Origin of the sequence: Cytobacillus sp. S13-E01, from assembly GCF_029193815.1 — a bacterium.
GTDB lineage: Bacteria > Bacillota > Bacilli > Bacillales > Bacillaceae_L > Bacillus_BV.
Genome location: NZ_JARFVC010000009.1, coordinates 1 through 57,671, shown reverse-complemented (window position 1 = coordinate 57,671; position 57,671 = coordinate 1). Strand labels below are relative to the sequence as shown.

General features: G+C 36.8%; 46 protein-coding genes, 1 tRNA gene, 1 riboswitch and 2 other annotated features (1 of these 50 running past the window's edge). Of the genes, 3 read left to right on the top strand and 44 right to left on the bottom strand.

The genetic code is table 11. The features are described 5' to 3' along the window. Both PY093_RS08470 and PY093_RS08465 read right to left on the bottom strand, forming a co-directional pair. Nucleotides 1-909, bottom strand: the 5' portion of a protein-coding gene (locus tag PY093_RS08470) for a bifunctional folylpolyglutamate synthase/dihydrofolate synthase (RefSeq protein WP_275645457.1). 414 nt of this gene lie to the left of the window's left edge; 909 of the gene's 1,323 nt are visible here — the first part of the coding sequence; it begins with the start codon at nucleotides 907-909; its stop codon lies beyond the left edge, outside the window. Nucleotides 910-997: 88 nt separating this feature from the next. Next, a complete protein-coding gene (locus PY093_RS08465; RefSeq protein ID WP_275645456.1) occupies nucleotides 998-3,640 on the bottom strand; it encodes a valine--tRNA ligase in 2,643 nt (880 codons plus the stop codon). Nucleotides 3,641-3,713: 73 nt separating this feature from the next. After that, nucleotides 3,714-3,972 (bottom strand) — a binding site (T-box leader). 234 nt (nucleotides 3,973-4,206) lie between these two features. On the opposite strand from PY093_RS08465, the gene PY093_RS08460 reads away from it, so the two are divergent. Further along, on the top strand, nucleotides 4,207-4,395 hold the full coding sequence (locus tag PY093_RS08460; RefSeq protein ID WP_275645455.1) for a hypothetical protein: 189 nt from the start codon (nucleotides 4,207-4,209) through the stop codon (nucleotides 4,393-4,395). Between the two features lie 268 nt (nucleotides 4,396-4,663). Here the strand turns inward: PY093_RS08460 and ysxE are convergent, their stop codons facing one another. From ysxE to hemA, 8 genes are all read right to left on the bottom strand, one after another. Then, a complete protein-coding gene (ysxE, locus tag PY093_RS08455) occupies nucleotides 4,664-5,722 on the bottom strand; it encodes a spore coat protein YsxE (protein ID WP_275645454.1) in 1,059 nt (352 codons plus the stop codon). An 85-nt stretch (nucleotides 5,723-5,807) separates the two neighbouring features. Continuing rightward, nucleotides 5,808-7,055, bottom strand: coding sequence for a stage VI sporulation protein D (gene spoVID / locus PY093_RS08450; RefSeq protein ID WP_275645453.1), 1,248 nt, complete (start codon nucleotides 7,053-7,055; stop codon nucleotides 5,808-5,810). 303 nt (nucleotides 7,056-7,358) lie between these two features. Then, the gene (gene hemL / locus PY093_RS08445) at nucleotides 7,359-8,648 is read right to left on the bottom strand and encodes a glutamate-1-semialdehyde 2,1-aminomutase (protein WP_275645452.1); all 1,290 of its coding nucleotides are present in this window, start codon (nucleotides 8,646-8,648) and stop codon (nucleotides 7,359-7,361) included. A gap of 269 nt (nucleotides 8,649-8,917) precedes the next feature. Further along, nucleotides 8,918-9,901, bottom strand: a complete 984-nt coding sequence (hemB, locus tag PY093_RS08440; protein WP_275645451.1) for a porphobilinogen synthase — start codon at nucleotides 9,899-9,901, stop codon at nucleotides 8,918-8,920. Between the two features lie 23 nt (nucleotides 9,902-9,924). Next, a complete protein-coding gene (locus tag PY093_RS08435; RefSeq protein WP_275645450.1) occupies nucleotides 9,925-10,704 on the bottom strand; it encodes a uroporphyrinogen-III synthase in 780 nt (259 codons plus the stop codon). Beyond that, the gene (gene hemC, locus PY093_RS08430) at nucleotides 10,704-11,636 is read right to left on the bottom strand and encodes a hydroxymethylbilane synthase (protein ID WP_275645449.1); all 933 of its coding nucleotides are present in this window, start codon (nucleotides 11,634-11,636) and stop codon (nucleotides 10,704-10,706) included. The genes PY093_RS08435 and hemC overlap by 1 nt, the downstream gene beginning before the upstream one ends. A 15-nt stretch (nucleotides 11,637-11,651) precedes the next feature. Then, nucleotides 11,652-12,485 (bottom strand): cytochrome C assembly family protein, encoded by an 834-nt coding sequence (locus PY093_RS08425; RefSeq protein ID WP_275645448.1) that lies wholly within the window; start codon nucleotides 12,483-12,485, stop codon nucleotides 11,652-11,654. A 252-nt stretch (nucleotides 12,486-12,737) separates the two neighbouring features. Next, a complete protein-coding gene (gene hemA, locus PY093_RS08420) occupies nucleotides 12,738-14,096 on the bottom strand; it encodes a glutamyl-tRNA reductase (protein WP_275645447.1) in 1,359 nt (452 codons plus the stop codon). 243 nt (nucleotides 14,097-14,339) lie between these two features. Between hemA and PY093_RS08415 the strand changes: the two genes are divergently transcribed. Beyond that, nucleotides 14,340-14,825 carry a LiaI-LiaF-like domain-containing protein gene (locus PY093_RS08415; RefSeq protein WP_275645446.1) on the top strand — a complete coding sequence of 162 codons (486 nt, stop codon included), beginning with the start codon at nucleotides 14,340-14,342 and terminating at the stop codon, nucleotides 14,823-14,825. A 553-nt stretch (nucleotides 14,826-15,378) separates the two neighbouring features. Here PY093_RS08415 and PY093_RS08410 read toward each other — a convergent pair. From PY093_RS08410 to PY093_RS08290, 25 genes are all read right to left on the bottom strand, one after another. Further along, nucleotides 15,379-15,600, bottom strand: a complete 222-nt coding sequence (locus PY093_RS08410) for a hypothetical protein (RefSeq protein WP_275645445.1) — start codon at nucleotides 15,598-15,600, stop codon at nucleotides 15,379-15,381. 468 nt (nucleotides 15,601-16,068) lie between these two features. Continuing rightward, nucleotides 16,069-16,653 carry a ribosome biogenesis GTP-binding protein YihA/YsxC gene (gene yihA, locus PY093_RS08405; RefSeq protein ID WP_275645444.1) on the bottom strand — a complete coding sequence of 195 codons (585 nt, stop codon included), beginning with the start codon at nucleotides 16,651-16,653 and terminating at the stop codon, nucleotides 16,069-16,071. Nucleotides 16,654-16,656: 3 nt separating this feature from the next. Next, the gene (lon, locus tag PY093_RS08400; protein ID WP_275645443.1) at nucleotides 16,657-18,975 is read right to left on the bottom strand and encodes an endopeptidase La; all 2,319 of its coding nucleotides are present in this window, start codon (nucleotides 18,973-18,975) and stop codon (nucleotides 16,657-16,659) included. A gap of 336 nt (nucleotides 18,976-19,311) precedes the next feature. After that, on the bottom strand, nucleotides 19,312-20,985 hold the full coding sequence (gene lonB, locus PY093_RS08395) for an ATP-dependent protease LonB (RefSeq protein ID WP_275645442.1): 1,674 nt from the start codon (nucleotides 20,983-20,985) through the stop codon (nucleotides 19,312-19,314). A gap of 233 nt (nucleotides 20,986-21,218) precedes the next feature. Beyond that, the gene (gene clpX, locus PY093_RS08390; RefSeq protein WP_275645441.1) at nucleotides 21,219-22,481 is read right to left on the bottom strand and encodes an ATP-dependent protease ATP-binding subunit ClpX; all 1,263 of its coding nucleotides are present in this window, start codon (nucleotides 22,479-22,481) and stop codon (nucleotides 21,219-21,221) included. A gap of 479 nt (nucleotides 22,482-22,960) precedes the next feature. Then, the gene (tig, locus tag PY093_RS08385) at nucleotides 22,961-24,247 is read right to left on the bottom strand and encodes a trigger factor (RefSeq protein WP_275645440.1); all 1,287 of its coding nucleotides are present in this window, start codon (nucleotides 24,245-24,247) and stop codon (nucleotides 22,961-22,963) included. Nucleotides 24,248-24,516: 269 nt separating this feature from the next. Beyond that, a complete protein-coding gene (locus PY093_RS08380) occupies nucleotides 24,517-25,542 on the bottom strand; it encodes a tetratricopeptide repeat protein (protein ID WP_275645439.1) in 1,026 nt (341 codons plus the stop codon). Between the two features lie 207 nt (nucleotides 25,543-25,749). Next, the gene (leuD, locus tag PY093_RS08375; RefSeq protein WP_275645438.1) at nucleotides 25,750-26,340 is read right to left on the bottom strand and encodes a 3-isopropylmalate dehydratase small subunit; all 591 of its coding nucleotides are present in this window, start codon (nucleotides 26,338-26,340) and stop codon (nucleotides 25,750-25,752) included. Beyond that, nucleotides 26,341-27,768: a 3-isopropylmalate dehydratase large subunit gene (leuC, locus tag PY093_RS08370; RefSeq protein WP_275645437.1), complete on the bottom strand. Its 1,428-nt coding sequence runs from the start codon at nucleotides 27,766-27,768 to the stop codon at nucleotides 26,341-26,343. Nucleotides 27,769-28,057: 289 nt separating this feature from the next. Beyond that, nucleotides 28,058-29,173 carry a 3-isopropylmalate dehydrogenase gene (leuB, locus tag PY093_RS08365; protein ID WP_275645436.1) on the bottom strand — a complete coding sequence of 372 codons (1,116 nt, stop codon included), beginning with the start codon at nucleotides 29,171-29,173 and terminating at the stop codon, nucleotides 28,058-28,060. A 196-nt stretch (nucleotides 29,174-29,369) separates the two neighbouring features. Continuing rightward, a complete protein-coding gene (locus PY093_RS08360; RefSeq protein WP_275645435.1) occupies nucleotides 29,370-30,917 on the bottom strand; it encodes a 2-isopropylmalate synthase in 1,548 nt (515 codons plus the stop codon). Next, nucleotides 30,904-31,929, bottom strand: a complete 1,026-nt coding sequence (gene ilvC, locus PY093_RS08355; protein WP_275645434.1) for a ketol-acid reductoisomerase — start codon at nucleotides 31,927-31,929, stop codon at nucleotides 30,904-30,906. Before ilvC ends, PY093_RS08360 begins: the two co-directional genes overlap by 14 nt. Before the next feature lie 30 nt (nucleotides 31,930-31,959). Next, on the bottom strand, nucleotides 31,960-32,478 hold the full coding sequence (gene ilvN / locus PY093_RS08350) for an acetolactate synthase small subunit (RefSeq protein ID WP_275645433.1): 519 nt from the start codon (nucleotides 32,476-32,478) through the stop codon (nucleotides 31,960-31,962). After that, nucleotides 32,475-34,193: an acetolactate synthase large subunit gene (gene ilvB, locus PY093_RS08345; protein WP_275645432.1), complete on the bottom strand. Its 1,719-nt coding sequence runs from the start codon at nucleotides 34,191-34,193 to the stop codon at nucleotides 32,475-32,477. Before ilvB ends, ilvN begins: the two co-directional genes overlap by 4 nt. Before the next feature lie 96 nt (nucleotides 34,194-34,289). Further along, nucleotides 34,290-34,553: a binding site (T-box leader), on the bottom strand. A 10-nt stretch (nucleotides 34,554-34,563) separates the two neighbouring features. Beyond that, nucleotides 34,564-35,469: a branched-chain-amino-acid transaminase gene (gene ilvE / locus PY093_RS08340; RefSeq protein WP_275645431.1), complete on the bottom strand. Its 906-nt coding sequence runs from the start codon at nucleotides 35,467-35,469 to the stop codon at nucleotides 34,564-34,566. Between the two features lie 589 nt (nucleotides 35,470-36,058). Beyond that, a tRNA-Arg gene (locus tag PY093_RS08335) sits at nucleotides 36,059-36,135 on the bottom strand. A gap of 588 nt (nucleotides 36,136-36,723) precedes the next feature. Continuing rightward, a complete protein-coding gene (locus PY093_RS08330) occupies nucleotides 36,724-37,236 on the bottom strand; it encodes a metallophosphoesterase (RefSeq protein WP_275645430.1) in 513 nt (170 codons plus the stop codon). Beyond that, nucleotides 37,233-37,847 carry an XTP/dITP diphosphatase gene (locus tag PY093_RS08325; RefSeq protein ID WP_275645429.1) on the bottom strand — a complete coding sequence of 205 codons (615 nt, stop codon included), beginning with the start codon at nucleotides 37,845-37,847 and terminating at the stop codon, nucleotides 37,233-37,235. The genes PY093_RS08330 and PY093_RS08325 overlap by 4 nt, the downstream gene beginning before the upstream one ends. 132 nt (nucleotides 37,848-37,979) lie before the next feature. After that, nucleotides 37,980-39,047: a GerMN domain-containing protein gene (locus PY093_RS08320; RefSeq protein ID WP_275645428.1), complete on the bottom strand. Its 1,068-nt coding sequence runs from the start codon at nucleotides 39,045-39,047 to the stop codon at nucleotides 37,980-37,982. 212 nt (nucleotides 39,048-39,259) lie between these two features. Next, nucleotides 39,260-40,066 (bottom strand): glutamate racemase, encoded by an 807-nt coding sequence (gene racE, locus PY093_RS08315; protein ID WP_275645427.1) that lies wholly within the window; start codon nucleotides 40,064-40,066, stop codon nucleotides 39,260-39,262. A gap of 10 nt (nucleotides 40,067-40,076) precedes the next feature. After that, nucleotides 40,077-40,535: a MarR family winged helix-turn-helix transcriptional regulator gene (locus tag PY093_RS08310; RefSeq protein ID WP_275645426.1), complete on the bottom strand. Its 459-nt coding sequence runs from the start codon at nucleotides 40,533-40,535 to the stop codon at nucleotides 40,077-40,079. Between the two features lie 268 nt (nucleotides 40,536-40,803). Then, nucleotides 40,804-41,028 (bottom strand): helix-turn-helix domain-containing protein, encoded by a 225-nt coding sequence (locus PY093_RS08305; protein WP_275645425.1) that lies wholly within the window; start codon nucleotides 41,026-41,028, stop codon nucleotides 40,804-40,806. A 237-nt stretch (nucleotides 41,029-41,265) separates the two neighbouring features. Continuing rightward, the gene (gene sdhB / locus PY093_RS08300) at nucleotides 41,266-42,027 is read right to left on the bottom strand and encodes a succinate dehydrogenase iron-sulfur subunit (protein WP_275645424.1); all 762 of its coding nucleotides are present in this window, start codon (nucleotides 42,025-42,027) and stop codon (nucleotides 41,266-41,268) included. Then, complete coding sequence (gene sdhA / locus PY093_RS08295) at nucleotides 42,024-43,790, bottom strand: succinate dehydrogenase flavoprotein subunit (protein WP_275645423.1); 1,767 nt, start codon at nucleotides 43,788-43,790, stop codon at nucleotides 42,024-42,026. Before sdhA ends, sdhB begins: the two co-directional genes overlap by 4 nt. Nucleotides 43,791-43,922: 132 nt before the next feature. Continuing rightward, nucleotides 43,923-44,531, bottom strand: coding sequence for a succinate dehydrogenase cytochrome b558 subunit (locus PY093_RS08290; RefSeq protein WP_275645422.1), 609 nt, complete (start codon nucleotides 44,529-44,531; stop codon nucleotides 43,923-43,925). Nucleotides 44,532-44,972: 441 nt separating this feature from the next. On the opposite strand from PY093_RS08290, the gene PY093_RS08285 reads away from it, so the two are divergent. Beyond that, nucleotides 44,973-45,434, top strand: coding sequence for a YslB family protein (locus tag PY093_RS08285; RefSeq protein ID WP_275645421.1), 462 nt, complete (start codon nucleotides 44,973-44,975; stop codon nucleotides 45,432-45,434). A 231-nt stretch (nucleotides 45,435-45,665) separates the two neighbouring features. Here the strand turns inward: PY093_RS08285 and PY093_RS08280 are convergent, their stop codons facing one another. The 9 genes from PY093_RS08280 to PY093_RS08240 all read right to left on the bottom strand — a co-directional run bounded on the left by PY093_RS08280 (nucleotide 45,666) and on the right by PY093_RS08240 (nucleotide 57,544). Beyond that, the gene (locus PY093_RS08280) at nucleotides 45,666-46,913 is read right to left on the bottom strand and encodes an aspartate kinase (RefSeq protein ID WP_275645420.1); all 1,248 of its coding nucleotides are present in this window, start codon (nucleotides 46,911-46,913) and stop codon (nucleotides 45,666-45,668) included. Nucleotides 46,914-47,279: 366 nt separating this feature from the next. Further along, nucleotides 47,280-47,461: riboswitch (Lysine riboswitch) on the bottom strand. A gap of 65 nt (nucleotides 47,462-47,526) precedes the next feature. Next, a complete protein-coding gene (gene uvrC / locus PY093_RS08275; RefSeq protein WP_275645419.1) occupies nucleotides 47,527-49,299 on the bottom strand; it encodes an excinuclease ABC subunit UvrC in 1,773 nt (590 codons plus the stop codon). A 225-nt stretch (nucleotides 49,300-49,524) separates the two neighbouring features. Further along, a complete protein-coding gene (gene trxA / locus PY093_RS08270) occupies nucleotides 49,525-49,839 on the bottom strand; it encodes a thioredoxin (protein ID WP_275645418.1) in 315 nt (104 codons plus the stop codon). A gap of 309 nt (nucleotides 49,840-50,148) precedes the next feature. After that, nucleotides 50,149-51,126, bottom strand: a complete 978-nt coding sequence (locus tag PY093_RS08265; protein ID WP_275645417.1) for an electron transfer flavoprotein subunit alpha/FixB family protein — start codon at nucleotides 51,124-51,126, stop codon at nucleotides 50,149-50,151. 44 nt (nucleotides 51,127-51,170) lie between these two features. After that, nucleotides 51,171-51,944, bottom strand: coding sequence for an electron transfer flavoprotein subunit beta/FixA family protein (locus PY093_RS08260; RefSeq protein ID WP_275645416.1), 774 nt, complete (start codon nucleotides 51,942-51,944; stop codon nucleotides 51,171-51,173). 113 nt (nucleotides 51,945-52,057) lie between these two features. Further along, nucleotides 52,058-52,831 (bottom strand): enoyl-CoA hydratase, encoded by a 774-nt coding sequence (locus tag PY093_RS08255; RefSeq protein ID WP_275645415.1) that lies wholly within the window; start codon nucleotides 52,829-52,831, stop codon nucleotides 52,058-52,060. 39 nt (nucleotides 52,832-52,870) lie between these two features. Continuing rightward, nucleotides 52,871-53,467 carry a TetR/AcrR family transcriptional regulator gene (locus PY093_RS08250; RefSeq protein WP_275645414.1) on the bottom strand — a complete coding sequence of 199 codons (597 nt, stop codon included), beginning with the start codon at nucleotides 53,465-53,467 and terminating at the stop codon, nucleotides 52,871-52,873. A gap of 201 nt (nucleotides 53,468-53,668) precedes the next feature. Next, nucleotides 53,669-55,354, bottom strand: coding sequence for an AMP-binding protein (locus tag PY093_RS08245; protein ID WP_275645413.1), 1,686 nt, complete (start codon nucleotides 55,352-55,354; stop codon nucleotides 53,669-53,671). 906 nt (nucleotides 55,355-56,260) lie between these two features. Next, a complete protein-coding gene (locus PY093_RS08240; RefSeq protein WP_275645258.1) occupies nucleotides 56,261-57,544 on the bottom strand; it encodes an IS110 family RNA-guided transposase in 1,284 nt (427 codons plus the stop codon). Nucleotides 57,545-57,671: the final 127 nt, after the last annotated feature.

The following is a 57,671-nucleotide window of genomic DNA, read 5'->3' as shown; positions in this document are numbered from 1 at the left end:
AAATCTACCGATCCATCGTGTCTGTAATAAGCCTTCTTGAATATGATCATTTGTTAGCTCAAATAATGATTGACTTTGTAAATAGTTTACCGCCATTACAGCTAAGGCAGCATTTTTAACCTGGTGTTCACCCATCATGGTTATTTTCAAATCATCAAAGGTCTGGAAGGGTGTTCTAAGTGAAAAAACTTCACCATCTAATACTGGTTGTTGATTTATAATTTGGTACTCTTTGTCTTTTCGATACATTTGCGCATGTAAAGTTGTTGCTTTTTCTATAATTACTTCTAATGCTTCACTCTGTTCAACGCTTGTTATTAACGGAATATTCCCTTTAATGATTCCCGCCTTTTCGGAAGCAATTTCAGGAAGTGTTTCCCCTAGTAAGTTCATATGATCGAAACCTATGTTCGTAATAATAGAAAGAATAGGATCAATGACATTTGTAGAGTCCAATCTTCCTCCTAAACCTGTTTCAAAAAGTACCACGTCTATCTCTTCATGAGTTCCAAAATAATAAATAGCCATTGCTGTTATAATTTCAAATTCAGAAGGTGGGCCTAATTCTGTGTTCTCTAATTCTAAAGCTAGAGGTTGAATGACTTGTGCTAGAGAAAGGATGTCTCCATTATCAATCGGCCTTCCGTTTACACTGATCCGTTCGTTAAATACTTCAAAATAGGGTGAGGTAAACGTCCCCACTCGATAACCCGCTACTTGTAACATATTTCGTAAATAACTAACAGTTGACCCTTTTCCATTTGTTCCAGCAATATGTATAGCTGTTAATTTTCTTTCTGGATTGTTAAGCCTGTCCAACATCCATTCCATTCTCATTAATCCCGGCTTGATTCCAAGTCTTAGCCTTGAATGTATCCAAAATAGTGCTTCCTCATATGTCTGTAACACATCTTTCCCTCCAAGAAAATCCTTAATCTACTTACTAAGTATATAACAAATTTAAGACGAATCCAGCAGTAGGATTCGTCTAACTAAATTATACTTTTAATTCTTCAATTCGCACACGAACTGCATTTCGTTTTTCGATATAATCTTGTTCTTTTAAGCGTTCTTCTTCGATAACATTAACAGGTGCTTTTTTAACAAATCCTTCATTACTTAGTTTCTTTTGAACTCTGGCAACTTCTTTATCCAGTTTTTCTAGCTCTTTGTTTAATCTGTTTATTTCTTCATCAATATTGATTAAGCCCTCAAGTGGAAGAGAAAGCTCCGCCCCTGTTATTACGGCACTCATTGATTTTTCAGATGTTTGAATTGAAGTAGCGATTGTTAGTTCGCTTGTGTTACAGAATCTTTCAAGGTATGAACGATTCGATTCTAGTTGCTCTAGGACTTGTTCATCTTTAGCTTTAATTTGTAGTTTTATTTGTTTACTCATTGGAGTATTTACTTCCGCTCGAATGTTTCTGACAGATCGGATTACATCTACAAGTAGACGCATGTCACTTGCTGCTTGCATATCGGAAAGTTCCTCACGAACGTTTGGCCATTTAGCAATAGTAATTGATTCGCCTTCGTGTGGAAGGTTTTTCCAAATCTCTTCCGTAATAAATGGCATAAACGGATGTAACAACCTCATTGTATTGTCTAAAACATAGGCAAGAATAGACCGAGTTGTCTTCTTGGCAGATTCATTATCCCCATATAAAGGCAGTTTCGCCATTTCAATATACCAATCACAGAAATCGTCCCAAATGAAGTTGTATAGTAGACGGCCAACTTCACCAAATTCATACTTATCAACTAGCTTCGAAACATTTTCAATTGTCTCGTTTAATCGAGTAAGAATCCATTTGTCAGCAACTGACTTTTCTCCAGTTAAATCGATTTCTTCAAATGATAAGCCATCCATATTCATTAACGCAAAGCGAGAGGCATTCCAAATTTTATTTGCAAAGTTCCAGGTCGCTTCAACCTTTTCGATGCTAAAACGTAAGTCTTGGCCTGGTGAGCTTCCAGTTGATAAGAAGTATCGAAGCGAGTCAGCACCATACTTGGCAATTACATCCATTGGATCTACACCATTACCAAGTGATTTACTCATTTTTTGTCCTTGTGCATCACGTACTAATCCATGAATTAATACATCGTTAAATGGTCTTTTTCCAGTAAATTCAAGTCCCTGGAAAATCATTCTTGAAACCCAGAAGAAAATAATATCATATCCTGTAACAAGTACGTCAGCTGGGTAGTGGCGCTTATAATCAGCTGCTTCTTCATTCGGCCATCCCATAGTAGAAAATGGCCATAATGCTGAGCTAAACCATGTGTCTAATACATCATTATCTTGAGTCCAGTTTTCAATATCTGCTGGTGGCTCATGATCCACAAAAACTTCCCCAGTTTCTTTGTGGTACCATGCTGGAATACGGTGTCCCCACCACAGCTGACGAGAAATACACCAATCACGAATATTTTCCATCCAACGTAGATATGTTTTTTCAAAACGATCCGGAACAAATTGAACCTTCTCAACATTTGCTTGTAATTCGATTGCTTTATCAGCAAGAGGCTGCATTTTAACAAACCACTGAGTTGAAAGATAAGGCTCAACTACAGCACCACTTCGCTCACTGTGTCCAACTGAGTGCATATGCTCTTCAATTTTGAAAAGGACTCCAGAAGCTTGTAGGTCCTTCACAATTTTGATACGGCAATCGAAACGATCCATGCCTTGGTATTCGCAAGCATTAGCATTCATTGTTCCATCTTCATTCATAACGAGAACACGCTCTAGGTTGTGTCGGTTTCCAATTTCAAAGTCGTTAGGGTCATGTGCAGGGGTAATTTTAACAGCACCTGATCCAAATTCCATATCAACATAATCATCACCAACGATTTCAATTTCACGTCCTACAATCGGTAAAATCGCTTTTTTACCTATTAGATGCTTATAGCGCTCGTCTTCTGGATGAACCGCAATTGCTGTATCACCAAGCATAGTCTCTGGACGGGTTGTAGCAATTTCGATATGACCTGAACCATCAGCTAATGGGTAACGCATATGATAAAATGCACCTTGAACATCTTGATGAATAACTTCAATGTCTGAAAGGGCAGTCTTCGTTGCAGGGTCCCAGTTAATGATATATTCGCCACGATAGATTAGTCCTTTTTTGTATAAAGAAACGAATACCTCACGAACAGCCTTAGATAAACCTTCATCTAGTGTAAAACGCTCACGTGAATAGTCCAAGCCTAACCCAAGCTTTGACCATTGCTCTCTAATGTGAGATGCATATTCTTCTTTCCACTTCCATGTTTCTTCAACAAACTTTTCTCGACCAAGATCATAGCGTGATTTACCTTCTTCACGTAATTTCCCTTCAACCTTAGCTTGTGTCGCTATCCCGGCATGGTCCATTCCTGGCAACCATAGAACATCGTAGCCTTGCATACGCTTAATTCTCGTTAATATATCTTGCAATGTAGTATCCCAAGCATGGCCTAAGTGTAATTTACCAGTTACGTTTGGTGGTGGTATTACGATTGTATAGGGCTTCTTTTCTGGCGCTCCTGTCGCTTCAAAAAACTTACCCTTCAGCCAATAGTCATAACGATTTGCTTCAATCGCCTTAGGATCATACTTTGTTGGTAAACTCTGTTGAATCTTATCCATAGTGTTTCCTCCTAATTGCCTCTTAAAGTTAATTTTCTTCCCCTTAAACACAATAAAAAACTCCATTCATCCAATAAAGGACGAAAGGAGTTACATTCCGCGGTGCCACCTTTGTTCTTAAACAATGCAAACCAAAGTTAATAAGCAATTGTCTAAGCTCTCAAACGATAACGGCATTAGCCGGCTTTTACTACTTTGAGTATAACTACTCAGTTCATAATAGCTACTCAAGGGCGACCTTCCAACGTTACTAACCTGAGAAACCTTTCAGCAGTTGATTTCTCTCTCTGAAGGAGTAAAACCGTTGTACTCTTCCCTCTCATTGTATGTGATGTATGTAAGTATATTGATAATACATTGTGCGAATTTGAAAATCAACATTTAATTCTTCTCTTACCATATAGTACCTAAAAAATACTCTTAACGTCAATATTCTTCTCCACATTTTATTAAATTATACAACATTATATTAAAAGTTTATTCGTTTGGAACTGTTTTTATAAAAAAGGCATACCTTAGTAATATCCAATTAGAAAATAATGTAATCTTAAGAGGAGGAATTCAAGGTGTCAAAATTTAAACATTACTCTTACCCACCTTGGTTACGACAAACTCGTGCTATTTGCGTTCAATTCATTATTCCACTGACAGTATTCCAAGGTATCCGCACTATTTTTCTCCCAACTACTTTTGATGTCATTTTACTTGCCATTTTTATATTGTTAGCTTGTTCATTGTTTTTAGAATGGCTATAAGAAAAGCGCAAGGCGCCCGCTTATCGGCGCATCGATTAAAAACCGCCACGTCCTGTGGCGAACATCGACATCAGCACATCCTGTGCAAGTCAAGCATAAGACGGTTTATTCAAGAAGGTTGTTTTTCCTTCTTAAAGGAAATGGCTTATGACCTCAGGTCCGATGGCGCCTGGAGCTAGACGTAGATAGACAAAAGACACGACACGAAGTTATACACAACCTTACAATTTTATAAATTCCTTAGCAACAAAAAATCCCATACATCATATTACGTATGGGATTGCTCTTCTTTTTGGAGCAGTTCTTGTTGTTCTTGCTCTTGTTTTCTTTTTTCCTCTTCCACTAAAGCAGTCACTATAAATTCTATATTCTTCATTTGCCAATAGGATTTTTGTAATTCTCTAACATACTGACGTTCACTATTGTTTCGATTCTTAGATGAATAATTCAGAGCACATCTATATAGGGGTTCTGGAAATGTCATGTAGCTTAATAATAGTGTTAGTTCCTCTTCTTTTAATTGAAAGGATTTTCGATAGGTTGATAGCCAGTCAAGGCATTCATAGCTTTGGACTGGATAGGTGTGAAGAGTTCGATAATAAAAAGAAATAAGGTCGTTAATTGGGGAAGCGACTTTTGCCCTTTCAAAATTGCAAAAATATCCGTTGCCTTTTTCATCAAAAAGGAAATGTTTGACTGATACTTTTCCATGATTTAATACTGTTCTAACTTTCTTCTTTTCCTTCATCATTTCGTACCACTCATCAAACTTGACACGAGCAAAATTTCCCGCTTGAACCATTTCATGATAAAAAGTGCAAAATTGTAATTCAAACGGTGACATATACCATTTTTCTTCACAATTTGTGACAAATTTCTCTAAGAACGTCAACCGCTTATCCCACTGATCCGTCAGAAACTGATAATGCTCAGTTACATCACTTTCATTAATAGCTGATTCCTTAGCCGAATATGTGTGTAGCCTTGCTAATTCACGGAAGAGCATTTGATGTCGTTCATCTCTTTCTTTTCTTAATTCATTACTGAACCAAGGCATTAAATAGTGATATTTATTGTCATATTGCGTAATATAGTGATTTTCCCTTGTAGAATACAACGGAACTATTCTCGTAAACCCTTGATGATAAAGCTTATTTATTATAGTTGGAAATTGTTTAGCTTCCTTAGACGAAATAGATTTCAACGCATATATGCCATTTTTGGTAGACACTTTTTTCACTTTGCCATTTTCCTCAATAAAATCAGGTTTTGGTATATTATAACGTTCCAGAATCGGCCCGTAATAGTTAATTAAATTCTCAGTCATAAGGGCCACTCCCTCTCTTTCTTATAAAAATTAAAACAGGTGAGGGAAGACACACCTCACTCACACTGTTTTAATGAAACTCATTTTATTTATTATTTACAGGGACTGGAATATACAAAAGCTGTCCCTCACTAACATCTTGATTTAAGTCTAATTGATTAACCCTTAATAACTGTTGAACATTAACTTCATAACGTTCAGCAATCGAATCTAAAGAATCATCTTGCTGAACAATACATATCTTCATCTTTGTAAAATCTTCTTCATCATCACGAGCGAAAATCTTAGTTAAGTACAGTCTATTTTCACTTTTTTGAGTGACGGCTTGTTGTTGCTGATTTTCATCTGTTTCATGTACTTCTCTGGCATTCGCTGTAACTTTTTCTTTGCCTTTTTCTTCTTCTTGTTTTGCATGAGGAGTCCAACTGTTATTATTTTCAACCCTTCCCTTCATCTCAATTTGAGGGGAAGGCTGTTTTAAAACCTCAGCTAACACATCTCCTTTATCAACATCTTCATGATATGCTTCTTTTCTACCCTCTACCTCAAAAGGTGAGAACAGGTCATCGTCATCACTATCTTCAGTCTGCTCTATTTCATAATTGTGATTATAATCATACCCGGCACTTATTGGTTGTTCCTGAACATCTCCTTCATCTTCGACAACTACACCTTCTGGTTGTTCTGCTCTAGCGTTAGCTACATAGTTAGCCTCTTCTAAAGCATAACCCACAACTTCTTGCTGCTCTTCTTGTGTAGGTGTTTCCCTTGCTTCAACAACCGGGGTATTAGCTTCTTCTTCCACATCTGTTTGATTTTCATTATTTGCACTACTTTTTTTAACTACTTCATATTCTTCGCGCGCCTCTTGCTCACTTTCAACAGAAGGAACACTTTGCTGACTACCGTAGATGCCACTAATTGACAGATCCGCTACTAATTGTAAGCAACCCCGTTTCGGCAATTCATAATCGAATGATTCGATTGCCACATATACTTCATCAAGATTTTGAATTCTATTCTTAGGGATTGTAACATCCACCGGAAAACGGTGCTTTAACTCACTAATTCCATCGTCACGAGTTGTTACCTCATTTACAACACGTACTGATGTATAGTCATTTGTATCTTCTTCTGTTCGGCGGGTATCATCTATACGATATTCTCCTGATAGTTGTAACGCCCCTCTAATTGACACATATTGATCAAGCTCTTGAATCACAATATCTGGGTCTAATGTAATTGAAACAAGTTCTAAGACTTCCTGTCCTTTTTGAAACCAGACTGACTCTTCTACAGAAAATCGTAAACACGATTGGTTATCTGATGCCAAAGCCTATTCCTCCTTTCAGTTCCAATACGAAACTTTTTACTATGACAATACAGATTTATGTTAGGAATAATACTTTTATGAATAAAACTTCAAAACATTGGATTAAAATATTGCTTGCTATCTAATTTAAGAAACAGAGCAAAAGCGCAGGGCGCCCGCTAATCGGCTTATGACCTCAGGTCCGATGGCGCCTGGAGCTAGACGTAGATAGACAAAAGACACGAAGTTATACACAACCTTACAATTTTATAAATTTATTAACAAAAAAAAGACACTCGGAAGTCATTCCAAGTGTCAATCTAATTAAACATTAAGCTTTGCAAAGGCATTCTCTGCTGCGATAATTGTTTTTTCAATATCATCATCGGTATGCGCAGTTGATAAGAACATACCCTCAAACTGAGAAGGTGGAAGGAAGATACCTTGGTTGGCCATCTCTCGGAAATAGGTCGCAAAATAGTCTAAATTTGATGTCTTAGCTTGTTCATAGTTTGTTACCTCTTCATTTGTAAAAAAGAAGCCCACCATTGAACCAGCACGGTTAAAGTGATGAGGGATATGATATTTTTTTGCTGCAGCACCTAAACCTTCTATTAAACGATCAGCTTTTCTTGAAAATTCTTGGTAGGATTCTGGAGTGAGTTGGATGAGTGTCTCATACCCACCAGTCATCGCCAAAGGATTTCCAGATAAAGTACCTGCTTGATAGATTGGCCCACTTGGTGCGATTTGCTCCATGATTTCAGCTCGTCCACCATAAGCCCCAACTGGTAGTCCCCCACCTATTACTTTTCCTAAACAAGTCAGATCAGGAGTCACACCATAATATCCTTGGGCACAATTGTAATCCACTCTAAACCCAGTCATAACTTCATCAAAAATAAGTAGCGAATCGTTTTGTTTCGTTATATCTCGTAGTCCTTCTAAAAAGCCAGGCTGCGGGGGCACAACACCCATATTTCCTGCAACTGGTTCTACAATGATACATGCAATATCATCACCAAACTGTTTAAACGCATATTTTACGCTCTCAAGGTCATTATATGGGACTGTGATGGTGTTTTTAGCAACACTTTCTGGTACACCTGGGCTATCAGGTAAACCAAGTGTAGCAACGCCTGAACCTGCTTTTATGAGCAATGAGTCACCATGCCCATGATAGCACCCTTCAAACTTCATAATTTTATTTCGGTTTGTATAGCCTCTAGCTAAGCGAAGTGCACTCATTGTTGCTTCCGTTCCAGAGCTTACCATTCTAACGACTTCAATTGAAGGGACACGTTCAATTACAAGCCTAGCTAATTCATTTTCTATTAAAGTCGGTGCACCAAAGCTTGTCCCCATTTCGGTTACTTTCTTTAATGCCTCAACAACTCTACTATTTGCATGCCCATGAATAAGTGGTCCCCATGAAAGTACATAATCTATGTATTCGTTTCCATCAATATCGTATACTTTAGATCCTTCACCACGTTCAATAAAAATTGGGTCCATTTTTACTTGTTTGAATGCACGAACAGGGCTATTAACCCCTCCAGGCATTAGTTTCCCTGCTTCTTTAAATGCTGCTTTGGACTTATCATAACTACGCATATATTCAAACTCCCTTCAAATTAAAATATGTTTATGGTTAAGAAAAGCGAAAGGCGCGCCCGCCTATCGGCGACAAGCATAAGACAAGCCGGCTGGAAGGTTGTTCTTTAACCTTCCGGACGGATTGGCTTATACCATAGAGCCGGGTGGCGCCCGGAGCTAGACACTAAAACTAGGTACAAACTTTTATACTTTCTTATCTTTGGAAAAAGGCAGCAAGTTACGCTGCCTATTATTTTTAAAAGATGACTGATCCTATTACCGCGTTCTTATTTTTCTTCAGATATCCAACATGCTACATCTTTTGCAAAGTATGTAATAATTAAATCTGCCCCAGCGCGCTTCATACTAATTAGCATTTCTTGGACAATTTCTTTTTCATTAATCCATCCGTTTGCTGCTGCAGCTTTAACCATAGAATACTCTCCACTTACATTATAAGCAACAACGGGTACATTTAAATTGCTTTTAACATCACGAATAATATCTAGGTATGATAATGCAGGTTTCACAATTAAAAAGTCTGCTCCTTCAAGCATATCAGATTCTGCTTCACGTAATGCTTCTGCACGATTGGCAGGATCCATTTGATAGGTTTTACGGTCGCCAAACTGTGGTGAACTATGAGCAGCGTCACGGAAAGGTCCATAAAAAGCTGAACCATATTTGACTCCATACGACATGATTGGAATATGGTCAAAGCCTGCTTCATCTAACCCCAAACGAATCGCTGCTACAAATCCATCCATCATATTTGACGGTGCTATCACATCGGCCCCAGCTTTGGCTTGGCTAACAGCTGTTCTCGCAAGTAAATCTAATGTTGGATCATTTAAAATTTTTCCTTCTTCAACAATGCCACAATGCCCGTGTGATGTATAATGGCACAAGCAAGTATCAGCGATAACAACTAAATCAGGAAAATGCTCTTTAATTTTAGTAATCGCTCTTTGGACAATACCATTATCATGATAGGCTTGTGTACCTAATTCGTCCTTATTAGCAGGTATGCCAAATACAATAACTGATTTAATGCCTAGATTAACAACCTCTTGCATTTCTCCAATTAATATATCTAAAGATACTTGTTCTACACCAGGCATGGAAGCAACAGGATTTCTCTTATTCTCTCCTTCAACAACAAAAATCGGATAAATTAAGTCTTCTTTCTGTAGATGTGTTTCTCTTACTAGACCACGTAAATTTTCACTATGACGTAAACGACGATGGCGGGTAAATTGAAGTTCTTTCATTTCGTATACCTCCCTTATTTTTATCAATTTTTATAAAACGATATTATCTCTTCAAGTAAATCATCTAACGTGTAATTATTTGGACAGATATCAACCCGTAAACCTGCTGCTACAGCTGATTTTTTCGTAATTGGGCCAATACACGCAACAGCACATTTTTGATTGTATTCGGTCCAATTAGAACCCTCAACCATTCTTATAAAATTTCTTACAGTAGATGAACTAGTAAACGTAATAACGTCAACATTCTCGTTTCGTAGTATCGTAAGTAATTCTTCTTGAATTTCAGTGTTTTCTACATTTTCATATATGATTAGATCCTTAACATATGCAGCTGTTTTTTCTAATTCCATCACAAGATGCTCCCTTGAGAGGTTTCCTCTTGCCAACAATATACGGTCATTCTGTTGAATTTGAGGTAGCAAAGCCTCTAACAACCCTTCCGCAACGTAATCTACTGGTACCACATCTGCTTTAAATCCATACTCGTTAAGGACTTCCTCAGTTTTAGGGCCAACAACTGCAATTTTTGGTAAGTCACGTTTAAATGGTGAATATTTCTTGAGTAAGTCGAAAAAGTATTCGACTCCATTTTTACTAGTAAAAACAAGCCAATCATATGTAGAGATGTTTTCAATTTCCTCTTTTATACTTGTAATATTTTGTGGATATTGAAAAGAAAGTAATGGGACCTTAATGGGGATCCCTCCGACTTCTTCAATTTTTTCGGAAAACTCATTTGCTTGACTTTCACCTCTAGTAACAATGATTTTTTTACCGTTCAGAGGTTTATCAAGCTCCATTATTTGTCAAGCTCCTCTTTTACCTTGTCAATTAAGTCTTTCGCACCCATCGCTGTTAACTTACTAGCGGCTATATTCCCAACATCAACCGGATCCATTCCTCTTACTATTTCTTTATAAATTGTTTTCCCGTCAGGAGATCCAACTAGTACAGCTAAAACAACTTCATCATTCTCAGCTATTTGCGCAAAGCCAGCAATTGGAATTTGGCATCCCCCCTCCATTTTATGAAGGAATGCTCGTTCGGCAGCTACTGCTCTAGCTGTAATTTCGTCATTTAATAATGACAGCACTTCTCGTAATTCCTGATCTGATTCACGACATTCAATTGCTAATGCACCTTGCCCAACTGCTGGGACGCAATCTTGGGCATCTAAATATTCTGTAACTACATCCTGCGACCAACCCATTCTTACTAATCCAGCTGCCGCTAAAATAATTGCATCGTACTCTTCACTTTGAAGCTTCGCAAGTCTTGTATCAATATTACCGCGGATCCATTTAATTTCAATATCGTCTCTTTGTGCTAACAATTGGGCTGCGCGACGTAGTGAGCTTGTTCCAACAACAGCACCACTTGGAAGGTCATTAAACTTAATATGATCCTTTGATATTAGGACATCGCGGTAATCCTCACGCTTTGGAACACAACCAATCATCAAATGTTCAGGTAAAACTGCTGGCATATCCTTCATACTATGAACTGCCATATCTATCTCATTACCTAGCATAGCTTGTTCAATTTCTTTAACAAACAAACCTTTACCGCCTACTTTAGATAAAGTCACATCTAGGATTTGATCACCTTTTGTTACAATCTCTTTTACTTCAAATTCAAAGTGTGCACCTAATTCTTTTAGCTTGCTTATAACCCAATTTGTTTGAGTTAGTGCAAGCTTACTTTTACGAGAACCAACAATAATTTTTCGCATAGTAGCCTCCTAATTTTATGAATACCAAATATGGAATCGTGATAGACTTCCAAATAAGAAATAATTAATAAGTAACACCAAAAAAGAACCAGCATTCCATATAGCAATTGCCTTTCCTTGAAGTTGTTGAACAACCCTTTTATACAAGTAAAAGCTATAAACAAGTAATACTGTAAATGAGCCCAATACTTTTGCGTCAATCAAATAAAAATCCGGAATTGTTATATACGCCCATAATACTCCTAAGATTAACGCTAGTAAAAGCATCGGTACTCCGATGACATTTAATACATATGACATATGATCAAGTTTAGTTAGATCTTGTATTCGTGTAAGTCTTTTACTCCATTTCTTTTTCTTTAACAAATTATATTGAATTAAATAGAGGATCGAAAAAACGAAAGAAAGTGAAAATGCCCCATAAGACAAAATCGCCATAATTATATGGATGATTAGTAGTTCTGATATAAGTTGACCTGCCATTGCACTGGACTCATATTGTACAGGTGCGAATGTATGTAAGGCCATAATAAAGAATCCTAACACATTTGTAAAAAAAACGATAAAATCTACTCTTAGTAACCGATTAATTGCCAATGATAGTGTTATAAGTACCCAAGCGTAAAAATACAAACCCTCAAAGATAGTTAGTATTGGAAATCTTCCAGTTTCTATCACTCGGTAAACTAAAAAAAACGTTTGGGATAGCCATACAAATGCAAGTAACCAGAAGGCTGTACGATTAGCCTTCCGGTTATTATGAAGAAAGTCTATAAAATATAGTAAGACACATACAGCATAAATAATGATTATAAACTCGTGCAACCTTGTTATATTCATCTCTACCATTAAAAAGTTCCTCTCCAAAAGATTTTGAACAATGGATTCCTTATCTATTTCAATTATGGAATCTTCGTTACTGAATCTTTTATACCACTTAACAGGCTAAATCCCCCACCTTAAATATCACTAAGTGGGGGATAACTAGTCTATAGCCTAACAATCATGTCTCCGCTAAATAGGGTGAGCATGTGGGTTGTTTAGCGTATAATTAACTATTATCATTTGTAGAAATATAACCCTACCGGAGACTTTACTATTTTATAATTGTAGAGAAGCCTGCTTTGAAGGAACTAACACATGATCCGTTTTCATTGGTTTCTGAACGTTTTGTGTGTTACACTCACCCTGGATTGCTTCTTCAATGTCAAAAATTTTCATAAATAGTTTTAGTGATTCTTCAGCATTTGGTTCTGCTGCAAGCTCTTTAGCACGTAAGATTGGATCTCTTAAAAGCTGGTTGATAATACTCTTTGTATGCTTATTTAGAACCTTCTTCTCACGGTCTGTTAAATTTGGAAGTTTGCGTTCAATACTTACCATTGTTTCAGCTTGAACCGCAAGAGCCTTGTCACGAAGGGCAGAAATAACAGGTACAACACCAAGAGTATTTAGCCACTGCTTAAACTCAACGATCTCAGCTTCTATCATCAAGTCAATAACTTCTGCCGCTTTTTTACGCTCCTGCAAATTGGCTTCAACAATACCTTCTAGGTCATCGATATCATATAAAAAGACACTATCCAACTCGGCCAAACTAGGGTCAAGGTCCCTGGGAACGGCAATGTCAACCATAAATAATGGACGTCCTTTTCTTAAACGCTCCACATGTACCATCATGTCTTTTGTAATGACAAACTCTTTTGCCCCTGTAGAACTGATGATAATATCTGCATCTATTAATGCACATTGAAGCTCGGTAAAAGACTTTGCCTTACCAGAAAATCGTTCTGCTAAGCTTTCTGCTTTGGCTAATGTTCGATTGATAACCGTAACCTTTTTGGCACCACTTCCGTAAAGGTTTTGAACCGCTAACTCGCCCATTTTTCCAGCACCTAAAATAAGTACATTTTTATCTGCTAAATTACCAAATATTTTTTTAGCAAGCTCAACCGCCGCATAGCTTACAGAAACAGCATTGGCACCAATTTCAGTTTCTGAATGTGCACGCTTTGCAAGTGTGATCGCTTGTTTGAATAAATGATTAAACACAGTGCCAACTGTATTTTCATCCTGTGCTAACAAAAAACTAGAACGAACTTGTCCCAATATCTGTGTTTCTCCAACAACCATCGAGTTTAGCCCACAGGACACGTTAAGCAAGTGTTCAACTGCACCATCATTCTCAAAAACACTTAAATACGAAGTAAACTCTTCTTTGTTAATTCCAAACCACTCAGATAAAAATGATTTTATATAATAACGCCCTGTATGCAATTGATCAACAACCGCGTAAATTTCAGTACGGTTACATGTTGATACGATTATATTTTCAAGAATACTTTTTTGATTCTTTAAGGTTTTCATGGCTTCAGCTAATTCATTTTCATTGAACGTTAGCTTTTCTCGAATTTCAACAGGGGCAGTTTTATAATTTAATCCAACTACTATTATATGCATGTGTAATTACACCCCCAAAAAGTCTTTAATAATTAACAAAATTGACCTTATTATAGTATAACATGTCTATAATAAGGGCGATTAAAAAAATGTGAACAGATTATGAAATCGTATGATAATATTAAGAGGATTCTTTTTTTGTTCAATTTTAAAATCGTCGAATCGTGTCGTATATTACATCAAGTACAATACCAAAAAATAAGAAGATAATCAAGTAACCTGCACATACATAAGGAGGTTTATATGAAGAAACAGAGTATATTCCCTGGGATTATATTAATTGGAATGGGTAGCTATTTCCTCTTACAACAACTTAACATAACAATAATCAATGGTTTTTTCACATGGCAAACACTAGTAATTATTATCGGAATCGCATTGCTTGTCCAAGCTTACTCGGGTAATGACCATAGCATTATTTTGCCTGGTGTAATCTTAGTAGGATTCGGTATTCATTTTCACAGCGCAAATCTTCTTTCATTTTGGCCAAAACATTATGGAATGCTTATACTAATTATCGCTATAGGCTTTTTACTACGTTATGTAAAAACAAAATCCGGCTTATTTCAAGGACTGTTATTATTAGCTATGTCGTTTCTAATTCTATATTATGATAAGTTTATTCAATCGCTCGGTTTTCTTGAGAGTGACTTCTCTTTTGTGATAAAATTTTGGCCAGTAATTCTTATTGCTTCTGGTTTTTATTTATTATTCATCAAAAAGAAATAATCTATACCCATATACAGAAGATATTGGTTAGAAAGCGCAGGACACCCCCATACCTGCGACAAGCATAAGACGGTTCCTTTAAGAAGGTGGTTTTTCCTTCCTGATGGCAATGCCGATGACGACTGCTTCCTCAGGAACGTCGGATTATAAAACCAGCCAGGTCCCTGAGGCGAACACCGATACCAGTACATCCTACGCAAGTCAATCATAAGACGGCCCCCGGCTTGGAGGTTGTTCTTTCTATTTTTTGCGCGGTTTCGGGCATCAGATTGTCCTTTTGATTACCGTTTTTTATTTTTTACGGAGTTTCGGGCATCAGAATGCTGTTTTGGTTACCGTTTTCTACTTTTTACGAAGTTTCGGGAATCAGAATGCTGTTTTGGTTACCGTTTTTTATTTTTTTCGCGATTTCGGGCATCAGATTGTCCTTTTGGTTACCGTTTTCTATTTTTTACGAAGTTTCGGGCATCAGAATGCTGTTTTGGTTACCGTTTTCTATTTTTTGCGGAGTTTCGGGCATCAGAATGCTGTTTTGGTTACCGTTTTCTACTTTTTACGAAGTTTCGGGAATCAGAATGCTGTTTTGGTTACCGCTTTCTATTTTTTGCGGAGTTTCGGGCATCAGAATGCTGTTTTGGTTACCGTTTTTTATTTTTTTCACGATTTCGGGCATCAGATTGTCCTTTTGATTACCGTTTTTTATTTTTTGCGGAGTTTCGGGCATCAGAATGCTGTTTTGGTTACCGTTTTTTATTTTTTTCACCATTTCGGGCATCAGATTGTCCTTTTGATTACCGTTCTTTATTTTTTACGGAGTTTCGGGCATCAGAATGCTGTTTTGGTTACCGTTTTTTATTTTTTTCTCGATTTCGGGCATCAGATTGTCCTTTTGGTTACCGTTTTCTATTTTTTACGGAGTTTCGGGCATCAGATTGCTCTTTTGGTTACCGTTTTCTACTTTTTGCGCGATTTCGGGCATCAAATTGCTCTTTTGGTTACCGTTTTCTATTTTTTACGAAGTTTCGGGCATCAGATTGCTTATTTCGTTACCGTTTTCAATTTTTTGCACGGTTTCAGGCAACAGATTGCGCTTTTGTTTACTTTTTTTTATTTTTTGGAGTTACATTTTTTTGATACCCGACTCCATTTAGAGATCACTGATACTAGGGTACTTTAGATATTGATCCTCTATAAATAAAAGAAGCTGACTCCAAGGTTAAATACCCGAAACCAGCTTCTCTAATTATTCCATAAAACTCTGCATTACACCCCACGCTTTATCTTTCCCAAGACCTGTTTCTGAAGAAAACAAGACCAGGTGATCAGTAGGATCAAAATTCAAGGTTTCACGAACAATTTTTAAATGTTTATCCCATTTTCCTTTTGGGATTTTATCTGCTTTTGTTGCTATTACAATCACAGGTATATCATAATGCTTCACAAATTCGTACATTATAACATCATCTTTGCTAGGAGGATGACGTAAATCAACAATTTGTATAACAGCCTTAAGTTGCTCTCTTGTTGTTAAATAAGTTTCAATCATCTTGCCCCATTTTTCACGCTCTGTTTTTGAAACTTTTGCATAGCCATACCCAGGTACATCAACAAAATGCAGGATTTCATTAATTAAATAAAAGTTTAAGGTCTGTGTTTTTCCTGGCTTTGAAGATGTGCGTGCTAAGTTTTTTCTATTTAACATTTTATTAATAAACGATGATTTTCCTACGTTTGAACGGCCTGCTAATGCGAACTCAGGCAATGTAACATCAGGATATTGATCAGGCTTCACTGCACTGATGACAATTTCCGCACTTATAACTTTCATTATTTACTCTCCTACCAATGCGTGTTCAAGTACTTCATCTAAGTGTGATACAAGAACAAATTCTAATTCTTTCCGAACACTTTCAGGGATATCATCTATATCCCTTTCATTATCTTTAGGTATTATGACCTTCGTTAAACCTGCCCGGTTGGCACTTAATGATTTTTCTTTTAGACCTCCGATTGGCAAAACACGACCGCGTAGGGTTATTTCCCCTGTCATGCCCACTTCTTTCCGTACTGCTCGACCTGTTAATGCAGATATTAAAGCAGTGGCAATTGTTATTCCTGCTGATGGTCCATCCTTTGGAACCGCACCCTCAGGGACATGAAGATGGATATCATTTTTCTCATTGAACTCAGGGTCTATTTTCAACTCTGAAGCACGGGACCTGATATAACTAAAAGCAGCCTGTGCTGACTCCTTCATTACATCACCAAGTTTACCTGTTAATACTAACTTACCTTTGCCAGGTGCAATTGAAACCTCAATTGAAAGAGTGTCTCCGCCAAATGCTGTATAGGCTAATCCAGTTGCCACACCTACTTGGTCTTCAATTTCTGCTTGACCATAACGGAAGGTTGGTTTCCCTAAAAATTCCTCGATATTCTTTTCTGTAATAATTACACGCTTTCGCTCTTCACCAACAATGATTTTGGCAGCCTTACGACAAATTTTGGCTAATTGTCTTTCAAGACTACGAACCCCTGCTTCACGGGTATACTGGCGAATGATACAATGTATAGCTTCGTCGCGCAATTGTATCTTACCTTTGTTTAGCCCATGTTCTTCAATCTGTCTAGGGAATAAATGGTCTTTCGCAATATGTACCTTCTCTGGCTCTGTGTAACCAGCAATGGTGATAATTTCCATCCTGTCACGTAAGGGTCCCGGAATAGTTGCCAAATTATTTGCAGTTGCAATAAACATTACTTTTGACAAATCATATGGCTCTTCAATGAAATGATCACTAAAGGCATTATTTTGTTCGGGATCTAGTACCTCAAGCATAGCTGATGATGGGTCACCACGAAAATCGTTTGACATTTTGTCGATTTCATCAAGAAGGAATACTGGGTTTATGGTTCCCGCTTTCTTCATTCCTTGTATAATACGACCTGGCATTGCCCCTACATACGTTCTCCGGTGACCTCTGATTTCGGATTCATCTCGTACTCCACCTAAAGAGATACGAACAAAATGTCGACCTAATGATTTAGCTACCGAACGAGCTAATGATGTTTTTCCTACCCCAGGAGGTCCTGCTAGACATAGGATAGGTCCCTTTAATGACTTCGTCAATTGTTGAACTGCCAAGTATTCTAGAACACGTTCTTTTACTTTATCAAGGCCATAATGATCCTTCTCTAAAATTTCCTCTGCACGGTTAATATCTAATTGATCGGTAGTTCCTTTTGTCCACGGAAGTGAAAGTAGCCATTCAATATAATTCCGAATGACCGCACTTTCAGCTGATGTAGAAGGAATTTTCTCATAGCGTTCTAGTTCTTTAAAAGCGATTTCTTCAACATTTTTAGGCATTTCAGCTTTTTCAATTTTTTCCTTTAAGGAAGATACTTCACCCGTCTTTCCTTCTTTGTCACCCAACTCTTTTTGAATGGCTTTCATTTGCTCGCGCAGGTAGTATTCCTTTTGTGTCCGTTCCATTGACCGTTTAACACGTTGTCCAATTTTCTTTTCTAGTGTTAGTACTTCTTTTTCATTATTAATAACAGTAATTACATTATCCATTCTTTCTTTTACATCTAGTGTTGCTAAAATTTCTTGTTTCTCCTTAAGCTTCAAGGGTAAATGTGAAGCAATAATATCAGCTAAACGACCTGGTTCTTCGATATCTGTTACCGTTGCATATGTTTCAGCAGATATTTTTTTTGAAAGCTTTATGTACTGCTCAAAATATTCAAGCATTGTTCGCATTAATGCTTCACTTTCTACATCCTTTTCCCCATCATCTTCATAAATTGCTACCTTAGCAGCAACATGCTCGCCTTCATCGTAAAATTCCATTAATTTTGCACGAGACAAGCCTTCAACTAATACACGAATTGTTCCATTTGGAAGCTTAAGCATTTGTTTAACCTGTGTCAGTGTACCCATTTCAAATATATCATCTTCGGTTGGATCATCTATCGCCACATCTTTTTGTGTCGTCAAAAAGATTTTATGATCTTCTACCATCGACTTTTCAAGTGCCTGTACAGATTTATCACGACCAACATCAAGGTGAAGTACCATGGTTGGATATACTAGTAAGCCCCGTAGTGGTAAAAGAGGAACAATGATTTCCTTGTTATTTTCCATTGCAAAAAACACCTCTAAGTTACATATTTATTTCTAAGATCAATCTTGTTTTTTCACATCATTCTAGCTTATGGTCAGAAAATACGATTCTTTGTACAATTCTATCTTATTTAATTGCTAGTGTCTATTCTAAGAGCTACAACTTAAGAAAAGCGCAAAGGAGCCGGAAGCTAGACACCATAACTAAGTTCAAACTTATTTTCTTGTACCTTTAAATAGGTTTCGAAAGATTTTGCTACCCTATGATAATGCGTAAACACAAAATTGACTCCGACCTATACTCCTAAAAAAATGGAGTTCACCATTATAGTATGTCGAAGTCAAATTATTTAAACATTAGACTGATTCTGTTTTAGAATAGTTGGCTGCAGCTGGAATAATCTTTTCTGTTTGTTGAAAACTTGATCGATCAAGTGCAATTTTAAATACTTCCTCTAATTGCGTAACAGGAATTATTTCAATCCCCTCAATCTCTCGCAGAATAGATTGCATATTTTCAGCAGGGATAATCACTTTACTTGCACCAGCTTGTTTTGCTGCCTTAATTTTTGCTATTACTCCACCTATTGGCTTAACATTACCATGAATACTAATTTCACCAGTCATAGCAACCGTATTATAAACTGGAATTTCGTGGATTGCAGAATAAATTCCTGTTGCCATTGCGATTCCTGCGGAAGGCCCATCTATTGGAACTCCACCGGGGAAATTAACATGAATATCAAAATCAGCTGCTTGTACCCCCATTGATCGTAATACTGTGATCACATTTTCAGTTGAACCTTTTGCCATACTTTTACGGCGAATTGATTTCCCCCTATCCCCTATACTCTCTTCCTCTACAATGCCAGTTATATTAATCGTCCCTTTATCTATCGCTGGAATTACAGTTACTTCTATTTCTAACAGAGCACCTGTATTAGGCCCAAAAACAGCTAATCCATTTACAAGACCTACTCTAGACGATTTATTAATTTTCTTTTCGTAACGCGGAGTCATTTGGCTTGAGTGGATAACCCATTCTATATCTTCTTCTAGTATCCCGTCACGATCTTCTGAAATGGCTAAGCCAGCAGCAATTTGTACCATATTAACCGCCTCTCGCCCATTTCTTGCGTATGAAGATAACGTTTGAATCCCTTTATTAGTGATATTCATATTAATTTTATCGGCAGCATTTCTAGCAACAGCTGAAATTTCATCTTGATCCAATTCCCTGAAAAACACTTCTAGACAGCGCGATCGAATTGCTGGTGGAATTTCATTTGGAGTTCTCGTAGTTGCACCAATCATTCTAAAATCTGCTGGAAGACCATTTTTGAAAATATCATGAATATGTGTTGGAATTTGTGTATTTTCCTCATTGTAGTAAGCACTTTCTAAAAATACTTTGCGATCTTCTAGTACTTTTAGCATTTTGTTCATTTGAATAGGGTGAAGCTCTCCTATCTCATCGATGAAAAGAACGCCACCATGTGCATGTGTCACTGCACCTTGTTTTGGTTGGGGAATACCTGCTTGGCCCATTGCGCCGGCTCCTTGGTATATTGGATCATGTACAGAACCAATCAACGGATCAGCTATTCCACGTTCATCAAACCGCGCGGTAGTCGCATCTAATTCTACAAAAACAGCAGATGGTTTAAATGGGGATTTTGCGTTTTTCTTAGCTTCTTCTAAAACTAATCTAGCAGCAGCTGTTTTCCCAACACCCGGAGGTCCATAAACAATTACATGTTGCGGGTTTGGTCCACATAATGCTGCCTTTAAAGCACGAATTCCATCTGCTTGTCCAACAATATCTTTGAAGCTTGTAGGCCTAACCTTTTCGGATAGTGGCTCAGTTAAAGTGATTGCTCTCATTTTACGAAGTTGATCCATTTCTTTACGTGATTCTTTATCGATAGAAACTTTTTGTGTTCGCTGGTTCTTAAGTAAATTCCAAAAATAGAGACCAATTATAACTCCAAAAAATAGCTGTACAAATAATGCAATACCTGTCCAACTCATGAAAAACCCTCCCTAAGCTCATAGTTGTCTTTGTTATAAGCTAGTATTTCCGATGTAAGGGTGTAATAAACAAGAAATAGGCTAATGCCTAAAGAAATGTCGTTTGTGTTAGCTAGTTATTATCAAAATCACTATACTAACCGACTATTTTACCGTCCTTTAAAGTCCTGTAAAAATAGAAAAAACGTAGCAAAGTATGGGGTTGCCATGCCATGCTACGTTTCATTTTAAAATTATGCTGAATTTTTTGCGTCTTCCACAACAGTTCCATCATCTAAAAGTAGTTTTGGTGCAATATTATCTCTTACCGTTTCAGCAGTAATTACACATTTTGTAATGTCATCTCTTGAAGGTAGATCAAACATAACATCTAACATAATTCCTTCAATAATTGAACGTAATCCACGTGCTCCCGTTTTTCTTTCAATTGCTTTTTTAGCAATTTCAAGTAGGGCACCATCTTCAAAGTCTAACTCTACAGCGTCTAATTCAAGCATTTTTTGATATTGTTTAACTAATGCATTTTTCGGTTTGGTTAGAATTTCCACCAATGCTTCTTCATCAAGTGGCTCAAGGCTTGCAATTACCGGAAGTCTTCCAATAAACTCTGGAATCAGCCCGAATTTTAATAAGTCTTCTGGTAGAGCTTTTGACAGTAATTCTTTTTGGTTTAAATCATCTTGTTTTGCTTCTGACCCAAACCCAATTACTTTTTTACCTAAACGACGTTTAACAATTTGCTCTATTCCATCGAATGCACCACCACAAACAAAAAGAATATTGGTAGTGTCAATCTGAATAAATTCTTGATGCGGGTGTTTTCGTCCGCCTTGTGGTGGAACACTTGCAACAGTACCTTCTAGAATTTTTAATAAGGCTTGTTGCACACCTTCACCGGAAACATCACGTGTAATAGAAGGGTTTTCTGATTTTCGTGCAACTTTATCAATTTCATCAATGTAGATAATTCCTTTTTCTGCTTTTTCCACATCATAATCTGCCGCTTGGATAAGTTTTAAAAGAATGTTTTCTACGTCTTCCCCTACATAACCTGCTTCTGTTAATGAAGTTGCATCTGCAATTGCAAATGGAACGTTAAGAATTCGCGCTAAAGTTTGAGCGAGTAACGTTTTACCGCTACCAGTTGGTCCGATCATAACAATATTACTTTTTGATAATTCCACGTCATCGATTTTACTATTAGAATTTATACGCTTGTAGTGATTATAAACTGCAACTGACAAAGACTTTTTCGCAGAATCTTGGCCAATAACATACTCATCTAAGATTTCTCTTATTTCTTTTGGCTTCGGAACGTCTTTGAATTCAACTTCTTCTTCCGTACCAAGTTCTTCTTCTACAATTTCGGTACACAATTCGATACATTCATCACATATATAAACGCCTGGACCAGCTACTAATTTACGAACTTGATCCTGTGTTTTACCACAAAAGGAGCATTTTAATTGCCCTTTCTCGTCGTTAAATTTAAACATCCTGTCACCCCTTATAAATGTCTATATCTTATTTTTTAGTAAACAGACCTTTTTATTATGTCTAATAAAAATAGTTATGTAGTGGATTTTACCACACTCACACATAAAACTGGTAGTAATAACTCTTTTGTTAATATGTAGTGAAAAAATATGAAAATTATGTTGCTTAGCGCAAAAAGATTATGTAGGTAAAGAAAGATCAAGAAACCAAAAATAGATAACCCTAATCTTATCTTTCCCATTAATTCAATAATAAAACTTATGTTTACTTACTTTGATACAACAAAAGCGCAAGGCGCGCCCGCCTACCTGAGCGACAAGCATAAGACAAGCCAACTGGAAGGTTGTTCTTTACCTTCCGGACGGATTGGCTTAAAAGTTATTTTTTGTTTAAAAAACAACCGTATCCAAGTCTCTATGTAATAAAATAGTTATAAAACAAGGCACGATCAAGTCGCGCCTTGTTCCCTTACTTACTATTATGCAACATCAGTGCTATTTTCTACAAGAAATTCGATTGCCTTACGGATTTTTAGATCCTCTTTAACTCCTTCAAGGCTACCTAGCATTTTCTTCAAGTTGGCTAGTGGTGTTTGGTACATTTCTGCCATTTTATCTAATTCTTCAGTAACTTCTTCATCAGTAACTTCAATATTTTCTTCTTTTGCAATTGCTTCTAATGTTAAGTTGATGCGAACACGTTTTCCTGCATCATCTTTCATTTGTTCGCGAAGTGCATTTTCATCTTGTCCTGAGAACTGGAAGTAAAGATCCATGTTCATTCCTTGCATTTGTAAACGTTGCTCAAATTCTTTTAACATACGATCAAGCTCAGTGTTTACCATTGCTTCAGGAATATCAACTTCTGCATTGGCAGCAGCTTTTTCAATTACTGTATCACGAAGGCTATTTTCTGCTTCATTCTTTTTTGTTTCTTCTAAACGTTGTTTCGTTTTTGCTTTTAATTCAGCAAGAGTTTCTACTTCATTATCAGCATCTTTAGCTAATTCGTCATCTAAAGCAGGAAGTTCTTTTGCTTTAATTTCATGTAATTTCACTTTGAAAGTTGCTAGTTTTCCTGCCAAGTTTTCAGCATGATATTCTTCAGGGAAAGATACTTCTACATCCTTTTGTGCACCCGCTTCAAGACCTACCAATTGCTCCTCGAAACCTGGGATGAATGTACCTGAACCAATTTCTAATGTATAGTTTTCAGCAGTACCGCCTTCAAATGCTTCTCCATCAACATAGCCTTCGAAGTCGATGACTACTGTATTTCCGTTTTCTACTGAACCTTCTTCTTTTACAACTAATTCAGCATGGCGCTCTTGGATAGACTTTAATTCATTTTCTACATCTTCATCCGTTACAGTTGGGTCAATTTTTTCAACTTCAAGGTTTTTGTATTGACCTAGTTTAACTTCTGGCTTAACTGTTACCTTTGCAGTAAAGATAAGGTTTTGACCTTTCTCCATTTGCTCAATGTCGATTTCTGGACGGTCTACTGGCTCAATACCAGCTTCGTCAATCGCATTAGCATATGCATCTGGTAAAATAATATCTAGTGCATCTTGGTATAATGATTCTACACCAAATTTTTTCTCAAATAAGTTACGTGGCATTTTCCCTTTACGAAAACCAGGTACGTTAACTTGTTTAACAACCTTTTTAAAAGCTTCGTCAATTCCAAGATTTACTTTATCGGCGTCAACTTCAATAGTTAAGACACCTTCATTTCCTTCTAATTTTTCCCATTTTACAGACATATATTTCCCTCCAGCATCTATTATGATAGTAAATTTACTTTGTCAGATAATGAATATGCTGTCATAAAATTAGGGTGATCCTCTAAATGATTGCACATATCTAACCGTCGACTGTTGGACAAACTGTATATTTGCCCATTGTTAACAAGTCATTATCTATTTATACCGCCATGCTTATGTAGTAATCTTTTTTACTTTATATGTAGGCATACGAGTATTTTACAACCATTACATTATAACACACTCTATCTTCCTTTCAACAGCTTGAATTAGATTTCAAAAAAAGAAATTTTTTCTATTTTTTTAATCAGGATCAGTGCCTTATTAACTTTTTGCTCCTTAACACCATACAAATTCTCTATTTCTCCATTTTCAATTATAGCACCATGTAGTTCATTCCCATACATATGAAGAGCTGCAGACCATACGTTACTTTCGTAGTCATTTGGAGTAAATGGATAAATAACATATAAGTGCCTTAGCCATATTTCTTTAACTACCTCAAAGAGACTTGGGTTGTCGTTACCTAAGTTATCTTCTAAACAATCTAGGACTTTAATTGCATATTCCTCCTCTGAAATGTCTCTTAGCTTTGAAGGAATAACAATTATGTACTTACCCATTTTTTCAACGTTAACTTCTTTATCAATAGAATGGTCGATCAATAATTGAAGGATCATTGTTTTTAAAATTAAATCCTTATCTGCATCTTCTAAAAAGGTTTGTACTAACTCCATATATTTTGAAATATTACTATCCTTTAACGATTGTATGACTTTCAGTTGTGCAGTTTTATCTTTTCCTACTAATAGGGTTTGTCGAATTGTGTCAATTTTATCAGGCAAATCGTATTTGTCGGTTGGTTCCTCAATAGGCTTATTGAATTTCCTACTGAATTCCAGAAGGTTAAATAAATTTTCTGCATACTGAGGAGGAACTCGATCTTCTTCAAAGACAGCCTCGAGTGTTGATTGGACCTCATTATATTCTCCAAGTTGGATAAGGATTGTTAAATAAAATTGAAGAACTTTATAATAGTCGCCTACATCCTCTAGCAACATTTTTTTACATGCTAATTTGGCTTCAGCTAGTCTTCCTAATTCAAATAAGCAGAGAACGATTCCAAATTCTAATTCAGGATCTTGAATTTCATTTTCCTTCGCTTGAGACAAAAGGTCCAACGCTTTAGAAAAATTCTTATTTTGAATTGCTTCCATCCCTTTTTCAAGTAAGCGTTCTTTTAAATTAGGAAATTGGATGATTTTTGCTTTTTTTTCATTTGATTGATTACCCACCTAATACAACCCCAAACTTTAACTTATCATATTCGATGTTCTAGTACGAACCAAATACAATTTTTTATAATAGAAGGATTCGAACATCACTTAAGTTACTGATTTTAATACTTTGCTTCAAGTAACAAACTTGGGTATTAGTTTAACAATGTCTTTTAAATAAAACAATAGGGGACATGTGGTGTCCCCTATCAAATGCTACTTATATTAATTGGTAGTTGATTTCTGTTCAAAATTAGTGATTTGTTCTTCGTATGAGAGTGTTAAACCGATTTCATCGAGTCCGTTTACCAACATCGACTTCCAGTGCTGATCAATTTCAAAAGTCTTTTCAAATCCAAAGCTATCAAATACCCGTTGTTCATCAAGTGATACTGTACACTGATAGTCTTTGTCTAGTGATCTTTCTAGTAAATAATTGGTATCATCACTATGTAAAACGACTGGTACAATACCGTTTTTAAGACAGTTATTATAAAAAATGTCTGCAAACGAGGGAGCAATAACCACATGGAAACCGTAGTCTAACAATGCCCATGGAGCATGTTCTCTTGAAGAACCACAGCCAAAGTTGTAACTGGATACTAAAATACTTGCTCCAGCATTCTCTGGACGATTTAGCTCAAAATCGGAATTTAAGATACCATCTTGGTTGTAACGCCAATTATAAAACAAGAATTGCCCAAATCCTGTACGTTCTATTCTTTTTAAAAATTGCTTCGGAATGATTTGATCAGTATCGACATTCGTTCGATTTAAACCTGCAACCTTTCCTGTGTGTACCTTTATTGAAGACATTTACTTCCCCCCATAGTTTACGACTTGTTCTTGAAGTTTTCTTATATCAATAAATTTCCCATAAATCGCTGCTGCAGCGGCCATCGCAGGACTTACAAGATGGGTTCTGGCACCATTTCCTTGTCTTCCTTCAAAATTTCGATTAGATGTTGAGGCACATCTTTCACCACTTGGTACGATATCCGGATTCATACTTAAGCACATACTGCAGCCTGAATCTCTCCACTCAAATCCAGCCTCTATAAAAATGCTGGCCAAGCCTTCCTCTTCAGCTTGGCGCTTAACCTCTTGCGAACCTGGCACAACCATTGCACGAACATTCTTTGACACTTTCTTTCCTTTAATTACCTTAGCTGCTTCTCTTAAGTCACCAATTCGTGAATTCGTGCACGATCCAATAAAAACATGCTCTAAAGGTACATCCAAAAGAGATGTTCCTGGTGTTAATCCCATATAGTCATATGCACGATAAGCCGCTTTTTGATCGTCCTCATTATCAAAATCTAGCGGATTGGGAAGACTTTGATCAATTGAAACACTCATACCTGGATTTGTTCCCCAAGTGACAGTCGGAGCAATACTTTCTCCTTCAATTTCCACAACCTTGTCATAAGAAGCGCCCTCATCAGTTGCAAGCCTTGACCACAAAGCTACTGCTTCATCAAAGTCATCACCAATAGGAGTATATTTTCTTCCCTTTAAATAAGAAAATGTTGTTTCATCTGGGCTAACTAACCCAGCCTTTGCACCAGCTTCAATTGACATATTACAGACAGTCATTCTTTCTTCCATTGAAAAATTTTTAATAACATCGCCAGTAAACTCGATAATATGACCTGTGCCAAAATCAATACCAAACTTATTGATGATTGCTAGAATAACGTCTTTTGCTGATACACCGATTGCTAATTTACCAGTAATGTTAACCTGAAGTGTTTTAGGTTTATGCTGCCATAGTGTTTGAGTTGCAAGGACATGTTCAACTTCACTTGTCCCAATTCCAAAAGCTAGAGAGCCAAAAGCACCGTGCGTTGAAGTATGACTGTCACCGCAGACGATTGTTTTTCCAGGTTGGGTAAGACCAAGGTCTGGCCCAATTACGTGGACAATCCCTTGATCTGGACTATGTAAATCGGCTAGTGGAATTGTAAATTCTTGACAATTTTGTTCGAGTGCACTCATTTGGTTTTGCGCAATATCATCTTGGATAATGTAACGATTCAAAGTTGGGACGTTGTGATCCATCGTTGCATACGTCAAATCTGGGCGTCGCACTTTTCTATTTTTTATACGCAATCCTTCAAAAGCTTGTGGGGAGGTTACTTCATGGACGAGATGTAAATCTATATATAGTAAGTCTGGTTTTCCTTCTTCAAAATGAACAATATGTTGATCCCATATTTTTTCGATAATAGTTTTTGGCTTCATGCACAACCACCTCTTTTTTTGTGATAAGGCTGTTAGAAAAGAGCCTTTGATAAAAGAATGCACTTTCTAGCGGTAACTTAGAAAGTGCATCTTTTTATTAATAATTTCTAAGAAAAGCGCAAGGCGCGCCCGCCTTGCGGCGACAAGCATAAGACGAGCCCTGACTGAAGGCGTTTTTTGCCTTCGGGAAGGGATTGGCTTATGACCTCAGGTCCGATGGCGCCCGGAGCTAGACACTTAAACTAGCTACCCAATTTTATATTTGCACATATTCTGATATTATCATTTATCACGCATATGCAGACATGATGTTTGTAATAGCGTTATCTTCAGCTAACGCTGCTTTTACCAGCTCAACCATCTCGGTAGTTGAGACTGTTCTTTTTCCAAATTGTTGAACATCCGCAGTTCTATAGCCTGCTGCCAAAACTGAATCTACTGCTTTTTCAATTGCCTCAGCTTCTTCTACCATGTTAAACGAATGCTTTAACATCATTGATGCTGATAAAATCATCGCAATTGGATTTGCGATTTCTTTACCTGCAATATCAGGTGCCGAGCCATGAATTGGTTCATATAAATTAGGCCCCGAAGTTGAAAGACTTGCAGAAGGTAACATTCCTAAGGAACCTACTATCATCGAAGCTTCGTCACTCAAAATATCTCCAAACATATTTTCTGTGACAATAACGTCAAATTGTCTAGGATTACGAATTAGTTGCATGGCTGCATTATCGACAAGCATATGTTCAAGCGTTACTTCTTTATACTCTTTAGATAGTTCCACTGCAACTTCACGCCACATTTTACTTGACTCAAGCACATTCGCCTTGTCAACTGAAGTAACCTTTTTATTTCTAGACATTGCTAATTCGAAAGCAGTGGTTAAAATTCTTCGCATCTCTTCTCTCTTATAGTAAAGAGTATCAACAACGAATTCCTCACCATTTTCTACAGATCTTCCACTAGGCTTACCAAAATATAAACCTCCTGTTAGTTCTCGGACAATGACGAAATCCACGTTTTCAATAATTTCCTTTTTAAGCGGCGAAGAATCCGATAAACTACTATGAGAAGAAACAGGTCTAATATTAGCAAATAGATTTAGTGATTTTCGAATTTGTAGCAACCCTTTTTCAGGGCGAAGTTGTGGAGGATTTTCATCCCATTTCGGTCCTCCTACTGCACCTAGTAGTACCGCATCAACGTTTTGGCATAGTGAAACTGTATCTTGGGGTAAAGGAGAACCTTCAACATCGATTGCTTCCCCACCAATCAGGCCATAGCTGAACTGAAATTCATGATGAAATTGTTCTCCGACAGCTTTTAAAATCTCTACTGCACCACGTGCTACTTCTTTTCCAATACCATCACCAGGTAAAACTGCAATCTTCCGCTTACCCATGAGATCTCCTCCTTTTAAATAAGATGCGTAGGGCGCCCGTTTATCGGCGACAACCATAAGACGAACGTTTCTAAAAAAGGCGTTCTTTGCCTTTTAGAAGCGGCTGGCTTATGAGTTCTGGTCCGATGGCGCCCGGAGCTACACACTAAAACTAAGTACAAAAATATTGTAATCTTGTATTTAATTAAACCTTAACTTATACGCCAACTTCTTTTGCTATTTGTCTATTATTCTTGATATATAAAACTCGATTAACTGCGTTAAGATACGCCTTCGCTGAGGCTTCTAAAACATCCTGAGCAGTTCCTCTTCCGGTAGAAACTTCATCTTGAAAACGCATTTTAACATATACTTGTGCTAGCGCATCCCGACCTGCTCCAACAGATTGGATACGATAATCCTCTAACGTAACCTGGGAGCCTATGCACCGTTCTAATGTGTTATAAATTGCTTCTACACTCCCTGCTCCTGTTGCAGCTTCTTGAATTTGCTGTCCATTTAAATCATTAAGATTAATTGTTGCTGTAGGTATATGATTTGTACCATATTGAACTTGTAAAGAAGTTAATTGATAATTTGAAATATCGTGATTGGACAGCTTTTCTTCCATTAACAATGCAAAAATATCATCATCTGTAACTTCCTTCTTTTTATCTGCTAATTCCTTAAACATTTTAAAATATCGATTTACTTCTTGATCATTTAATTGGAAGCCAAGCTCCACCACACGATTACGAAATGCGTGCCTTCCCGAATGTTTTCCTAGAACCATTGAGTTTGTTTGAACGCCCACTAATTCAGGAGAAATGATTTCGTAAGTTGTTTTTTCTTTTAGAACGCCATCCTGGTGTATACCAGACTCATGTGCAAAAGCATTTTGACCAACAACTGCTTTATTAGGTGGAATAACCATACCTGACAACTTACTAACTAAACTACTAGTTCTTTTAATTTCCTGTAAGTGTAACCTTGTTTTCGCTTTGTAATAATCACTTCTAATATGAAGTGCGACAGCTATCTCTTCTAAAGAAGCATTACCCGCTCGTTCACCAATACCATTTATGGTACATTCGATTTGCGTTGCTCCGTTTTCAATGGCTGCTAATGAGTTAGCAACCGCCATTCCGAGGTCGTCATGACAATGTGCAGATAAACTAACACGTCCTATATTTGGTACATTTTCTTGTAAGTAAGAAAAGATTTCCCCGTATTCTTTAGGATTGATATATCCTACCGTGTCAGGAATGTTAATAATTTTTGCACCAGCATCGATTACTTCAGTGATGATTTTCGCTAAAAATGGTAAATCACTGCGACATGCATCTTCGGCAGACCATTGAATTATTGGAAAGTAGTTTGCCGCATATTTAACAGAATTTACAGCAGTTTCAATCACTTGTTCAGGAGTTTGTTTTAACTTATATGTCATATGGATTGGGGATGTTGCCAAGAATAGATGAATTCTTGGCTCTGCTCCTCCTTGTAATGCCTCCCAAGCTGCATCGATATCACTCTTTATTGACCTGGATAAGCCTGTAACTGAACTATTCTTAATAATTTTTGCTATTTCTTGCACGGATTGTAAGTCACCTTTAGATGATGCCGGGAAGCCCGCCTCAATAATATCTACATTTAACCGTTCTAGCTGTCTTGCAATTTCAAGCTTCTCACCAGTGTTAAGGTTTACTCCTGCTGACTGTTCACCATCTCGTAAAGTTGTGTCGAATATCTTAATTTTTTGCACTAACGACCACTTCTTTCGTTTGTTTTGGCTTAACAAACGGCATCATCTTTCTTAACTCACGCCCTACTACTTCAATTTGGTGCTCATTTTCTTTATTATTAATAGCTGTAAACTCTGGTCTATTTGCCTGATTTTCTAAAATCCATCCTTTAGCAAATTTTCCTGTTTGAATATCTTTTAAGACTTCTTTCATTTCTGCCTTAACTTGATCATTTACAATTCTTGGACCTGATACAAAATCACCCCATTGTGCCGTATCTGAAATGGAATAACGCATTCCTTCCAATCCATTTTCATACATAAGATCGACGATAAGCTTCAGTTCATGTAAACATTCGAAGTATGCAACTTCAGGCTGATATCCTGCTTCCACTAATGTTTCAAAGCCTGCTTTAACTAACGAAGTTAAACCTCCACATAATACCGCTTGTTCTCCAAATAAATCAGTCTCGGTTTCTTCTTTAAATGTTGTTTCAAGAACACCTGCACGTGCTGCACCAATCGCTTTTGCATAGGCTAAAGCTACTTCTTTCGCATCCCCTGAAACATCTTGATGGATTGCAATAAGTGCAGGAACTCCAGCGCCTTCTGAATATGTACGGCGAACTAGATGTCCTGGGCCTTTTGGTGCAACTAAAAATACATCAACAAAATTTGGTGGAACAACCTGATTAAAATGAATGTTGAAACCATGGGCAAATACTAATGAATTACCTGGTTCAAGACCTGGTTCAATTTCTTCTTTATATACTTTAGGCTGAAGTTCATCCGGTAATAAAACCATCACAATTTCCGCTTTTTCTACTGCTTCTCGTACTGTATAGACAGCGTGACCATCTTCTACTGCTTGATCCCATGACTTCCCTTTTCGAATACCAACAACTACATCTACACCACTTTCCTTTAAATTTAAAGCATGTGCGTGCCCTTGTGAACCATAGCCAATTACTGCCACCTTTTTATTTGATAAAGCTAATTCATTTGCATCTCCATTATAGTAAACCTTTGCCATTATAAATCTCTCCCTTTTTTTTTAATTTATTTAAACGATTGAGTATGGTTTAATCGTTGTCACTTGTTTTTGATTCCCACGTGTAAATGCTGTCGTACCAGTTCTAGCTATTTCCTTTATCCCAAAAGGCCTCAATAGATCAATCAATGCCTCAACCTTTTCTGATTCTCCGGTTACTTGGACGATTAAACTGTCACGACTGACATCAATTATTGATGCACGGAAAGGTTCTATAAGGCTATAAACCTCATTCCTTGAAGCAGTAGTTGCTCCAACCTTTATAAGTGCTAGTTCTCTTGCAACAATGGCTTGATTGGTGATATCCATTACCTTAAGTACATCAATCTGTTTGTTAAGTTGTTTCGAAATTTGTTCAATGCCTCTTTCATCTTCAACATGAATTACAAAAGTCATTCTTGATATTCCTTCTGTTTCTGTATGACCAACAGCTATACTTTCGATATTGTAATGCCGTTTAGTAAACAGCCCAGTAATTCTATTTAATACACCAGCTCGATTATGAACCGTTAATGTAATAATTCGTTTCACAGCTTTACACCTACCATTTCATGAAGACCTTTTCCCGGTGCAACCATCGGATAGACATTTTCAGTTGCAACGACTCTAAAATCCATTAATACTGGTCCATTGTATTCCATCGCCTCCTTTAATACTTGCTCTGCTTCAGCTTCTGTATGGGCTTGAAGCCCTTTGATACTGTATGCTTCTGCCAGCTTTAAAAAGTTAGGCTGATTTGGGATTAACGAATGTGAATACCTTTGTTCAAAGAAGATTTCCTGCCATTGCCTTACCATACCAAGTGCCTGGTTGTTAACTATCATTACCTTAACCGGTAAATTAAGTTCTTGAATAACTGAAAGCTCTTGCAAGGTCATTTGGAAGCCACCATCACCAACAATTGCAACAACCAATGCAGATCTATCGGCAAGCTGGGCACCAATTGCGGCCGGAAAACCAAATCCCATCGTTCCTAATCCACCGGATGTTACCCAATGGTTTGGGTTTTTGAATTTATAATATTGTGCAGTCCACATCTGATGCTGACCAACATCAGTAGTCACAATCGCGTTTCCTTTAGTATGTTTATAGATTAGTTCAATTAGCTTCTGTGGTTTTAGCACTTGCTCTTCATTTTTATAACAAAGTGGATACTCCTGTTTCCATTCGTCTAACAATTTACACCAAGCATTGTTGTCACTCTGTTTACCATCTTGGTGGATCAATTGTTCAATGACTTCTTTCGCATCTCCAACCACAGGAATTTGCGTTGGGACATTTTTACCAATTTCTGCAGGATCAATGTCAATATGAGCAACCACTGCTTTTGGTGCAAAAGACTTTAAATTTCCAGTTACGCGATCATCAAACCGTGCCCCAATGCTAATGAGTAAATCACATTCATATAGCGCCATGTTTGCTGTGTATGTACCATGCATACCAGCCATACCCAAAAATTGCGGATGATCAGCCGGAAAACCACCTAAACCTAGAAGGGTATGAATAACAGGTATGTTCTGTTGTTCAGCATACAGCTTTAACTCAGCTGTAGCTTTGGCATGTAGTACTCCGGCACCTGCTAGAATAACTGGTCTCTTTGAATGACTTACTGCTTCAACAAGCTTACGAATTTGTAGATGGTTTGGTTTAATTGTTGGTTGATAGCCGGGGAGACTAATCTCCTGATTATATGAAAAGTCTCCCTCCTGTGTTGTAATGTCTTTTGGAATATCGATTAATACTGGACCAGGACGACCAGTTGTCGCAATATGAAATGCTTCTTTAATAATTTTTGGTAAATCGTTAACATTTCTAACTTGATAGCTATATTTTGTAATTGGCATTGTGATTCCTAATACATCAGCTTCTTGGAAAGCATCAGAACCAATGACTGTTGAAGCTACTTGACCGGTAAATACAACTAGTGGTAAGGAGTCAATCATGGCATCGGTAAGTCCTGTAACAATGTTAGTTGCTCCCGGACCTGACGTAGCAATTACGACTCCTGGCTTACCCGATACCCTTGCATAGCCTTCAGCAGCATGTATCCCACCTTGCTCATGGCGAGTAAGTACATGAAAAATTCCTGAATCATATAATTTATCATAGATAGGTAGAACTGCCCCCCCAGGATACCCAAAAAGCACTTCTACCTTTTCCTCTTTCAAAGCCTCCACAAGCATCATCGCACCGCTTAGTTTAGTGGAAGTATCCTTACTTTCCTCCACCTTCGCTTTTGCTCCCATTTATCTTCTTCCTCCCCCTAGAAATTCAAGTTTTACCTGAATTTAGATAAAAATAAAATGCCTTCCACCACTTAGACCTACATACTGCTAGTAGGACTAAGGGGTGAAAAGGCAAAATTGCATTTCCACGGTACCACCCTTATTCATGATCACCATTTGATCACCTTATGAACAGTTTTAAATACTGTTCGTTTTGCTAACGAGTGCAGTTGTGACAACACCCGACCGACTTTACTCGTAAACTTTCAAGCCGGTACTCCGAGGCGAGTTCATCATGTGTTGGTTACACCGGATTTCAGCATCCCCGGCTCTCTGTTGAAACCAATCCCACTGACTACTTTTCCTCTTCAACGTTTTCAATATTTTTTTGTCAGCCTACATTACTACTGTTGTGGACTTCATAAACCTTCACACCATCACTAACAACTTTTTGTCTAAACATTTCTAGTAACCTAGTTGTATGCTTACCAGGAACACCTTCGCCAATCGGGCGACCATCAACCTTAACGACAGCTATTACTTCAGCAGCTGTCCCAGTTAAGAATACTTCTTGCGCTGTATAAACATCATGACGTGTAAATGGCTCTTCACGAACTTCATATCCAAGCTCAGTTGCAATTTCAATAATTGCGTTTCGTGTTATTCCTTCTAGCGCTCCAACATAGCCTGGCGGTGTCAGGATTTTATTATTTTTTATGATAAAGACGTTGTCAGCTGATCCTTCTGCTACATAGCCCTGATCGTTAAGCATAAGAGCCTCACTCACATTAGCCAATCGGGCTTCAATTCTAACTAATACATTGTTTAAATAGTTTAATGATTTTACCTTTGGGCTCAGCACGTCTGGTCTGTTCCTTCTTGTTGCAACTGTTACTATATCTATCCCTGTTTCATATAATTTTTTTGGGAAAATTGATAAAGGCTCTACAATAATAACTACTTGAGCTTTTTTACAGTTGTATGGATCCAGGCCTAAATCACCAACACCCCGTGAAACGACAATTCTTATATACGCACTTTCAATTTCGTTTTTCCTTACTGATTCTACGACAAGTGAAGTGAATTCATCCTTCGAGTAGGGTATGGTTAATAAGATTGACTTCGCTGAATCATATAATCTTTCAATATGTTCCTCCAGCTTATAAACGTTTCCACTATACACTCGAATTCCTTCAAAGACACCATCACCATATAAGAAACCGTGGTCATATACCGAAATCTTGGCGTCCTCTTTTTTAACGAACTGATCATTTAAATAAATCCATTGATCGCTCACTAATCTACACCCCTTTAGACTTTTGCAAATTGATGCTTTAAACCAATGAAAATAAAAGGTAAAAAAATAATCCATTAAGCTGGCAAAACACCCAATTATTGAATGATATTATGCTATTGTAAAGGGATCTATTGTTGTAAAATTTTCTTGCTATTTTTACATTCAATTTCGTTTGATTACCTTTGGTTGAGCCTATCTTACGCCCATTTTTATAAAGAGTCAACACCCTTTTTATGAATTATTAGATAATTTAGATTAGTCGAACTAAATGTATTCGCTTACATTATTGATAGATTAGGATTTTAACAAATTTAAATTTTTTAAAATATTTTCTATTTTTCGTTTCAAATTTCCTGAAGAAATGTCAATAAGACAGCTTCCCCTTTGTGAGGACTGTCTTACTTTTTGTTTACAATCGAATTTCAATAGGATTTGTGCAAATATTAACCTTTTAGTGACCTGATTTTTATATTTGTTCGAGATAGCAAAGAGAACTTTAAAAACACAAAAAATCCTGTTGTATTTATTATTTATCAATATTTTGAAGGACAAAATATTCATAAATAATAACATAACAGGATTTATAAAATGGCGTCCCAGGAGAGATTCGAACTCCCGACCGTACGCTTAGAAGGCGTATGCTCTATCCAGCTGAGCTACTGGGACATAGTAAATAAATATAAGATTGTGTGCGAAATCTTTACTCAGTTATTTTTCGTCCTGATCTCAGGAAGTTTATTCAAGAGGCGGCTCGATCAGTACGCTGAAGTTTATTCAGGTAGCTTATTCGGTCGTGCTCTATCCAGCTGAGCTACTGGGACATAGTAAATAAATATAAGATTGTGTGTGAAATCTTTACTCAGTTATTTTTCGTCCTGATCTCAGGAAGATTATTCAAGAGGCGGCTCGATCAGTACGCTGAAGTTTATTCAGGTAGCTTATTCGGTCGTGCTCTATCCAGCTGAGCTACTGGGACATAGTAAATAAATATAAGATTGTGTGCGAAATCTTTACTCAGTTATTTTTCGTCCTGATCTCAGGAAGATTATTCAAGAGGCGGCTCGATCAGTACGCTGAAGTTTATTCAGGTAGCTTATTCGGTCGTGCTCTATCCAATTCTGGTAATCGGTCTCGATCACTCATTGTTACTCATTAGCGACATTTTTTATTATACTCAAAGTAAAATTTAAAGTCAATACTTATTCGAAAGTTTTTTTGGTTGAGTACCAAATCGATACTCAACCTATTTACATTTTATTTTATGTTAGCCACAGTTGTCAATGATTCAACTATATTGCCAGCAAGATCATAAAAAGTAACTATGGCATCGCTAGAGCTAATTTCAAGAATAGCATACGTTTTTTTTTGACTCATTTTTGGTAAGCGAATACTCCCAGGGTTGATAAATAATACATTATCAATTAGCTCTGCCCCAGCGATGTGAGAATGCCCAAAACAAACAATCGAGGCCTCAATTTCTTTTGCTCGATAATTTAGGTTCATTAATGTCATTTTAACATTGTATAAGTGTCCATGTGTGACCAGAACCCGTCTATTAGCAAAATCTAACGTAAGCTCATTTGGATATTCTTTGAATAAGTCACAATTCCCACGAACTGAAAAAAATTGTTTCATTTCAATTGAATTATAATCAAGTTCTGAATCACCACAGTGAATCATCACATCTACATCAACCCTATGCCTTTCCTTGATCTTTAAGAGTTCATCTGTTAATCCATGACTGTCACTTATGATTAAAGCCTTCATACGCTTGTATCCTTATCTAATTCTAGGTAGTGTAGTTGTTCTACTAATAGGTTTAAGGCTTTTGCACGATGGCTGATTTTATTTTTCTCGTCCCTTGTCAATTGTGCCATTGTTTTATTTAGTTTCGGAACAAAGAATATTGGATCATAGCCAAAGCCATGCTCTCCTATTGGTGACTCAGATATTACGCCTTCACATGTTCCATCAACAGTGATTGTATTTTTACCTGGAATCGCTAATGCTAGGACGCAATGGAATCTTGCTGTTCGCTTTTCAGCTTGTATTCCTCTTAGCTCGTCCAAAACTTTTTCAATATTGGCTTGATCGTTTTTTTGTTCTCCTGCATATCTTGCAGAATAAACCCCTGGTCTTCCATTTAAAGCATCTATTGCTAGACCCGAATCATCAGCTATAACGATTGCATTAAAGTGATTTGAAATGGCTTCTGCTTTTAAAATTGCGTTTTCTAAAAAGGTTACACCTGTTTCTTCAACTTCGACAGGATTTGAAAAATCTAACAAAGATTTCACCTTTATCCCTAGCGGATTTAGAAGTGTTTCGAAGTCAATTACCTTTCCTTTGTTCGTAGTAGCTATAAGAACTTGTTTCAAGTTTGTTCCCCACTTTCTTAACTAGGAATTTATATGCCTACAATATTTACGAAAACAGCCTACATTAAAGAAGAGGTAGGCATAAGCCAACCTCTTCTTTAATTCTATATATAGTATATCAAAGTTTATCTATTAAAAACTACCAGTGTTCACTTTTTCCGGACGAGTTACAGGCTCTGTTATTTTTTCTCCATCATCTGTGACAATTTCAGCATTTCCTTGTACAGTAATAGCTACACTTTCAACACCAGGTTGCTCGGTAAGTGAAAGTACTAAAGAATTGATAACATGTTTGGAAATCATTTTCTCTTCAAAGCTACCATAAATATTTTCATTAAAATCCAGTGTCACTTTTCCATTTTCATATTTAGCTCCTAGCAATTTAGCATCAGATTGAAAACCACTAAGTAAACTTGAATCATAATCCGGTCCTTGAATTAGTTCATTAACGATAGCTGCAAAATTATCATTTTCTGATTTGTCTATACGCTTTGTAATAGGAACATAGTAAACACCCTCTGCATTCTCGGCTAGAAAATATAATGTGACAGGTTTCGTATTTGTTATATCGACAACCTCACCATTATCAAGGTTGATGCCATCTGCACGGTTCATACCATCGTCAATCGGTGTTCCATTAACAGGCATTTCATCTTGTTCATGACCATTAATAGTTAATTTAACGTTTTTAATTGTATCAAACTGTGTTAACGTAAATGTAATAGCCTGCAAAATTTTTAACTCATCTTCAGGTTCATAGTTTGCAAATTCTTTTGAAAAATCAACAATGACCGTATCTCCATCCATGTTTGTACTCAACTGAGTATCTTGTGGTAACACAGCTCTAAAACCGTTTGGTAACATATCAGTAACAGGGCCACCAACAACTAAGTATTCAAGCACTTGTTTTGCTACACCTTCAGTTTTAGGTAATTGCACTGTTTGTGGTACTACCATGCCATTTTTATCAACTAGATATAGCTCTCTTGTTACCGTTTCAGTAGTAGCCTCATCTACCGTTTCTGTCGACTCTCCAGTAGTAGTTTCTGTTGTCGATGTTTCATCATTTGTTAAGGTAACTTCTTGTGGTGGATCTATCTCTTCTACAACTGGTTCTCCCCCAAAAAGTCCACATCCTGATAGTAATACTGAAGAAGCAACAACTGTTGCTGCTATTTTTGCTTTCGTTAAATCACGCATACATAATCCCTCCCATGGTAGTTTGTACTACTATGTATACGAGCTATTTTTATTTTTAGACCGTTTTTATAAAAAGAAAATAGTACATACCTTCAAAGTGTTGTGTTTAAAGACTCCTTCCTGACCTTAGGCCCCGGTGGCACCGGGGCTAGACATCAAAACCAGGACAAACGCTTTCATATATAAATTCTGATATCAACAAAAAACTCCAGCTATTTACTGGAGTCAAGTTTTACTGATACTACATTTTCGATTGGGTGTTCAAACCACTGTGTTGCGATCTTCTGAAAGGTGTCTTTCTTACCTGTTGTTAAAAATAAATGATTCGTTTTCCTGTTACCATTATTCAATAATCCACTATAGTACAAAATTGTGCTTACCTCGCGAGCAGTCTCATCTCCAGAGCATATTAGGCTTACTTTATCACCAACATACTTCTGAATGATCTGTCGGAGTAAGGGATAGTGTGTGCAACCAAGTATTAAGGTATCAATCTTACTTCCATTTATAGGAACTAAGGAATCTGCCACTATTCTTTCAGCCTTTTCGCCTTCAAACTCGCCATTTTCAACAAGTGGTACGAAATTAGGACAAGCTAGACTTTCAACTTCTATTTGATTACTAATTGATTTTAATGCTGCCTCATAAGCACCGCTATTAATTGTATTATTTGTCCCTATAACACCTACATGGTGATTTTTAGTCACTTTCAGTGCAGTTCTAGCCCCTGGATAGACAACACCAATTACCGGTATATTTAATTCTGCTTGAATATCGTCCAAAACAAGAGCAGTCGCTGTGTTACAAGCGATGACAAGCAATTTTATATTATATGCCATTAAATGATTTGTCATTTCCCATGTAAATTGACTTACCTCATTCTTTGGTCTTGGACCATATGGACACCTAGCCGTGTCACCTAAGTAGATTACTTCTTCTTTTGGCAATTGACGGATAATTTCTTTTGCTACCGTTAATCCGCCAACTCCCGAGTCGATAATACCGATAGGTCTATACAAAAAAATCGCCTCATTCTTCTCTCATTTCTTGATGTAATTTCGCTAAGCTTCTCTCTAAAACTAGTATTTCATCGTTAGAGAAATCTTTAAGTACTTTTGATAAATAATCTTGGCGTTTTAAGATAACCTCTTCAATGATTCGTTCGCCTTCTTCAAGCAAATGAATTCTTACTACTCTGCGATCATTCGGATCTTTTACACGCATAACGAGATGACTTTTCTCCATCCGATCAACTAAATCCGTAGTTGTACTACATGCTAAAAACATTTTATTCGAAAGATCCCCAATCGTCATATCACCAGCTTCGAATAACCATTGTAAAGCTACAAATTGTGGTGGAGTGATTGTATAATTACTTAAAATTTCACGGCCCTTTTGTTTGATAATCCCTGAAATATATCTCAATGACTTTTCTAAATCAGCCACCACTACACTATCACTAACTACTTTATTATCTTGCAAAGTCATGAAATCCTCCTTAATCGATAGGACTAATTTTATCGTTACTAATTTTATTTTATTTTCTACTTTTTTAGCGAAAAATGCAAGTTAGTTTTAGTATAAAGCGAAGTATTATATACACACCTCTTATTAGCCTTAATTCATGCTAACAAACTATTCCACCGCGCGCACACTTTTAGCCTAGGTTTAGTTAACTATCCAAATCACTGTAGCTTAGGGAAACTATGTAAATATGAATCAGCTACCTTACAAAATGTAAAGTAGCTGATTATTCTTAAAGCTTTAGTTCGCCCATTCGAAGGAGCTCAACAACTGCTTGAGAACGCCCCTTAACTCCCAGCTTTTGCATCGCATTCGAAATGTGATTCCTAACCGTTTTTTCGCTAATGAATAAATCACCGGCGATATCTTTTGTCGTTTTGTCTTGAACTAGTAGTTCAAATACTTCTCTTTCTCTCTTTGTGAGTAGTGGCTTTGGTTGAAATTCATTCTCCTTCAAGTATTGTAACCCTCCTTGCTTTAGCCAGAGCTGAACTACCGGATGGGTATATTTTTAGTCACCATATACTATGAGGATAGTGAGCTTACTGTGACTGATAAAGTACAGGAAGTACTAAATATTTGTCTGTTTTTTAGATTGGATCTAATACTCCAAATAAACTTAAGTCTATATACAGATGTAGAATGCAAAAAACAAGCCTCTCCAACTAATGAAGAGGCTTGTTTTTTATACTTTTTATACTTGATCGCTTCCAAAGAAGTTTTTGAAAGATTGAATTGTTGTATCTCTATTTAACGCTGCGATTGATGTTGTCAAAGGAATACCCTTTGGACATGATTGAACGCAGTTTTGTGAATTACCACAGTTCGATAATCCACCGTCACCCATAATTGCATCTAAACGTTCACCTTTGTTCATTGCACCAGTTGGATGTGCATTGAACAAGCGAACTTGGGATAGTGGTGCAGGTCCGATAAAGTCTGATTTGCTATTAACATTAGGGCACGCCTCTAAACAAACACCACATGTCATACATTTTGAAAGTTCATATGCCCATTGACGTTTAGTTTCAGGCATACGAGGGCCAGGTCCTAAATCATAGGTTCCGTCAATGGGAATCCACGCTTTAACCTTTTTAAGTGAATCAAACATTCTTTTACGATCGACTTGAAGGTCACGAACTACTGGGAATGTTCTCATTGGTTCTAAACGAATTGGTTGCTCTAATTGATCTATAAGTGCTGTACAGGATTGGCGTGGTTTACCATTAATAATCATTGAACAAGCCCCACAAACTTCCTCTAAACAGTTCATATCCCAAGCAATAGGAACAACTTTATTCCCTCTTGCATCAACGGGGTTACGGCGAATTTCCATTAACGCAGAAATAACATTCATATTTGGACGATATGCTAACTCGAATTCCTGTTGATAAGGGGCTGATTGTGTATCGTCTTGACGAGTAATAATAAAACGGACTACTTTTTTCTCACTCATTCTTTTTTATCCCCCTTTTTCTTAGAGTAATCACGCTTACGAGGTTTAATAAGTGATGTATCAACATCAACATAGCTAAATTCAGGTGCAGACTTAGGACCAGTAAAATTAGCCATCGTCGTTTTTAACCACTCTTCATCGTTACGCTCAGCAAAATCAGGTTTATAATGCGCCCCACGACTTTCATTTCGGTTGTAAGCACCGATTGTGATAACACGTGCTAGTTGAAGCATATTTTGTAATTGGCGTGTAAATACCGCCCCTTGATTACTCCACTTTGCAGTATCATTGATGTTAATGTTTTCGTAGCGTTCAAGAAGCTCTTGAATCTTTGCATCTGTTTTTAAAAGCTTGTCATTATAGCGAACAACTGTAACGTTGTCAGTCATCCATTCACCAAGTTCTTTATGAAGGACATATGCATTTTCGTTACCATCAAGATTCATAATAGAATTCCATTTATCTTCTTGTTCTTTTACATGACGATCAAATACTGAAGAAGAAATAGATTCCGTACTCTTTTCTAATCCGTCCATATATTTGATTGCATTAGGTCCAGCTACCATTCCACCATAAATTGCAGATAATAATGAGTTAGCACCTAATCGGTTCCCACCATGCTGTGAGTAATCACATTCACCAGCGGCAAACAAACCTGGAATATTTGTCATTTGATCATAATCTACCCATAGTCCACCCATTGAGTAATGAACTGCAGGGAAGATTTTCATTGGTAACTTACGTGGATCCTCACCTGTGAATTTCTCATAAATTTCGATGATTCCACCAAGTTTAACATCAAGCTCTTTAGGATCTTTGTGGGAAAGATCTAGATAAACCATGTTTTCACCGTTGATACCAGCTTTTAAATCAACACATACATGGAAAATTTCACGTGTAGCAATGTCACGTGGCACTAGGTTTCCATAAGCAGGATATTTCTCTTCTAAGAAATACCAAGGTTTACCATCTTTATACGTCCAAACTCGTCCACCTTCACCACGAGCAGATTCACTCATAAGACGAAGCTTATCATCCCCAGGAATTGCTGTAGGATGGATTTGGATGAACTCACCATTTGAGTAAGTTGCACCTTGCTGATAGACAATTGAAGCTGCTGAACCTGTATTTATAACTGAGTTAGTTGATTTACCGAAAATAATACCAGGACCACCTGTAGCCATAATAACAGCATCAGCTGGGAAAGCTTTAATTTCCATTGTAGTTAAATCTTGACCTGTAATCCCACGACATACGCCATCATCATCAAGAATAGCTCCAAGGAATTCCCAACCCTCATACTTCGTAACAAGACCCGCCACTTCATGACGACGAACCTGCTCATCTAAAGCGTAAAGTAACTGTTGCCCTGTTGTTGCACCGGCAAATGCTGTACGGTGATGTTGCGTTCCACCAAAACGACGAAAATCAAGTAATCCCTCAGGTGTACGGTTAAACATAACACCCATTCTGTCTAATAAGTGGATGATTCCAGGTGCAGCATCACACATTGCCTTAACCGGTGGTTGATTTGCTAAAAAGTCTCCACCATAAACAGTATCATCAAAGTGTTCCCACGGAGAATCTCCTTCACCCTTTGTGTTAACAGCGCCATTTATTCCACCTTGTGCACAAACAGAGTGAGAACGTTTTACTGGAACAAGTGAAAATAAATCTACTTGAACACCTTCTTCGGCAGCTTTTATTGTTGCCATTAAGCCAGCTAAACCACCACCGACTACGATAATTCTACCTTTACCCATTGTAATTCACCCCTCAAAACGATTGTTGAAAATAGTAGCTAATCGAAGACTTGTATTCAAAGAATGAATCATTTTAACCCTAAGAATACAGTTCATTTTTTATCTTATAAACTGGCGTAATAGACTATTAGATTAAGTGAACGCTAAAATTGCTCGAATACCTACAAATGATAATGCAACGAAAATACCCATTGTCACATAAGTTGCAATCATTTGAGAACGCGGAGATACTGTAATTCCCCAACTTACACAGAATGACCATAACCCATTTGCGAAATGGAATATAGTTGATATCACACCCACTATATAAAATGCTAACATAAGTGGATTACTTAAAATATTTTCCATCATTTGGAAGTTAACTTCAGCACCGAACGCTGCAGCGATACGTGTTTCCCAAACGTGCCAAGAAATAAAGATTAATGTTATCACGCCTGAAACACGTTGTAATAAAAACATAATGTTACGGAAAAAGCTATAATTGCTTACGTTGTTTTTAGCTGTGAAAGCAATATAAAGCCCATAAATAGCGTGAAATAATATTGGTAAAAATATGATTACTGCTTCCAACACATAGCGAAAAGGAAGATTCATCATAAAAAGAGCAGCCTTATTAAATGCTTCCTCTCCCTTTGTAGCAAAATTATTCACAACTAAGTGTTGAATTAAAAATAATCCGACCGGAATTACACCTAATAATGAATGTAAACGACGATAAAAAAACTCACGATTTCCTCCCACAAATTTACCCCCCTTAAATGTAGCACCATAATTTACAGTACTCTTTGTTGTGAAGATCACTTTTTAAATAATAATAATAACTTTAACTGATAAATGGAAACCCTTGCAATTATACATAAAATAAGGTCTACTATTGTCACTTTATCTCGAAATAAGTAAAATTTAAAGAGGCTATTTCTTTATCAGTATAATGTAACATGTCCATTTTACTCCCATCAAGTAGTAGCGTCAAGGTAACCTGTACACAAATTGTTCATATAAATGCATTTTTTTGTCCATTTTCAGCAGAAATAGTAGCAAAAGGAAATATTGTGCATAATTGCTAAAATTACTTATGATAATGAATTGAAATCCTTCTATATTCAAAAATCAACGAAAAATACATGTGTTTAAATTCACCTATTGTTATATAATAATTTAGAGAGAAAGAGGGGAATCGTGTTGAGACATAGGTTACTTGATGAAAATAAAAGCTTTTATGATGAAAAACAAGTCCCAAGCTTTGGTTACGAACTACTACGCGAAGTTTTACTTCCCGATTTACTTGGTAAGGACACTCCTCAACTTCTATATTGGGCAGGAAAAAACCTTGCTAGAAAATATCCATTAGACTCTATAGAATTGATTCCGTCATTTTTTCTCCAAGCAGGATGGGGAAATCTTATCCTTGTAAAGGAAAAAAAAGACGAATTTGAGTTTCATTTAACTGGTGACCTTATTTCAAATCGGCTTCAGAAAAAAGAAACTGCTACCTTTCAACTTGAAGCTGGATTCTTAGCATGGCAAATTCAACAACTAACTGGTCAACTTTCTGAAAGCTATGAGCAACAGAAAAAACGCGCTTTACAGGTTATTTTCACTGTAAAGTCAGATAAAAAGGACAATACAAGCACCGAATCCTAAATGGATGGGGTGCTTGACTTTTTTAGATTTTGGACCTTGATCCATGTTTAAGTGGCGGTTAGATCCCTCATTAAATACTTTGATAATTCAAGGAACTTTGGAGTGTGGGATCCTCTTCCAATAACGGTCCAAGTAGCATAGGACGTGGTCACGACTAGCGTTATAAGTTCAGCTAACTATCAGTTGGCGCTGAAGAAAACCCCTGCTGATTGAAGTTTCACTGTATCATTCTTAAACGTTTACCTTTGATTTTTCTTCATTTTCTATCACTGATAAATTAAACGCTTCATGTAATGCTTCTACCGCTTTTACCATATTATCTTGATCTACAACAGTTGAGACCTTAATTTCTGACGTACTAACCATTTTCACTTGGATTTCATGATTTGCAAGCACCTGGAACATTTCTGCTGCAACACCTGGGTTTGAGATCATCCCTGAGCCCACGATTGAGACTTTAGCTAGTCCACTCTCATGCTCAATCGCTGTAAACTGTAGTTCTTCACGATTTTTCTCCAAGACTGCAATTGTATCTTCCAAATCCGTTGTTTTAATAGAAAACGATATAGAAGTTTCCGTCTCATTTGTAGTACTTTGGATTATAATATCCACATTCAAACCATTTTTCGCTAAAGTTGTGAAAATCATAGAAAGGGTATGAAGTCCACTTGGTAACCCACAAACAGTTACCCTTGTTACTTGATCTTCAAATGCGATACCTCTTACAACTAAACTCTTTTCCATTGACACTTCCTCCTCGATGATCGTCCCATTTTCTTGCTCTAAGCTTGATCTTACTTCTAAAGGCATTAAGTAGTTCTTGGCAAATTCCACTGCCCTTGGATGCAAAACACCTGCACCTAAATTAGCTAATTCTAACATTTCATCATATGAAACAGAATAAAGCTTTCTAGCCTTTTTTACGTATCGTGGGTCAGTTGTATAAACACCTGTAACATCAGTATAGATATCACATTTATCTGCCTTTAATGCTGCTGCAAGGGCTACTGCGGTAGTGTCTGAACCGCCACGTCCGAGTGTTGTAATAGATCCATCTAATGTTGCCCCCTGGAAGCCAGCAACAACTACTATCTTTCCATTTTCAAGACTATTATTAACCTTTTTAGTATCAATATCTACGATACGAGCATTACTATGTATCGGTTCTGTTCTAATTCCAGCTTGCCAGCCAGTATATGATACTGCTTCATACCCTTTTTCAAGAAGAGCTAACGTTAGCAATGAAATTGTAACTTGCTCACCTGTTGTTAAAAGCATATCCATTTCTCGTTTACTTGGATTTTTACTTATTTGTCCAGCCAATCCAACGAGTTCATCCGTTGTTTTTCCCATTGCAGATACTACAACTACTACTTTATTGCCCCGTTTCACTTCATCAATTACACGATTAGCAACATTTTGGATTCTTTCTACTGAACCGACCGAAGTCCCACCGAATTTTTGCACAATGATTCCCATGTTTTTATCATTCCTTTTCTGTATAGTCCTTATGAGGTTGTTCCACGTGCTAAACGTAAGAAAAGCGCAGGGCGCCCGCCTATCGGCGCGTCAATTAAAACCCGCCACGTCCTGTGGCGAACGCGAACATCGCCATCAGCACATCCTGTGCAAGTCATGCATAAGACGGTTTATTCAAGAAGGTGGTTTTTCCTTCTTAAAGGAAATGGCTTATCCCATAGAGCCGATGGCGCCTGGAGCTAGACGTAGATAGACAAAAGACACGAAGGTATATACAACCTTACAATTTTATAAATTCCTAAACAACAAAAAAAAGCAATGAGAGTAGGCTCTCATTGCTGTGAAGACTAAAAAAATCGTTTCACATCGTGAGATAGCCCTCCAAGATAAACGAATCTTGACAATTCTACATTTATTAAATGCAGAACCAGCGATAATAATAGCATGAGATTATTTTCACTTCGGCGACCTTCCCTTTCAGACAATGTTCATAAGAGCTCATTCTCCTCCCATTGCTTACTTTTGAAGTTCGCACCTCTATCTTCACTTCATTAGTTGAAGTGTATATTAAATTAGTTGAAATTATATCAAACTATAACTTTAAAAACAATCTTTAATTTTGTAACTTTTCATAAATTAGTTCCGCAGCTAGCCGTGGGACCTTCGCTTGTACTATTTCTTCAATAGATGCTTCACGTAATTTTTTTATTGATCCAAAATGCTTCAGCAATGCTTTCTTTCTTTTTTCACCTACGCCTGGAATATCATCAAGTACAGATTTAAAGGCAGACTTACCTCTAATTTGACGATGAAAAGTGATCGCAAAACGATGAACTTCATCCTGAATTCTTTGTAATAAATAGAACTCTTGGCTATTACGTGGAAGCCCAACAATTTCTGGTGGATCGCCTATTAGCAATTCAGAGGTTCGATGTTTCTCGTCCTTAACTAGGCCAGCGACAGGTACTTGTAATCCTAATTCATTTTCTAGAACATCCGTTACAGCTGCCAAATGACCCTTACCACCATCGATTATGATTAAGTCTGGAAAGGGTAATTGTTCCTTTAGAACGCGGCTATACCTTCTTCTAACAACTTCTCGCATCGATTCATAGTCATCAGGACCTTGAACCGACTTAATTTTATATTTCCGGTAGTCTTTTTTCTCAGGCTTTCCATCAATAAAAACAATCATTGCAGAAACTGGATCAGTTCCTTGGATGTTTGAATTATCGAAAGCCTCAATGCGATGTGGTGTATAAATATTTAAATGCTCACCTAAATTTTCTATAGCTTTTATTGTTCGCTCTTCATCTCTTTCAATTAAAGAAAACTTTTCTCTAATTGCAATATTCGCATTTTTATTTGCCAATTCAATTAAATCCTTTTTTTGCCCTCTGCTTGGCTGCTGAACATTAACTTGTAATAACTGCTCAACTAAGTCTTTGTCAATTGATTTAGGCAAGAGGATTTCCTTAGGCTTAAAATGATTATTTTGAGAATAAAATTGGCCTAAAAAAGTTAAAAAATCTTCATCAGGTTCATTGTAAATAGGAAATAAAGATGCTTCACGCTCAATCATCTTTCCTTGACGTATAAAAAAGACTTGTACACACATCCAGCCTTTGTCATATGAAAATCCAAAAACATCTCGATCAATAAAATCCGTCATTGTCAATTTTTGTTTTTCCATCGTTAATTCGATATGGGCTATTTGATCTCGGTATTCCTTTGCTCTTTCAAAATCTAAATCCTCAGCTGCCTTTAGCATTTTCTCTGTTAAATTTGTTTTGATTTCTTTATAGCCCCCATTAAGGAACCGTGTTATTTCATCAACTAGTTTTTTGTTTGTTTCTTCAGGAACATGCTGAATACATGGGGCAAGGCATTGGCCAATATGGTAGTATAGACATACCTTATCAGGCAAATTCGTACACTTTCTTAAAGGATAAATTCTGTCTAATAACTTTTTAGTTTCATTAGCAGCTTGTGCATTTGGGTATGGTCCAAAATATTTCCCTTTATCTTTTTTTACATTTCGTGTGATTATTAATCTTGGGTGTCTTTCAGCTGTAATTTTAATAAACGGATAGCTCTTATCATCCTTAAGCATTATGTTATATTTTGGATCATATTTTTTTATTAGATTCATTTCTAATATTAGTGCATCTATATTTGAAGGTGTAACGATATATTCAAAATCAACAATTTCTTGTACAAGTCGTAATGTTTTACCATCATGTGACCCTGTAAAATAAGAACGCACTCTATTTTTTAAGATCTTAGCTTTACCTATATAAATAATGGTACCTTGTCTATCCTTCATTAAATAGCAGCCTGGCTGATCTGGTAGCACCGCTAGTTTTTCTTTAAGGTGATCATGCATAGTAACCACTCCATTGCATTAAAGAATGTTTCAACATATACAAAACATAAATAGAGCTTTTAAGACAAATTTGACTAGAACCGTACCAATTATTGTACCATGTTTCTTTTATATATTGTTCTGTAAAAATAAGTAATTACTTATTTTTTTAGGAAAATGTACGATTTTCAGATAGTATAATAAACATGCATAAAAAAACAACCTAGCAAATGCTAGGCTGTTTTCTTATGCATGTTTGTTTAATAATTCTGAAAGTGCTTCTTTTGGTTGGAACCCTACAACTTTATCAACAACTTCTCCATTTTTCATAATTAATAAAGTTGGGATGCTCATTACACCATATTTCCCTGCTGTTTCTTGATTTTCGTCAACATCAAGCTTTACGATTTTAACTTTCTCGCTCATTTCAGAGTCTAATTCCTCTAAAACTGGTGCAATCATCTTACAAGGTCCACACCAAGGAGCCCAGAAATCAGCTAGAACTAGACCTTCACTAGTTTCCGTATTGAAATTTTGATCTGTTACATTTGAAATTGCCATATTGAATTCCTCCTTAATAGACTACTTAGATAATGTAATTAATTGGGCTAAACATCACCATTTACTGTTGGTAATACAGCCCTTTACATGATCCGTTCAGAATGTTTTTTACATTTCTGATTGGTTAAACACAGTATATCACCTTGAACTTTTAGATGCTAATTATTTGTCTCAAACGTAATATATCCCAGATTGTGTATATCTATGTAGGTAAAACATGTTTTATTTAAGAAAATTGAAAGACAACTTTTATACTTTAATAAGCAAAAAAGCAAGCAAATTTAGTTGCTTGCTTTTTCGCCTATATGATTACGAATGTACTTTTAATTTTTTAAACTCCTCAGTTAACATCGGTACTACTTCAAATAAGTCACCAACGATACCATAATCAGCTACCTTGAAAATATTCGCTTCAGGGTCCTTGTTAATTGCAACGATTACTTTTGAGTTAGACATCCCAGCTAAATGTTGAATAGCTCCTGATATACCGCAAGCGATATATAGATCTGGTGTAACTACCTTTCCAGTTTGCCCGATTTGTAGTGAGTAGTCACAATACTCGGCATCACAAGCACCACGCGAGGCACCAATTGCACCACCAAGTACATTAGCAAGCTCTTTCAATGGGTCAAAGCCCTCAGTGCTTTTCACTCCACGTCCACCTGCAATAACTACTTTTGCCTCTGATAAATCTACACCTTCAGATGCTTTTCTTACTACTTCTTTTACTATTGTACGTAAATCTTTAATTTCTACTGATAGTGAAGAAACAGCCCCAGTGCGGGATTCATCTCTTTCTAGTGGCGCAATGTTGTTAGGGCGTACTGTAGCAAAAATCAGACCATCTGTGATAACTTTCTTCTCAAATGCTTTACCTGAATAGATCGGTCTAGTAAATACTAGATTTCCTCCAGCAACTTCTAAATCAGTAGCATCTGAAATTAAACCTGAACTTAATTTCCCTGCGATTTTAGGTGACAAGTCTTTACCTAATGCAGTATGACCGAATACCAAGCCTTCAGGGTTCTCAGACTCAATCACAGCTAATAGTGCTTGAGAGTATCCATCTGGTGTATACGTTTTCAATTTTTCATCTTCAACTGTTACTACTTTATCTGCACCATAGTAAATTAATTCATTTGCTAATGAACTAACATTTTCTCCAAGTAACACTACAACTACTTCTCCACCTTCAGCTACCGTTTTACCTGCTGAAATAGCTTCAAATGAAACATTACGTAATGTATTATCACGCACTTCACCTAATACTAATACTTTTCTTGCCATTTTCTATACCCCCTAATTTAGTAGAGTGAAAAATCTATCATTTATTACACTACCTTAGCTTCTGTGTGTAGTAATGATACTAGTTCTTTTACTTGATCTGCTAACTCACCTTGTAGAACCTTACCAGCTTCTTTTTTGGGTGGTAGATAGATTTCTATTGTTTTCGTTTTAGCTTCAACATCATCTTCTTCTAGATCTAAATCATCTAATTCAAGCTCATCAAGAGGCTTTTTCTTTGCCTTCATGATACCTGGAAGTGATGGATAACGAGGCTCGTTTAGGCCTTGTTGTGCTGTAACTAAAAGAGGTAAAGACGTTTCAATTACTTCAGAATCTCCTTCTACATCACGGGTAACAGTAACCTTAGTTCCGTCAATTTCTAATTTTGTAATTGTTGTTACATAAGGAATGTCTAATAATTCTGCAACACGAGGACCAACTTGCCCCGAACCTCCGTCAATTGCAACATTTCCTCCTAAGATTAAATCTGCGTCTTTGTCTTTTAGGTATTCAGCAACGATTTTAGCTGTTGTGAATTGGTCACAAGCTTCAACATCGTCTTCAGTATTAATTAATACAGCTTTATCAGCACCCATAGCTAAAGCTGTACGAAGTTCTTTTTCAGCGTCTTCGTTACCAACTGTTACTACAGTCACTTCTCCACCCTGTGCATCGCGAACCTGAATAGCTTCTTCGATTGCATACTCATCATAAGGGTTAATTATAAATTCAGCACCATCTTCACTAATTTGACCGTTTTTTACTACTATTTTTTCTTCTGTGTCAAATGTTCTTTTCATAATAACAAAGATGTTCATTGTTTCCCCTCCTAAATAATAAAAACATGGTTAGTTTTAAGATTCTAAAACTGTATAACACTATTTTACTATAATTTCAGATAATTGAATAGAAAAATAGTTTTAAATAATTTTTATTTTCCCGAAAATTGAGGTTGGCGCTTGTCAATAAAGGCTTTAATGCCCTCTTGGCCATCTTCAGATGTGAATACACTTCCAAATAACTCTGCCTCTTTGTTCACCGCTGCACGATATTGTTCTGTTTTAGTGATATTGAGTAGCTCAATAGTAGCACGAATCGAAACAGGACTTTTTAAAGCTATTTTTCTAGCAATCTTATAGGTTTCCTCGAGTAAGCTTTCTTCTGGAAAAGCATGGTTAGCAAGTCCAACTTTAACTGCCTCAGCCCCAGTGATAGGCTCACTTGTCCAAAGCATTTCAGCAGCTTTTGCAACTCCTACATACTTCGGTAGACGTGCTGTTCCAGCGAATCCTGGAATTAATCCTAGTTGAAGCTCTGGTAATCCTAGCTTTGCATTTTCACTCACAATTCTAAAGTGACAACCCATGGCTAGTTCAAGTCCACCACCTAGTGCAGCCCCATGAATACTCGCAATTATTGGTTTAGAGAAATTTTCGATTCTTTCAAAAAGCTCTTGGCCATATGTAGAAAGCTTTGAAAATTCTTCTCCAGTTGAAACAGTAGTAAATTCCTTGATATCTGCTCCCGCAGAAAAGAAACGACCTTCACCATTAATCACAATGACTCGAACCTCTTCTTCATGCTCTAAATCATCTAGAACTGCTGAAAGCTCTTTCAAGACTGAAGAAGATAGTGCATTTGCAGGTGGACGATTAATTGTCACTGTAGCAATGCGTTCTTCAATTTTGGTATTTAATAAAGTCATCTCAGTTCCCCCTTTTAAAAGGATAGTAGACTCAGACCATTATTTATCTGGTTGAGTAAGTCCACATCCATACACAATTAGTTGGTGTACTTGATTAGTTAGCTTAATGAGGTCATATTTTTGGTCATTCATTACCCATGTCGTAACAGTTTCATCGATTGTTCCAAAAACCATTTGTCTTGCTAAACGAACATCTAGGTCTTCTCTAAATTCGCCGTCTTCTTTGCCTTTTGAGATAATTTGATCAACAATCCGGAGATACCCTTTTAATACTTCGTTAATTCGTAAACGCAATTCTTTATTCGATTGACGTAATTCTAATTGAGTAACAATTGCTAAAGCATGATCAGCAGCTAATAAATTAAAATGTTTTTCCACCAACATTAACAATTTCTGTGCAGCAGTCTGTTTTCCTGCAATTTCTTCTTCAATTTTTTCAATAAAGTTTCCCATCTTCTCTTGAAAAAGGGAAACCAAGATGTCTTCCTTATTTTTAAAATACAAATAGATTGTTCCGTCAGCAACACCAGCTTGCTTTGCTATTCTAGAAACTTGTGCCTGGTGATAGCCATTTTCAGCGATCACAATTACTGCTGCATCTATGATTTGTTTAAATTTTGGTTTGTTACGTTTCATTCTTTTTCTCCCTTTCAAAAAATGAATGAATCGTCATTCATAATTTTATAATACGTTCTTTATTAACTGCTGTCAAGTTATTCATTTAAAAACCGAAGAGCCATTACACCTTATTATGGCTCTTTGCATGTTGTTAAATACATGTGATGGTGTATATCTAGCAAAGTATTTTGTTGTTATAATAAGAGTGTTTTGAAATAGTTATGCTTTTTTTAGCTTCTCCTTTTCTTCATCAACAAGAGCTCTTCTTAAAATTTTTCCTACCGCTGTTTTTGGCAATTCTTTTCTAAATTCGTACATTCTAGGAACTTTGTAAGCTGCCAAATGTTTTCTCGAGTATTTATCTAATTCCTCTTCGGTTAAACTTTGACCTTCTTTTAAAACGATATATGCTTTTACTGTTTCACCACGGTAAGGGTCTGGTATTCCTGCCACCACTACCTCTTGTATTTTTTCATTCTCATATAAAACTTCTTCGATTTCTCTTGGATAAATGTTATAGCCGCCAGCAATAATCATATCTTTTTTCCGATCAACAATATAGAAATACCCATTTTCATCCATATAACCTAAGTCACCAGTCAAGAGCCAACCATCTTTTAGAGTTTCAGCTGTTTCCTCTGGTCTTTTCCAATATCCCTTCATAACCTGTGGACCGCTAATAGCGAGTTCACCAATTTCATTCACTTCAGCTTGTTCACCAGTTTCCATGGAGACAACCATTGCATCTGTGTCTGGCCAAGGTAATCCGATACTTCCACTTACGCGTTTACCCCATAAGAAGTTTGAATGTGTAACAGGAGAAGCTTCCGATAAGCCATATCCCTCAACGACTTTGCCACCTGTAACTTTTTCAAATTGCTCCTGAACTTCAACAGGCAATGGTGCAGAACCACTAATGCAAGACTCAATCGATGATAAATCATATTTTTGAATATCTGGATGATTTAACAAGGCAATGTATATTGTTGGCGCTCCCGGAAATAATGTCGGTTTAAATTTTTCAATCGTTTTTAATGTATCACCAGCATCGAATTTTGGCATTAAGATCATCTTAAATCCCTGCATAACAGATAGATTCATAACAGTAGTCATCCCATATACATGGAAAAATGGTAGAATACCCAGGACAGTTTCTTCTCCACGCTTGCATTTATACATCCATGCTGCACACATAAGAGTATTAGCTACAAGATTGCGATGTGTGAGCATAACTCCTTTTGGAAAACCAGTAGTACCGCCTGTGTACTGCAATAACGCTATATCTTCACTCGGGTTCACATCTAAATCAATTGCTACTGTAGCACTTCTATTTAAGACTTCAGTAAACAAATGATTTTCACCTTGATGTTCAACCTTCACAACAATGCCATACTGTTTCTTTTGAATAAATGGATAGACGATGTTCTTTGGAAATGGTAAGTAGTCCTTAATACCAGTAACTATAATATGTTCCAGACTTGTTAACGCTTTCACTTTAGATACCCGGGGATACAGAATATCTAATGTAATAATAACCTTAGAACCTGAATCATTCATTTGATATTCTATTTCTCTTTCCATGTAAAGAGGATTTGTTTGAACAACTACTCCTCCAGAAAATAACACACCATAATAAGCTATAACAGCTTGTGGGCAATTGGGAAGCATAATCGATACCCTATCTCCCTTGTTTACACCAATCTTTTGTAAGTAGTTTCCTAGCTTCAACGCACTGTCATATAATTCACTATAAGTGAGTTCTTTCCCTTGAAAATGAATGGCTTTTTTGTTAGGAAATTCTACAGCTGCATCTTTTAAATAGGTTTGTATCGGTTTGTCATCGTATTGAATACTGTGTGGTATTTCCTCAGGATATTGTTCTAACCATGGTTTGGTTATAGCCATTTGTACTTTCCCTCCCCTAATGTAAAGTTATATTCGAAACAATATTATGTTTTGAATATTCTAATGATTATTACCATTATAGTACATTGCCAATACCATGACAATTGCTGATTTAATAATCACTAAGAAAGATGACGAGATTCTAAAGGTTCTGTCGAATTAACTCGCGGCAACCAGTTTAACGGTATTTGTTTGTTTAAAAAGTTTAAGGCGATGTGACGTTTAAAATAAACATAAGAAAAGCGCAGGGCGCCCGCCTATCGGCGACAAGCATAAGACAAGCCGGCTGGAAGGTTGTTCTTTAACCTTCCGGACGGATTGGCTTATACCATAGAGCCGATGGTGCCCGGAGCTAGACACTAAAACTATGTACAAACTTTTATACTCCCTCATTAAAGTAAGGTTTTTCTCTTGTTTTCTCTGTTTTTCTCAGTATTTCAAATTTCAATAAGACTGCACTTTAATGGACTAACAGAACTTTATTTGTATTTTAGAGGAGGAGGACATAGTTAAATAAACCCTCTTCTTCTATTTTTTTACAAAAAAGGATAATATCTAGAAATATGGTCGCTATTGGATCCCACAATGTTCATGGCGGCACACCCTCCCATTTCTCACGGCGTCATATGAAAAATATGCGCATACATTCCTTCGTTCTGCCTATCCATGAAGTGGGGTCGGCGATGCTTTCTTGCGGGGTCATTGCCCAATAGTATAAATGCTTGCCGACTGCTCCTAGCTTCTGTTGTAAGTCTTCTTCAAATTGAAACAACTTTAAAATACTTCGACTACTAAGTGAATAAAAAATGAGAATTAAATATTGTCATCGATACTACTGTTTATGTTATATAAATCTTCGACTATTTTCTGCACCTAACTTCTTTTTGATCACTTTACCCTATCCTTTTAAGCAGCTTCTTGCATACTAAAATGAGGAATATCTTGTAACATTTTAGCTGGTTCAAACTCAATTTGTTTCTTTCCAATCGTAAATAAAATACGAATTAATTTACAACATATAGCGATGATAGACTGCTTCTTTTTTAATGGATTTTCATTTCGTGTAATAAAGTACTGATGTAGTGCCTTAAATGCAGGATTTTGAGCTACAAGAGGCAACACGACTTTAAACAATAGTGCCCTTAATTTAGGACGCCCTCGTTTAGTAATAATTGTTTGCCCTTTCCACTTTCCTGATGTAGCTAGTTTTAAGTTTAATCCTGCTAACTTAACAATTTGGTCGGGATGTGAGTACTTTTGTAAATCACCGACTTCTGCAAAAAAGGAGGCTACTGTAACTTGTCCAATACCTTTAATATCTCCCATCTCTCTCGCCCCTGGAACATCTTGTATGATGTTCTCTACTTCACTCCAGACGCTCTCTAATTGTTCTGAAAGAAGATCGTATTGGTCTAGTAAGCTTTTTAATTTTAACCTAGCTAGACTTCGCCCCTCTTTAATGCCTACTGAACGAAGGGCAACGTTTTTCAACTGAACAACCTTCTTTATTCCCACACCTTTTTTAACTTCTTTACGAATTTCAGCTAGAATTTCCAAGTCTTCACGCTCTAATAACTCATCAGGAAAAAGTCCCATTCTTAGAACTTGTAGAGAAGCTTTTCCATCCCACTTCCCAAAGACCGTTAAATATTCAGGAAAGAAACGGTCGAGCCATTGGTGAACTATATTTTTCACAGCTGTTAGGTCCTGTACCAATTGGTTATATAGGTTCATACCTTCACGTAAATCCGAGTATATACCTTCCGGTAAATTGGGCTCCGAATATCTTCCGCCCTCAATAAGTCTAGAGATAACTCTAGCATCCTTGAAATCATTCTTAGTAGGAGAATTGTCATCTAACTCCTTTGTTTGCTTAACATGAGCTGGATTAACTACAACCACCTTTTTTCCTTTTTCTTTTAGCCAATAAGCCAACGGAAGCCAATAATGTCCAGTAGGTTCCATCCCAATGATGACATCTTCCTTAGACTGTTTAGCTTTGATTTGATTTAACCAGTTTATGAAACCTTCAAAACCCTCATATGTGTTTAAAAATGTATGAGCTTTTCCAAATTGTATACCTCTATAATCTTGTGCTCTTGCGACATGCTTATGTTTAGCAATGTCAACCCCTATAATTAAGGTTTTTTCTGTAAGTTGCAGAATCTTGTCATTTTGTTTATACTTCATTTTATGTCCTCCTTTGGTTATTAAATGTCCTTTGCGCTGATCAGCTTGGACACTTTGTATCATACCAAGGAGGCTTATTTTATTCAAATCTCATTTTGCTTTAATACAGGAATGCTTTCTTATCTTT

Bases quoted from the DNA above. Each gene is read 5' to 3' on its own strand.
- leuB (WP_275645436.1), bottom strand. From the start codon at position 29,173: ATGGGTAAGCGGAAGATTGCAGTTTTACCTGGTGATGGTATTGGAAAA.
- sdhA (WP_275645423.1), bottom strand. From the start codon at position 43,790: ATGGGTAAAGGTAGAATTATCGTAGTCGGTGGTGGTTTAGCTGGCTTA.
- leuC (WP_275645437.1), bottom strand. From the start codon at position 27,768: ATGAAGCCAAAAACTATTATCGAAAAAATATGGGATCAACATATTGTT.
- PY093_RS08310 (WP_275645426.1), bottom strand. From the start codon at position 40,535: ATGACTTTGCAAGATAATAAAGTAGTTAGTGATAGTGTAGTGGTGGCT.
- PY093_RS08255 (WP_275645415.1), bottom strand. From the start codon at position 52,831: ATGACTTTATTAAATACCAAAATTGAAGAACGCATTGCTACAGTGACA.
- ilvC (WP_275645434.1), bottom strand. From the start codon at position 31,929: ATGGCAAAGGTTTACTATAATGGAGATGCAAATGAATTAGCTTTATCA.
- sdhB (WP_275645424.1), bottom strand. From the start codon at position 42,027: ATGAGTGAGAAAAAAGTAGTCCGTTTTATTATTACTCGTCAAGACGAT.
- tig (WP_275645440.1), bottom strand. From the start codon at position 24,247: ATGTCTGTAAAATGGGAAAAATTAGAAGGAAATGAAGGTGTCTTAACT.
- ysxE (WP_275645454.1), bottom strand. From the start codon at position 5,722: ATGACTGAGAATTTAATTAACTATTACGGGCCGATTCTGGAACGTTAT.
- PY093_RS08245 (WP_275645413.1), bottom strand. From the start codon at position 55,354: ATGGCTATAACCAAACCATGGTTAGAACAATATCCTGAGGAAATACCA.
- leuD (WP_275645438.1), bottom strand. From the start codon at position 26,340: ATGTCTTCAATAAAGGTACACACAGGAAAGGTTGCAGGTTTAAATCGA.
- lonB (WP_275645442.1), bottom strand. From the start codon at position 20,985: ATGAGTTGGACAGGTATTGCATTATTTGTACAGCTATTTTTTGGAGTT.
- yihA (WP_275645444.1), bottom strand. From the start codon at position 16,653: ATGAAAGTTATAAGTGCGGAAATTGTCATCAGTGCAGTGAAGCCTGAT.
- clpX (WP_275645441.1), bottom strand. From the start codon at position 22,481: ATGTTTAAATTTAACGACGAGAAAGGGCAATTAAAATGCTCCTTTTGT.
- ilvB (WP_275645432.1), bottom strand. From the start codon at position 34,193: ATGGGAGCAAAAGCGAAGGTGGAGGAAAGTAAGGATACTTCCACTAAA.
- uvrC (WP_275645419.1), bottom strand. From the start codon at position 49,299: ATGCATGATCACCTTAAAGAAAAACTAGCGGTGCTACCAGATCAGCCA.
- PY093_RS08250 (WP_275645414.1), bottom strand. From the start codon at position 53,467: ATGAAACGTAACAAACCAAAATTTAAACAAATCATAGATGCAGCAGTA.
- PY093_RS08465 (WP_275645456.1), bottom strand. From the start codon at position 3,640: ATGGATAAGATTCAACAGAGTTTACCAACAAAGTATGATCCTAAGGCG.
- hemB (WP_275645451.1), bottom strand. From the start codon at position 9,901: ATGAAAGAACTTCAATTTACCCGCCATCGTCGTTTACGTCATAGTGAA.
- trxA (WP_275645418.1), bottom strand. From the start codon at position 49,839: ATGGCAATTTCAAATGTAACAGATCAAAATTTCAATACGGAAACTAGT.
- lon (WP_275645443.1), bottom strand. From the start codon at position 18,975: ATGGAAAATAACAAGGAAATCATTGTTCCTCTTTTACCACTACGGGGC.
- PY093_RS08280 (WP_275645420.1), bottom strand. From the start codon at position 46,913: ATGGGAATCATTGTGCAAAAATTCGGTGGGACTTCGGTCGGTTCAGTA.
- hemA (WP_275645447.1), bottom strand. From the start codon at position 14,096: ATGCATATAATAGTAGTTGGATTAAATTATAAAACTGCCCCTGTTGAA.
- PY093_RS08240 (WP_275645258.1), bottom strand. From the start codon at position 57,544: ATGAAGTATAAACAAAATGACAAGATTCTGCAACTTACAGAAAAAACC.
- PY093_RS08265 (WP_275645417.1), bottom strand. From the start codon at position 51,126: ATGGCAAGAAAAGTATTAGTATTAGGTGAAGTGCGTGATAATACATTA.
- PY093_RS08410 (WP_275645445.1), bottom strand. From the start codon at position 15,600: ATGCCCGAAATGGTGAAAAAAATAAAAAACGGTAACCAAAACAGCATT.
- PY093_RS08320 (WP_275645428.1), bottom strand. From the start codon at position 39,047: ATGCGTGATTTAACGAAAGCAAAAATAGCAGCAACAGTTGTTGCTTCT.
- hemL (WP_275645452.1), bottom strand. From the start codon at position 8,648: ATGCGTAGTTATGATAAGTCCAAAGCAGCATTTAAAGAAGCAGGGAAA.
- PY093_RS08435 (WP_275645450.1), bottom strand. From the start codon at position 10,704: ATGGAGCTTGATAAACCTCTGAACGGTAAAAAAATCATTGTTACTAGA.
- PY093_RS08425 (WP_275645448.1), bottom strand. From the start codon at position 12,485: ATGGTAGAGATGAATATAACAAGGTTGCACGAGTTTATAATCATTATT.
- hemC (WP_275645449.1), bottom strand. From the start codon at position 11,636: ATGCGAAAAATTATTGTTGGTTCTCGTAAAAGTAAGCTTGCACTAACT.
- PY093_RS08330 (WP_275645430.1), bottom strand. From the start codon at position 37,236: ATGAAGGCTTTAATCATAAGTGACAGTCATGGATTAACAGATGAACTC.
- PY093_RS08415 (WP_275645446.1), top strand. From the start codon at position 14,340: ATGAAGAAACAGAGTATATTCCCTGGGATTATATTAATTGGAATGGGT.
- PY093_RS08260 (WP_275645416.1), bottom strand. From the start codon at position 51,944: ATGAACATCTTTGTTATTATGAAAAGAACATTTGACACAGAAGAAAAA.